General features: G+C 64.0%; 60 protein-coding genes (2 of these 60 only partly in view). 31 read left to right on the forward strand and 29 right to left on the reverse strand.

Annotated elements, in window-relative coordinates; all coding sequences use genetic code 11:
* Together ACEWPL_RS05805 and phbB are read left to right on the forward strand one after the other, a co-directional pair.
* Window positions 1-626 carry the 3' portion of an acetyl-CoA C-acetyltransferase gene (locus ACEWPL_RS05805; RefSeq protein ID WP_393934052.1) on the forward strand. It extends 550 nt beyond the left edge of the window, so the window shows 626 of its 1176 coding nt (coding positions 551-1176); the start codon falls outside the window, past its left edge; it ends in the stop codon at window positions 624-626.
* A 217-nt stretch (window positions 627-843) separates the two neighbouring features.
* Entirely contained in the window at window positions 844-1566 is a 723-nt protein-coding gene (gene phbB, locus ACEWPL_RS05810; protein ID WP_393934054.1) for an acetoacetyl-CoA reductase, read from the forward strand.
* An 88-nt stretch (window positions 1567-1654) separates the two neighbouring features.
* Here the strand turns inward: phbB and ACEWPL_RS05815 are convergent, their stop codons facing one another.
* Both ACEWPL_RS05815 and ACEWPL_RS05820 read right to left on the reverse strand, forming a co-directional pair.
* Window positions 1655-1822, reverse strand: a complete 168-nt coding sequence (locus ACEWPL_RS05815) for a YdcH family protein (protein ID WP_393934056.1) — start codon at window positions 1820-1822, stop codon at window positions 1655-1657.
* A gap of 149 nt (window positions 1823-1971) precedes the next feature.
* Window positions 1972-2193 carry a putative signal transducing protein gene (locus tag ACEWPL_RS05820; protein ID WP_393934058.1) on the reverse strand — a complete coding sequence of 74 codons (222 nt, stop codon included), beginning with the start codon at window positions 2191-2193 and terminating at the stop codon, window positions 1972-1974.
* A gap of 42 nt (window positions 2194-2235) precedes the next feature.
* Between ACEWPL_RS05820 and ACEWPL_RS05825 the strand changes: the two genes are divergently transcribed.
* Complete coding sequence (locus ACEWPL_RS05825; protein ID WP_393934060.1) at window positions 2236-3249, forward strand: polyprenyl synthetase family protein; 1014 nt, start codon at window positions 2236-2238, stop codon at window positions 3247-3249.
* 27 nt (window positions 3250-3276) lie between these two features.
* Here the strand turns inward: ACEWPL_RS05825 and ACEWPL_RS05830 are convergent, their stop codons facing one another.
* The 3 genes from ACEWPL_RS05830 to ACEWPL_RS05840 all read right to left on the reverse strand — a co-directional run bounded on the left by ACEWPL_RS05830 (window position 3277) and on the right by ACEWPL_RS05840 (window position 7644).
* Window positions 3277-4146, reverse strand: coding sequence for a 4-(cytidine 5'-diphospho)-2-C-methyl-D-erythritol kinase (locus ACEWPL_RS05830; protein WP_393934062.1), 870 nt, complete (start codon window positions 4144-4146; stop codon window positions 3277-3279).
* Window positions 4136-5857 (reverse strand): tetratricopeptide repeat protein, encoded by a 1722-nt coding sequence (locus tag ACEWPL_RS05835; protein ID WP_393934064.1) that lies wholly within the window; start codon window positions 5855-5857, stop codon window positions 4136-4138. Before ACEWPL_RS05835 ends, ACEWPL_RS05830 begins: the two co-directional genes overlap by 11 nt.
* Window positions 5858-5994: 137 nt before the next feature.
* The gene (locus ACEWPL_RS05840) at window positions 5995-7644 is read right to left on the reverse strand and encodes an electron transfer flavoprotein-ubiquinone oxidoreductase (protein WP_393934066.1); all 1650 of its coding nucleotides are present in this window, start codon (window positions 7642-7644) and stop codon (window positions 5995-5997) included.
* Between the two features lie 256 nt (window positions 7645-7900).
* Between ACEWPL_RS05840 and greA the strand changes: the two genes are divergently transcribed.
* Both greA and ACEWPL_RS05850 read left to right on the forward strand, forming a co-directional pair.
* Window positions 7901-8371, forward strand: coding sequence for a transcription elongation factor GreA (greA, locus tag ACEWPL_RS05845; protein WP_393934068.1), 471 nt, complete (start codon window positions 7901-7903; stop codon window positions 8369-8371).
* Window positions 8372-8384: 13 nt separating this feature from the next.
* Window positions 8385-9404: a hypothetical protein gene (locus ACEWPL_RS05850; RefSeq protein ID WP_393934070.1), complete on the forward strand. Its 1020-nt coding sequence runs from the start codon at window positions 8385-8387 to the stop codon at window positions 9402-9404.
* Window positions 9405-9457: 53 nt separating this feature from the next.
* Here ACEWPL_RS05850 and ACEWPL_RS05855 read toward each other — a convergent pair whose 3' ends face one another.
* The 9 genes from ACEWPL_RS05855 to ACEWPL_RS05895 form a co-directional block, all read right to left on the reverse strand.
* Window positions 9458-10303: a metal ABC transporter permease gene (locus tag ACEWPL_RS05855; RefSeq protein WP_393934072.1), complete on the reverse strand. Its 846-nt coding sequence runs from the start codon at window positions 10301-10303 to the stop codon at window positions 9458-9460.
* Window positions 10300-11178 carry a metal ABC transporter permease gene (locus ACEWPL_RS05860; RefSeq protein ID WP_393934074.1) on the reverse strand — a complete coding sequence of 293 codons (879 nt, stop codon included), beginning with the start codon at window positions 11176-11178 and terminating at the stop codon, window positions 10300-10302. Before ACEWPL_RS05860 ends, ACEWPL_RS05855 begins: the two co-directional genes overlap by 4 nt.
* Window positions 11175-12092 carry a manganese/iron ABC transporter ATP-binding protein gene (locus ACEWPL_RS05865; protein ID WP_393934076.1) on the reverse strand — a complete coding sequence of 306 codons (918 nt, stop codon included), beginning with the start codon at window positions 12090-12092 and terminating at the stop codon, window positions 11175-11177. Before ACEWPL_RS05865 ends, ACEWPL_RS05860 begins: the two co-directional genes overlap by 4 nt.
* Window positions 12093-12141: 49 nt before the next feature.
* On the reverse strand, window positions 12142-13044 hold the full coding sequence (locus ACEWPL_RS05870; RefSeq protein ID WP_393934078.1) for a metal ABC transporter substrate-binding protein: 903 nt from the start codon (window positions 13042-13044) through the stop codon (window positions 12142-12144).
* Window positions 13045-13143: 99 nt separating this feature from the next.
* A complete protein-coding gene (locus ACEWPL_RS05875; RefSeq protein WP_393934080.1) occupies window positions 13144-13968 on the reverse strand; it encodes an HTD2 family dehydratase in 825 nt (274 codons plus the stop codon).
* Window positions 13965-15254 (reverse strand): MmgE/PrpD family protein, encoded by a 1290-nt coding sequence (locus ACEWPL_RS05880; RefSeq protein ID WP_393934082.1) that lies wholly within the window; start codon window positions 15252-15254, stop codon window positions 13965-13967. Before ACEWPL_RS05880 ends, ACEWPL_RS05875 begins: the two co-directional genes overlap by 4 nt.
* Complete coding sequence (locus ACEWPL_RS05885) at window positions 15251-16423, reverse strand: acyl-CoA dehydrogenase family protein (RefSeq protein ID WP_393934084.1); 1173 nt, start codon at window positions 16421-16423, stop codon at window positions 15251-15253. Before ACEWPL_RS05885 ends, ACEWPL_RS05880 begins: the two co-directional genes overlap by 4 nt.
* Window positions 16424-16513: 90 nt before the next feature.
* Window positions 16514-17449: a LysR family transcriptional regulator gene (locus tag ACEWPL_RS05890; protein ID WP_393934086.1), complete on the reverse strand. Its 936-nt coding sequence runs from the start codon at window positions 17447-17449 to the stop codon at window positions 16514-16516.
* 66 nt (window positions 17450-17515) lie between these two features.
* Window positions 17516-18640, reverse strand: a complete 1125-nt coding sequence (locus tag ACEWPL_RS05895) for a zinc-dependent alcohol dehydrogenase family protein (protein ID WP_393934088.1) — start codon at window positions 18638-18640, stop codon at window positions 17516-17518.
* 201 nt (window positions 18641-18841) lie between these two features.
* Here ACEWPL_RS05895 and ACEWPL_RS05900 point away from each other — a divergent pair, with 201 nt between their 5' ends.
* The 8 genes from ACEWPL_RS05900 to ACEWPL_RS05935 all read left to right on the forward strand — a co-directional run bounded on the left by ACEWPL_RS05900 (window position 18842) and on the right by ACEWPL_RS05935 (window position 26805).
* Window positions 18842-19807, forward strand: coding sequence for a cyclase family protein (locus ACEWPL_RS05900; protein WP_393934090.1), 966 nt, complete (start codon window positions 18842-18844; stop codon window positions 19805-19807).
* A gap of 66 nt (window positions 19808-19873) precedes the next feature.
* Window positions 19874-21160: an ABC transporter substrate-binding protein gene (locus tag ACEWPL_RS05905; RefSeq protein ID WP_393934092.1), complete on the forward strand. Its 1287-nt coding sequence runs from the start codon at window positions 19874-19876 to the stop codon at window positions 21158-21160.
* A gap of 135 nt (window positions 21161-21295) precedes the next feature.
* The gene (locus ACEWPL_RS05910; protein ID WP_393934094.1) at window positions 21296-22201 is read left to right on the forward strand and encodes a branched-chain amino acid ABC transporter permease; all 906 of its coding nucleotides are present in this window, start codon (window positions 21296-21298) and stop codon (window positions 22199-22201) included.
* A 13-nt stretch (window positions 22202-22214) separates the two neighbouring features.
* Window positions 22215-23171 (forward strand): branched-chain amino acid ABC transporter permease, encoded by a 957-nt coding sequence (locus ACEWPL_RS05915; protein WP_393934096.1) that lies wholly within the window; start codon window positions 22215-22217, stop codon window positions 23169-23171.
* Entirely contained in the window at window positions 23168-23914 is a 747-nt protein-coding gene (locus ACEWPL_RS05920; protein WP_393934098.1) for an ABC transporter ATP-binding protein, read from the forward strand. Before ACEWPL_RS05915 ends, ACEWPL_RS05920 begins: the two co-directional genes overlap by 4 nt.
* Window positions 23914-24594: an ABC transporter ATP-binding protein gene (locus ACEWPL_RS05925; RefSeq protein WP_393934100.1), complete on the forward strand. Its 681-nt coding sequence runs from the start codon at window positions 23914-23916 to the stop codon at window positions 24592-24594. The genes ACEWPL_RS05920 and ACEWPL_RS05925 overlap by 1 nt, the downstream gene beginning before the upstream one ends.
* Complete coding sequence (locus ACEWPL_RS05930) at window positions 24594-26045, forward strand: aldehyde dehydrogenase family protein (RefSeq protein ID WP_393934102.1); 1452 nt, start codon at window positions 24594-24596, stop codon at window positions 26043-26045. The genes ACEWPL_RS05925 and ACEWPL_RS05930 overlap by 1 nt, the downstream gene beginning before the upstream one ends.
* A 10-nt stretch (window positions 26046-26055) precedes the next feature.
* Window positions 26056-26805 (forward strand): SDR family oxidoreductase, encoded by a 750-nt coding sequence (locus ACEWPL_RS05935; RefSeq protein WP_393934104.1) that lies wholly within the window; start codon window positions 26056-26058, stop codon window positions 26803-26805.
* A gap of 21 nt (window positions 26806-26826) precedes the next feature.
* Here the strand turns inward: ACEWPL_RS05935 and ACEWPL_RS05940 are convergent, their stop codons facing one another.
* Window positions 26827-28317, reverse strand: a complete 1491-nt coding sequence (locus ACEWPL_RS05940) for a fumarate hydratase (protein ID WP_393934106.1) — start codon at window positions 28315-28317, stop codon at window positions 26827-26829.
* On the reverse strand, window positions 28314-29117 hold the full coding sequence (locus ACEWPL_RS05945) for an HpcH/HpaI aldolase/citrate lyase family protein (RefSeq protein WP_393934108.1): 804 nt from the start codon (window positions 29115-29117) through the stop codon (window positions 28314-28316). The genes ACEWPL_RS05940 and ACEWPL_RS05945 overlap by 4 nt, the downstream gene beginning before the upstream one ends.
* 175 nt (window positions 29118-29292) lie before the next feature.
* On the opposite strand from ACEWPL_RS05945, the gene ACEWPL_RS05950 reads away from it, so the two are divergent.
* From ACEWPL_RS05950 to ACEWPL_RS05960, 3 genes are read left to right on the forward strand one after another with little or no spacing between them, the layout of a single operon-like run.
* Window positions 29293-30417: a CaiB/BaiF CoA transferase family protein gene (locus tag ACEWPL_RS05950; RefSeq protein ID WP_393934110.1), complete on the forward strand. Its 1125-nt coding sequence runs from the start codon at window positions 29293-29295 to the stop codon at window positions 30415-30417.
* 18 nt (window positions 30418-30435) lie between these two features.
* Window positions 30436-31020, forward strand: a complete 585-nt coding sequence (locus tag ACEWPL_RS05955; RefSeq protein ID WP_393934112.1) for a cysteine dioxygenase family protein — start codon at window positions 30436-30438, stop codon at window positions 31018-31020.
* A complete protein-coding gene (locus ACEWPL_RS05960) occupies window positions 31017-32552 on the forward strand; it encodes a rhodanese-like domain-containing protein (RefSeq protein ID WP_393934114.1) in 1536 nt (511 codons plus the stop codon). The genes ACEWPL_RS05955 and ACEWPL_RS05960 overlap by 4 nt, the downstream gene beginning before the upstream one ends.
* On the opposite strand, the gene ACEWPL_RS05965 is transcribed toward ACEWPL_RS05960, so the two are convergent.
* The 4 genes from ACEWPL_RS05965 to ACEWPL_RS05980 are packed head-to-tail and all read right to left on the reverse strand — an operon-like array spanning window position 32549 to window position 35715.
* A complete protein-coding gene (locus ACEWPL_RS05965; protein WP_393934116.1) occupies window positions 32549-33328 on the reverse strand; it encodes an ABC transporter permease in 780 nt (259 codons plus the stop codon). The genes ACEWPL_RS05960 and ACEWPL_RS05965 overlap by 4 nt on opposite strands.
* Window positions 33329-33333: 5 nt before the next feature.
* Window positions 33334-34050, reverse strand: a complete 717-nt coding sequence (locus ACEWPL_RS05970; RefSeq protein WP_393934118.1) for an ABC transporter permease — start codon at window positions 34048-34050, stop codon at window positions 33334-33336.
* A gap of 9 nt (window positions 34051-34059) precedes the next feature.
* Complete coding sequence (locus tag ACEWPL_RS05975) at window positions 34060-34839, reverse strand: transporter substrate-binding domain-containing protein (protein ID WP_393934120.1); 780 nt, start codon at window positions 34837-34839, stop codon at window positions 34060-34062.
* 51 nt (window positions 34840-34890) lie between these two features.
* Window positions 34891-35715 carry an ABC transporter ATP-binding protein gene (locus ACEWPL_RS05980; protein WP_393934122.1) on the reverse strand — a complete coding sequence of 275 codons (825 nt, stop codon included), beginning with the start codon at window positions 35713-35715 and terminating at the stop codon, window positions 34891-34893.
* 103 nt (window positions 35716-35818) lie between these two features.
* Between ACEWPL_RS05980 and ACEWPL_RS05985 the strand changes: the two genes are divergently transcribed.
* From ACEWPL_RS05985 to ACEWPL_RS05995, 3 genes are read left to right on the forward strand one after another with little or no spacing between them, the layout of a single operon-like run.
* Window positions 35819-36481 carry a TetR family transcriptional regulator C-terminal domain-containing protein gene (locus ACEWPL_RS05985; RefSeq protein WP_393934124.1) on the forward strand — a complete coding sequence of 221 codons (663 nt, stop codon included), beginning with the start codon at window positions 35819-35821 and terminating at the stop codon, window positions 36479-36481.
* Complete coding sequence (locus ACEWPL_RS05990; protein WP_393934126.1) at window positions 36478-37665, forward strand: pyridoxal phosphate-dependent aminotransferase; 1188 nt, start codon at window positions 36478-36480, stop codon at window positions 37663-37665. Before ACEWPL_RS05985 ends, ACEWPL_RS05990 begins: the two co-directional genes overlap by 4 nt.
* A 19-nt stretch (window positions 37666-37684) precedes the next feature.
* Entirely contained in the window at window positions 37685-38479 is a 795-nt protein-coding gene (locus tag ACEWPL_RS05995) for an arginine deiminase family protein (protein WP_393934128.1), read from the forward strand.
* Window positions 38480-38482: 3 nt separating this feature from the next.
* Here ACEWPL_RS05995 and ACEWPL_RS06000 read toward each other — a convergent pair whose 3' ends face one another.
* Window positions 38483-38767, reverse strand: coding sequence for a cupin domain-containing protein (locus tag ACEWPL_RS06000; RefSeq protein WP_393934130.1), 285 nt, complete (start codon window positions 38765-38767; stop codon window positions 38483-38485).
* A 737-nt stretch (window positions 38768-39504) separates the two neighbouring features.
* Between ACEWPL_RS06000 and ACEWPL_RS06005 the strand changes: the two genes are divergently transcribed.
* The 6 genes from ACEWPL_RS06005 (at window position 39505) to ACEWPL_RS06030 (ending at window position 44432) form a co-directional block, all read left to right on the forward strand.
* A complete protein-coding gene (locus tag ACEWPL_RS06005; protein ID WP_393934132.1) occupies window positions 39505-40692 on the forward strand; it encodes a porin in 1188 nt (395 codons plus the stop codon).
* Between the two features lie 97 nt (window positions 40693-40789).
* Window positions 40790-41698: a sulfotransferase domain-containing protein gene (locus ACEWPL_RS06010; RefSeq protein WP_393934134.1), complete on the forward strand. Its 909-nt coding sequence runs from the start codon at window positions 40790-40792 to the stop codon at window positions 41696-41698.
* Window position 41699: 1 nt separating this feature from the next.
* Entirely contained in the window at window positions 41700-42569 is an 870-nt protein-coding gene (locus ACEWPL_RS06015; protein WP_393934136.1) for a sulfotransferase domain-containing protein, read from the forward strand.
* Window positions 42570-42605: 36 nt separating this feature from the next.
* The gene (locus ACEWPL_RS06020) at window positions 42606-43190 is read left to right on the forward strand and encodes a hypothetical protein (RefSeq protein ID WP_393934138.1); all 585 of its coding nucleotides are present in this window, start codon (window positions 42606-42608) and stop codon (window positions 43188-43190) included.
* Window positions 43191-43287: 97 nt separating this feature from the next.
* Window positions 43288-43479: a PLD nuclease N-terminal domain-containing protein gene (locus tag ACEWPL_RS06025; protein WP_393934190.1), complete on the forward strand. Its 192-nt coding sequence runs from the start codon at window positions 43288-43290 to the stop codon at window positions 43477-43479.
* The gene (locus tag ACEWPL_RS06030; RefSeq protein ID WP_393934139.1) at window positions 43476-44432 is read left to right on the forward strand and encodes a YihY/virulence factor BrkB family protein; all 957 of its coding nucleotides are present in this window, start codon (window positions 43476-43478) and stop codon (window positions 44430-44432) included. Before ACEWPL_RS06025 ends, ACEWPL_RS06030 begins: the two co-directional genes overlap by 4 nt.
* On the opposite strand, the gene ACEWPL_RS06035 is transcribed toward ACEWPL_RS06030, so the two are convergent.
* Both ACEWPL_RS06035 and ACEWPL_RS06040 read right to left on the reverse strand, forming a co-directional pair.
* Window positions 44429-44791 (reverse strand): hypothetical protein, encoded by a 363-nt coding sequence (locus ACEWPL_RS06035; RefSeq protein WP_393934141.1) that lies wholly within the window; start codon window positions 44789-44791, stop codon window positions 44429-44431. The genes ACEWPL_RS06030 and ACEWPL_RS06035 overlap by 4 nt on opposite strands.
* A gap of 5 nt (window positions 44792-44796) precedes the next feature.
* Entirely contained in the window at window positions 44797-45111 is a 315-nt protein-coding gene (locus ACEWPL_RS06040; protein ID WP_393934142.1) for an ElaB/YgaM/YqjD family protein, read from the reverse strand.
* A gap of 165 nt (window positions 45112-45276) precedes the next feature.
* Here ACEWPL_RS06040 and ACEWPL_RS06045 point away from each other — a divergent pair, with 165 nt between their 5' ends.
* A complete protein-coding gene (locus ACEWPL_RS06045) occupies window positions 45277-45438 on the forward strand; it encodes a DUF1328 domain-containing protein (RefSeq protein ID WP_393934143.1) in 162 nt (53 codons plus the stop codon).
* An 83-nt stretch (window positions 45439-45521) separates the two neighbouring features.
* On the opposite strand, the gene ACEWPL_RS06050 is transcribed toward ACEWPL_RS06045, so the two are convergent.
* Entirely contained in the window at window positions 45522-46352 is an 831-nt protein-coding gene (locus ACEWPL_RS06050) for a response regulator (RefSeq protein WP_393934144.1), read from the reverse strand.
* Between the two features lie 172 nt (window positions 46353-46524).
* Here ACEWPL_RS06050 and ACEWPL_RS06055 point away from each other — a divergent pair, with 172 nt between their 5' ends.
* The 5 genes from ACEWPL_RS06055 to ACEWPL_RS06075 all read left to right on the forward strand — a co-directional run bounded on the left by ACEWPL_RS06055 (window position 46525) and on the right by ACEWPL_RS06075 (window position 49383).
* A complete protein-coding gene (locus tag ACEWPL_RS06055) occupies window positions 46525-46656 on the forward strand; it encodes a NepR family anti-sigma factor (protein ID WP_393934145.1) in 132 nt (43 codons plus the stop codon).
* On the forward strand, window positions 46653-47231 hold the full coding sequence (locus tag ACEWPL_RS06060; RefSeq protein ID WP_393934146.1) for an RNA polymerase sigma factor: 579 nt from the start codon (window positions 46653-46655) through the stop codon (window positions 47229-47231). The genes ACEWPL_RS06055 and ACEWPL_RS06060 overlap by 4 nt, the downstream gene beginning before the upstream one ends.
* Before the next feature lie 98 nt (window positions 47232-47329).
* Entirely contained in the window at window positions 47330-49012 is a 1683-nt protein-coding gene (locus ACEWPL_RS06065; RefSeq protein ID WP_393934147.1) for a sensor histidine kinase, read from the forward strand.
* Window positions 49013-49063: 51 nt separating this feature from the next.
* Window positions 49064-49228 (forward strand): hypothetical protein, encoded by a 165-nt coding sequence (locus ACEWPL_RS06070; RefSeq protein WP_393934148.1) that lies wholly within the window; start codon window positions 49064-49066, stop codon window positions 49226-49228.
* The gene (locus ACEWPL_RS06075; protein WP_420744331.1) at window positions 49228-49383 is read left to right on the forward strand and encodes a hypothetical protein; all 156 of its coding nucleotides are present in this window, start codon (window positions 49228-49230) and stop codon (window positions 49381-49383) included. Before ACEWPL_RS06070 ends, ACEWPL_RS06075 begins: the two co-directional genes overlap by 1 nt.
* An 86-nt stretch (window positions 49384-49469) precedes the next feature.
* On the opposite strand, the gene dps is transcribed toward ACEWPL_RS06075, so the two are convergent.
* From dps to ACEWPL_RS06100, 5 genes are all read right to left on the reverse strand, one after another.
* A complete protein-coding gene (gene dps / locus ACEWPL_RS06080; RefSeq protein ID WP_393934149.1) occupies window positions 49470-49958 on the reverse strand; it encodes a DNA starvation/stationary phase protection protein Dps in 489 nt (162 codons plus the stop codon).
* Window positions 49959-50077: 119 nt separating this feature from the next.
* Window positions 50078-51091, reverse strand: coding sequence for an ABC transporter permease (locus ACEWPL_RS06085; RefSeq protein WP_393934150.1), 1014 nt, complete (start codon window positions 51089-51091; stop codon window positions 50078-50080).
* The gene (locus tag ACEWPL_RS06090) at window positions 51088-52587 is read right to left on the reverse strand and encodes a sugar ABC transporter ATP-binding protein (RefSeq protein WP_393934151.1); all 1500 of its coding nucleotides are present in this window, start codon (window positions 52585-52587) and stop codon (window positions 51088-51090) included. The genes ACEWPL_RS06085 and ACEWPL_RS06090 overlap by 4 nt, the downstream gene beginning before the upstream one ends.
* Before the next feature lie 60 nt (window positions 52588-52647).
* Window positions 52648-53724: a TMAO reductase system periplasmic protein TorT gene (gene torT / locus ACEWPL_RS06095; protein ID WP_393934152.1), complete on the reverse strand. Its 1077-nt coding sequence runs from the start codon at window positions 53722-53724 to the stop codon at window positions 52648-52650.
* Between the two features lie 71 nt (window positions 53725-53795).
* Window positions 53796-54526, reverse strand: partial view of a 5-oxoprolinase subunit C family protein gene (locus ACEWPL_RS06100; RefSeq protein ID WP_393934153.1) — the 3' portion only. Its footprint extends 241 nt past the window's final position; the window shows 731 of its 972 coding nt (coding positions 242-972); its start codon lies beyond the right edge, outside the window; it ends in the stop codon at window positions 53796-53798.

Below are 54526 nucleotides of genomic sequence, written 5' to 3' on the forward strand. Positions count from 1 at the left end.
AGGCCGAGGCGGCGCAGACCAGCGGTAAGTTCGACGACGAGATCGTCCCCTTCACCGTCAAGTCGCGCAAGGGCGAGACGATCGTCGACAAGGACGAATATATCCGCCACGGCGCTGTCATCGAAGCGATGCAAAAGATGCGCCCCGCCTTCACCAAGGACGGTACCGTCACTGCGGCCAATGCTTCGGGCATCAATGACGGCGCGGCGGCAACCCTGCTGATGAGCGCCGAGAATGCCGAAAAGCGCGGCATCGAGCCTCTGGCGCGCATCGCCAGCTATGCAACGGCAGGTCTGGACCCGTCGATCATGGGTGTCGGCCCGATCCATGCCAGCCGCAAGGCGCTGGAAAAGGCGGGCTGGAGCGTTGATGACCTGGACCTCGTCGAGGCGAACGAGGCGTTCGCAGCGCAGGCCTGCGCGGTCAACAAGGAGATGGGCTGGGATCCGGCCATCGTAAACGTCAATGGCGGCGCCATCGCCATCGGCCACCCCATCGGCGCGTCGGGCTGCCGCGTTCTGAACACGCTCCTCTTCGAAATGAAGCGTCGCGGCGCAAAAAAAGGTCTCGCAACCCTTTGCATTGGCGGCGGCATGGGCGTTGCCTTGTGCGTTGAGCGGGATTGATCCACGGCCAAACGCGGCGCTGACGAAACGGAGAAGGGCACCCCATCGGGTGCCCTTTTTTACGCCCGGCGCTTGCGTAACCGCGGCGAGTGTCTAAGCTGGTCAAAAGACACGGAAAACGTGTTGGAAACTATGTTGCGCGTAAAATTAAATTTGAGTAACAAAGTTTCGAATTGAAATGCGGCGGCGCTGCCCGCGAAAAAGGAGGATCAAACAGATGGCACGAACAGCACTGGTGACGGGGGGCACGCGCGGGATTGGTGCGGCCATCTCCAAGCAACTCAAGGCGGATGGCTGCAACGTTGCGGCGACCTATGCGGGCAATGACGAGGCGGCCAAGGCCTTTACCGATGAAACCGGCATCGCGACCTACAAGTGGAACGTGGCCGATTACGAGGAAAGCGCCGCGGGCATCGCCAAGGTCGAGGCCGACTTGGGCCCCATCGACATCGTGGTCGCCAATGCCGGCATCACCAAGGATGCGCCGTTTCACAAAATGACGCCCGACCAGTGGAAACAGGTGATCGACACCAACCTGACCGGGGTCTTCAACACGGTCCATCCCGTCTGGCCCGGCATGCGCGAGCGCAAGTTTGGCCGCGTCATCGTCATCAGCTCGATCAACGGGCAGAAGGGGCAATTCGCGCAGGTCAATTACGCGGCGACCAAGGCCGGCGATTTGGGGATCATCAAGAGCCTCGCCCAAGAGGGCGCGCGCGCGGGCATCACGGCCAACGCAGTCTGCCCCGGCTACATCGCGACCGAGATGGTTATGGCCGTTCCCGAAAAGGTGCGCGAGTCGATCATCGCACAGATCCCCGCAGGCCGCTTGGGCGAGCCTGAGGAAATCGCGCGCTGCGTGTCGTTTCTGGCGGCTGACGGTTCGGGCTTCATCAATGGCTCGACCATTTCTGCCAATGGTGGTCAGTTTTTCGTCTGACCCAAGGCATGATGCCTGCAAAAAGGGCCGGTGCAACCTGCACCGGCCCTTCGCATATCGGGTGGCCCCTGAGGGCAATATCGCGGGGCTAGACGCCCGTGAGGCGCGCGATCTCTTCCTTGAGACGCAGCTTTTGCTTTTTCATTTCAGACACATCCAGATTACTGACACCCGGCGCGCGTTGCGCCTGATCTACCTTGGTCGAGAGGTCCTGATGTTTCTTCTTCAGTTCTTCGATATGCGAACCCAGACTCATGAAAGCGCTCCTCTGTGATTGTGTACGTAATGTAACATGAGGATTGCAGCACATATTTTAAAGTCTGTCACGCCGCAGGCGCAGCATTCTGGCAAATTTTCGCGGATAATTTGCGTTAAATGTCGCAAGCGCCTGATACGCGGGCGATCTCAGGCGCCGTCCTGCACCTCGAGGCCGTTATCACGCAGGGCGCGGGCGGCGTCGTCCCAGTCGTCGGGATGAACCATCAGGCGACGCGGAAAAATGCCGATGCCCCCCTCGAGAACGCTCATATTTACGTCCATTTCAAAGCAGTCTATACCCTCGCCCTGTAGCAGGGCCTGGGCAAAGGCGATGGTGGACATATCGGTTGTGCGCATCAATTGCTTCATGGGGCTGATCTAGGCACGTGGGCCGCCTTTGTCGAGAGATGTATGATAAGTGGAGCAGGTTTGGACCAGATAGCGAGCAAACCGCATGATCGGCTGGCAGCCCGGTTCGAAGCCAAGCTGGACGCCGTCGGTGCACTGATCCGTGCGCGCATGGCCTCGCGCCACGCACCCCGCATCCCCGAGGTGACGGCCCATCTGGTCGGCGCCGGGGGAAAACGCCTGCGTCCGATGCTGACGCTGGCGGCTGCCGATATCTGCGGCTATCGCGGCACCGATGACGAGAAGCTGGCCGCGACGGTGGAATTCATCCACACCGCCACGTTGCTGCATGACGATGTCGTCGATGAAAGCAGTCAACGCCGGGGTAGGGCGACGGCCAATCTGCTATGGGACAATAAATCCAGCATCCTCGTGGGCGATTACCTGTTCTCGCGGTCCTTCCAGTTGATGGTCGAGACAGGCAGCCTGCGCGTGCTGGACATTCTGGCCAATGCCTCGGCCACAATCGCCGAAGGCGAAGTGCTGCAACTGACCGCCGCGCGGGACCTGGCCACCACCGAGGAGATTTACGTGCAGGTCGTGCGCGGCAAGACGGCGGCGCTGTTTTCGGCGGCAACTGAGGTGGGCGGCGTCATCGCAGGAGCGCCGGATGATCATACGCAGGCACTTTTTGATTATGGTGACGCGCTGGGCATCGCCTTTCAGATCGCCGACGATCTTTTGGATTTTCAAGGGGATGTGGCGGCCACAGGCAAGAATGTCGGGGATGATTTCCGCGAGCGTAAGCTGACCCTGCCGATCATCAAGGCCGTCGCCAAGGCCGATGAAACCGAGCGCGCTTTCTGGCGGCGCACGATCGAAAAGGGCGATCAGCAGGAGGGCGATCTGGAGCATGCAATTGCGCTGATGGGGGCGCATGGCGCGCTGGACGCGGCGCGCGCCGATGCGTTGTCATGGGGACGCAGGGCCACGGACGCACTGACCGTTCTGCCGGATCATCCGGTGCGCGACATGCTGTCGGATCTCGCCGATTACGTCGTCTCGCGCATCAACTGAAATCGCGACGCGCTGAAACGCAGCCGGCTATTGCCCCGCGTTGAGCCGCGTGGCAGCCACCCACCAGGCACTATGGGTTTCCTGCAGGCGACCTGCGGCTGAGGCGGCGGTTTCCGCATCGGCATAGAGGCCAAAACAGGTCGCACCCGAGCCGGTCATCCGTGTCAGCAGACATCCAGGCGTGACTTCCAGCGCGCGAAAGATCTGTTCGATCACGGGCTCGGCGGCGATGGCGGCATCCTGCAGGTCATTGCGCTGCTCGGAGAGCCAAGTGATGAGGTCGGCGGCGTCGCAGCCGCGCGGCAGATCCTCGGGCATCGGGGGATTGTCCCGCTTGCCGAGATGACGAAACACATCTGCGGTCACAACGGGCACGTTGGGATTGACCAGCACCGCATGCAGTTCCGGCAGATCCGGGGCCGCCTCGACGCGGTCGCCGATTCCGCGCATCCGAGCAGCGCCGTTCAGGGCGGCGCAGCAGACCAGCGCATCGGCCCCAAGGCCCTGAACATCCTTTGGAATATCCTTTCCCGCCATCTGTGACAGCGCGCGCAGTGTTGCCGCGGCATCGGTCGAGCCGCCGCCGATGCCGGCGGCAATAGGCAGGTGCTTGTCCAGATTGATTTCGGCGGTGACGTCCATCAGTCTGGCCGCGCGGATCACGAGGTTATCTTCGCCCACGGGTGTGCGATCCGCCATCGGCCCAGTCAGGGTCAGACTGGTTTGCGCAGCGGGGCGCACGGTGATGCGGTCGCCGACATCGGCAAACATGACCAGCGAATCCAACAGGTGATAACCATCGGCGCGCTGCCCGGTGACATGCAGCGTCAGGTTGACCTTGGCAGGGGCAAAGACTTCGGTGGTGTCACCGGTCGATTGGGTCTGCTCATCCTTCATTATCACTCACTTTCAGGGGCTTTGCGCCTTCTTCTTCTAACACGGCATCCAGACCGACTTCCAGCTTGCGGCGGATACGGTCTGGGTCGACGTCGGGCGACGGCTGTTCGGGATCAATCAGCGACAGGGCGCGCCGCCATTGGAAACGGGCCTCGGTCGTGCGACCAACGGCCCACATTGCATCGCCAAGGTGATCGTTGACTACGGGGTCGACGGCATAAAGCTCGGCCGCGCGCTCCAGCGTGACGACCGCTTCCTGATAGCGCCCAAGGCGGAACTGGGCCCAGCCAAGGCTGTCGACAATGGCGCCACTGTTTGGCTCGGCCTCGACGGCGCGCTCGATCATCGCCAGCGCCTCGTCCAGTTTCTGGCGCTGTTCCACCAGCGAATAACCAAGGTAATTCAACACCATGGGCTCGTCCGGGCTTAGTTCCAGCGCGCGGCGGAAATCGGCCTCGGCCTCGGGCCAGATCCCTTGCCGTTCGTAGCTTATCGCACGCGAATAATAGACGAACCATGGCACATCGCCCTCGCGCGCCTCGTAAAGATCGAGCGCGGCGTCGTAGGCGGTGACGGCCTTGGCGAAATCTTCATTCTGGCGGTAGAGATCCCCGGCCGAGGCGTGCACCAGCCCGACATCGGGATGCGTTTGGCGCAGCTGGGCCACAACCTCGATCGCGGCGTCCAGATCGCCCGCGCTGCGCAGCGCCTCGGCGCGTCCCAGTTCGGCGGTATAGAAGGCCGGCGCTTCCTTTGGCACGCGCGCATAGGCTTCGGTCGCCAGCTCGTAGCGGCCCAGTTGTTCCAGCAGCTCGCCGGTCATAATCTGCGCATCGACATCTGTCTCGTCGAGATATTCGGCCATGCGGCTGTAGAGCAGGACGTAATCCGCGCTGGTATCCTGCAAAAGGGCCATGCCCAGCGACAGGAACACCTCGCCGATGCCCTGCACGGGCGTTTCGATACGGCCCAGGTCCAGAGGTTCGCCCGCCTCAAGCCGGGCGCGCAGATCGACGATCTGCGGATCGGGGTTCGTGCCGAACGTGTCGTCCAGAACCTTGATCGCGTCCTCATAGCGCTCAAGCTGGCTGAGCACTTCGGCCCAAGCGATCACGCTGCGGCGCGTCGTTTGCATGGGGCCATCGGTTTCGCCGGCATAGATCTGGTCGGCGCTCTCGAAATCGCCGACCGAGGCCAGCGCCAGCGCCTTGTGATAGATGGCAAGGCCGCGCAGGCCTGGCTCGGCGGCGATGGTGTCGAATTTTCCCAGCGCGGCGCTCATATCGCCTTGGCCCAGCGTGGCCCATGCGCCGATCAGGCCATCGGCCAGCGGGCCAACGCCCTCTTCCGCCTCGATGCGCGCAAGGACGGCGTCGTAATCGCCGCGCATCACCTCATCGCCCAAAAGGACCATCTGCGCCACTTGGCTGCGGATATCCGCCTCTTCCATGCGCTGGGAAATGGGTAGGGCGCGCGCCACGTCGCCGGTGGCAAGAAGGGCACCGACGGCACTTTCCATCAACAGGGGGTTGTCGGCGTCCGTCCTCAGCGCCTCAAGCGCGTATTTCGCCGCCGCGGCATAGTCGCTGTCATAGCGCGCCTGGCGGGTGGCAAGGTAGGGCCCTGCCGCCTCCTGCGCCAGCACCGGGGCAGGTGCGGCAAGGTAGGTGGGGGCCGCGAGGGCCAGAATGGTCAGGAATCGGAATGTCACGCGCGCTGGCCCCTGGTTGGAATTCTTGAATCTCATGGGCCGCAACGTAATGCGGTGCCGGCCCAAGGGCAATGCGGGCCGGCGCTATCCGCGCCCGCCCGCCTATGACTTTCCCGTGTGCGCCAGGGCGCGCGCCCTTACATGTTGGGGTAATTCGGCCCGTCGCCCCCTTGCGGCGTGGTCCAATTGATATTCTGCGCGGGGTCCTTGATGTCGCAGGTCTTGCAATGCACGCAATTCTGGAAGTTGATCTGGAAGCGCGGCGGCTTGCCATCCTCCTCAACGAATTCATAGACGCCCGCCGGGCAATAGCGGGCCGAGGGGCCGGCATATTTCGGAAGGTTCACGTCCACCGGGATGCTGGGATCCTTCAGCTTCAGATGGGCCGGCTGGTTTTCCTCGTGATTGGTCATTGAAAAGCTGACATTGGTCAGCCGGTCAAAGCTGAGCTTGCCATCGGGCTTGGGGTAGTCCAGCTTCTTGTGCTTTTCGGCAGGCTCGGTCGCCTCGGCGTCAGTCTTGCCGTGTTTCAGCGTGCCCAATAGCGAGAAGCCGAAGCTGTTGGTCCACATGTCCATGCCGCCCAGCATCAGCGAGGTCGTGAGGCCGTATTTGGACCAGAGCGGCTTGACGTTGCGCACTTTTTTCAGGTCGGCGCCGATGTCGCCGCCGCGCACTTCGGCCTCGTAATCGGGCAGCTCGTCACCGCTACGGCCCGCCTTGATCGCGGCATGGGCCGCCTCGGCGGCGGCCATGCCCGACAGCATCGCGTTATGGTTGCCCTTGATGCGCGGCACGTTGACCATCCCGACCGAACAGCCCAGCATCGCCACACCCGGCGCGACCATCTTGGGCATCGACTGATACCCGCCCTCGCTGATGGCGCGGGCGCCATAGGCGACGCGCTTGCCGCCTTTCAAAAGCTCGGCCACCATCGGGTGATGCTTGAACTGCTGGAACTCCATATAGGGGTAGAGATAGGGGTTCTTGTAATTCAGGTGGACGACAAAGCCGACATAAACCTGATTGTTCTCAAGGTGATAGATGAAGGAGCCGCCGCCCGCTTTCTTGCCCAGCGGCCAGCCCATCGTATGCGTGACGCTGCCCTCACGGTGCTTATCGGGGTCGATCTCCCAGATTTCCTTCATGCCAAGGCCGTATTTCTGCGGCTCGTGGCCCGCGGCCAGATCGAACTTGGCGATCAGCTGTTTCGACAGCGATCCGCGCACGCCCTCGCCGAGGAAGACGTATTTGCCGTGCAGCTCCATCCCCGGCTCGTAATTGGGGCCTTCGGTGCCATCGGGATTGCGCCCGAATTCGCCCGCGACCACGCCCTTGACGCTGCCATCGGTCCCATAGACCAATTCCGAGCAGGCCATGCCGGGGAAAATCTCGACGCCCAGCGCCTCCGCCTGTTCGGCCATCCAGCGGCAGACATTGCCCATCGAGACGATGTAATTGCCGTGATTGTTCATCAGCCCCGGCATGGGGAAGTTGGGAATGCGCACCTGTCCACCTTCGCCCAGCAGGTAGAAATTGTCATCCTTGACCGGCACGTTCAGCGGCGCGCCCTTTTCCTTCCAATCGGGGATCAGGCGGTTCAGGCCAATCGGGTCCAGCACGGCACCCGACAGGATATGCGCGCCCACTTCGCTGCCTTTTTCCAGCACGACGACCTCGAGGTCCGCATCGAGCTGTTTGAGCCGGATCGCAGCACTCAGGCCTGCGGGGCCGGCACCGACGATCACGACATCGTATTCCATTGTCTCGCGTGCCTGATCGGCCATCCGAATATCCTCATCTGGGCGCCCCGCGGGGCAATTCATGTGCGCACTTGCCTAGCGCGCGCCGAAGGTCCACGTCAATTCAAACACGACGGTTCAGGGGGTGCAAAACGGCATTTCGCCGCTGGTGCGGCGCGATTGCGCGCGCGGGGCGGATGGCCTATTGCAAAGCCGCACGCGCTTGGGTCATCCTTGCGTGATGATGAAGGCAAGGAGCGGCAGAGGCGGCAGGGGCCGCGATGCCGATTGGGGGACGACAATGGAAAAACTACCGATGACACGCGGCGGCTATGACGCGCTGAGCACCGAGCTGAAGCAGCTGAAATCGGTGGAGCGTCCGGCGATCATTCGTGCCATCGCCGAGGCGCGCGAGCATGGCGACCTGTCGGAGAATGCCGAATATCATTCCGCGCGCGAAAAGCAGAGCTTTATCGAGGGCCGCATCAAGGAGCTGGAGGGCGCGCTGGGCCTTTCGGAGGTCATCGATCCCAAGAAACTGTCGGGCGCCATCAAGTTCGGCGCGACCGTCACGCTGGTTGACGAGGATACCGACGAGGAAAAGACCTGGCAGATCGTGGGCGAGCATGAGGCCAATATCGAAAAGGGCCTTCTGAACATCAAATCACCCATCGCCCGTGCCCTGATCGGCAAGGAAGAGGGCGACAGCGTGGAGGTGCGCACCCCCGGCGGCGAGCGTGCCTACGAAGTGCTGAAGATCCAGTATATCTGAAAAGGCGCAGGTGATGCCCTCCTCACAATCAGACAAACGCAAGGCGGCGGCCCCGGCGTCCGAGACGCCGAACTTGTCGGGCCCTGAAAAGGCGGCATTGGTGCTGTCGGTCCTGTGGCTCCTGCTGTCGGTTGTCGTCTTTGCGGTGTTCGGGCTGGGCGGCACGGATGGCGCTCTTGGCTTTCTGGTGATCGCATTGGTCATCTTTTTGCCCGTCGCGATGATCTGGGTGGCGGCGACCGCCGCGCGCACGGCCCGCATCATGCGCGAAGAGAGTGCGCGGCTCCATGCCGCGATCGATGCCATCCGCCAGGCCTATATCAGCCAGAGCAAGGCCCTGTCCGAGCCTGCGGGCAACACCACCACCGTTGCGCGCAAGCTGGACGAGATTGCGGCGGCGCAGCGCAAGACCGAGACGGCGCTGGCCACGTTTTCCTCCATCCGCCCGCTGCCTTCCGTGCATCCCACGCGGCGCCCGGCCCCGGCCCCCGCCGCGCCCCCGCCCGCCGATGATGCGCAGGTCTCCTTGCCGCTGGGGACGCTGGCCGAGGACATGCGCCCGCCACTGGAGCGCAGTGATTTCATCCGGGCGCTGAATTTTCCCGAGACGGCGGAGGACAAGGAAGGCTTTGCCGCCTTGCGCCGCGCGCTGAAGGACCGGCCCACTGCGCAGCTGATCCAGGCGGCGCAGGATATCCTGACTCTGCTGAGCGAGGACGGGATCTACATGGACGATTTGCGCCCGGATATGGCCCGCCCCGAGACATGGCGCAATTTTGCAGGCGGCACGCGAGGGCGTGCGATTGCCGCACTGGGCGGGATTCGCGACCGGTCATCCTTGGCGCTTGCGGCGGCGCGGATGAAGAACGATCCAATCTTTCGCGACGCCGCCCATCATTTTTTGCGCCGGTTCGACCAGATGTTCAGCAGCTTTGCAGATGATGCCAGCGACAGCGACATCTCGGACCTGTCCGATACGCGCACGGCGCGGGCTTTCATGCTGCTGGGGCGGGTTGCGGGCACCTTCGACTGAAGGGACCGCGCGCCCAGTGCCGGACCTGAGTATTTCTGGAACAGTGAAAGGGCCTAGGCGTCCTGTGCCGCCATGCGCGAGGTGCGGCGGGTGATCGCGATGCGGCGCAGGAAGGCGGCGACAAAGACCGCCGAGAGGATCAGCACGATGGTTGCCGCCGGTGAGGAGTCAAGGAAGAAGCTGGCATATGTGCCACCGATCATCGACGCGGTGCAGACCAGCACCGAAGTCCAGAGCATCGCGCCAAAGCTGCGCACCAACAGGAAGGCGATCGCGCCGGGCGTCACCAACAGCGCCACGGCAAGGATCAGCCCGACCGAGCTGAGCGTGGCCACGATGCAGAGCGATAGTGCCGTCAGCAGTCCATAATGCAAGAGCCCGGTGTGCAACCCCGAGGCCTGTGCCTGCGCCGGATCGAACGCATGCAGCAGAAGGTCGCGCCATTTCAGGGCTAGAAGGCCCGTGATGGCCAGCGCGATCAGACCCGAGGTCCAAAGGTCCTTCGGCCCGACGCCCAGCATGTTGCCGAAAAGGATATGATCGAGGTGCTCGTTCGTGGTGATCGACGTGTACATCACGATCCCCAGGCCGAACATGCCGCTGAAGACCACGCCCATCACCGTGTCTTCCTTGACCCGACTGTTATGCGACAGATACCCGGTGGTCAGCGCGCAGACCATTCCGGCGGCAAAGGCCCCCGCGATCAGCGGCAGGCCCAGCGTCCAGGCCAGCACGATCCCCGGCAGGGTCGCGTGGCTGACCGCGTCGCCCATCAGCGCCCAGCCCTTGAGCACCAGAAAGCAGGACAGCATCGCCGTCGGCGGCGCGACCAGCAGCGCGATCCAGAAGGCGTTCTGCATGAAAGGGAACTGGAAGGGCAGCAGGATTGTGTCGATCATGGCTGCGTGCCCTCGGCGGCGGGCGTGTCCAACGCGCTGGCCGCCTTGCGCCGCGCCGCCAGCATCCCGTGCTTGGGCGCGAAATAGAAGGCGATCAGGAAGATCACAGTTTGCAGCACCACGATGATGCCGCCCGTCGCGCCGTCCAGGAAATAGCTGGCATAGGCCCCGACAAAACTGGTGAGCGTGCCGATCAACACCGAGACGACGATCAGGCGCGGAAAGCGGTCGCAGAGCAGATAGGCCGTCGCGCCCGGCGTCACGACCAGCGCGATCACCAGAAACGCGCCCACCGTGATCATCGCCGCGACGACGGCGGCCGACAGAAGGACAAAGAACATCGCCTTCAGCAGATCGGGCCTGAGCCCGATGGTGCGCGCGTGGTTCTCATCGAAAAAGACGACCATGAGGTCTTTCCACTTGGCCAGGAGGACGGCGAGCGCGACAAAGCCGATGATAGCCAGTTGCAGCGTATCCTCGGGGGTGATGGCCAGGATATTGCCCATGATGATGGTCTGGATGCTGACCGACATGGGCGAGAGCGACACCATGAAGAGGCCGATTCCGAAGAACGAGGTAAAGATGATGCCGATGATCACGTCGATCTTGAGGCCCGAGCGCCCCGAGAGAAAGAGCATTGAGCCTGCCGCCAATCCGCCCGCGATAAAGGCCCCCAGAGCGAAGGGCAGGCCCAGCATATAGGCGCCGGCGACGCCCGGAACGACCGAATGGCTGAGCGCGTCGCCGATGAGGGACCAGCCCTTGAGCATGAGGTAGCACGACAGGAACGCGCAGACGCCGCCCGTCAGCGCCGAGACCCACATCGCATTGAACATGTAGCTATACGTGAAGGGGGCGAGCAGGGTTTCGATCATTCGCCGCGATCCGCCTTCGGAGTCTTGGCCTTTTTGCGGCGCTCGCCGTAATGCACGAAGGGGCGTTCGTCATCGGTGATGATGCGCAGTTCGCGCGGGTCATCATCGTCGTGCAATTCATCCCCGCCGAGGGTGAAGTGGCGCAGCGCGCCGCCGAACGCATCCTCGAGGTTGTCGCGGGTGAATACCTCGTCGGTCGGTCCAAAGGCCAGAACAGTGCCCTTGACCAGCACGGTCCTGTCGCAGAATTCCGGCACCGAGCCGAGATTGTGGGTGGAGACCAGCATCACCCGGCCCTCATCGCGCAGCTCGCGCAGGAGGGCGATGATCTGCTCCTCCGTCTTGACGTCGACGCCGGTGAATGGCTCGTCCAGCAGGATGACCTGACCGTCCTGCGCAAGGCTGCGCGCAAGAAATACACGCTTGCGCTGGCCGCCCGAAAGCTCGCCGATCTGGCGGTGGCGAAAGTCGCTCATCCCGACGCGGGCAAGAGCTTGATCGACGGCGGCGCGGTCGGCGGCGCGGGGGCGGCGCAGAAACCCCATATGCCCATAGCGGCCCATCATCACCACGTCCTCGACGAGGACCGGAAAGGCCCAGTCGACCTCTTCGGATTGCGGCACATAGGCCACCAGATTGGCGGCCAGCGCCTCTTTCACCGATTGACCCAGCAGGCGGATCTGACCGCTCGCGGCGGGCACGAAGCCCATGATTGCCTTGAACAGCGTGGATTTGCCCGCGCCGTTGACGCCAACGAGCGCCGTGATGGTCCCGCGCGGGATCTGGAACGTGGCGCCGCGCAGGGCGGTATGGCCATTGCGATAGGTCACGGTCACGTTTTCAGCCGTGATGCCGTCCATCAGCTGATCCGCCTTTGGGTCGGAGGGGGTGGGCTGTAACTCTTCCGGCGTCATGACTATGCTGGCCTTACATGTTTCGGGCGCGTGGTGTTGAACCTAAGGATCATTCGCCCTGCGGCGAGAGGGCCGTGGCAATGGTTTCGGCATCGACGCGCAGGAGGTCCAGATAGCTGGGCACGGGGCCGTTTGGCCCGCTGAGACTGTCGACATAGAGCACGCCGCCGAAGGCCGCGCCGGTTTCGCGGGCGATCTGGCGGGCGGGGTCGGTATTGACCGTGCTTTCGCAGAAGACGGCGGGGATATCATTTTCGCGCACGCCGTCGATGACGCGGCGCACCTGTTGCGGTGTGCCCACCTGATCGGCGTTCATCGGCCAGAGGTAAAGCTCCTTCATCCCGAAATCGCGCGCGAGATAGCTGAACGCCCCCTCGCAACTGACCAGCCAGCGGTCCTCTTCGGAGATCTGCGCGATACGCTCGCGCAGGGGCGCGACGGCCTCCGTGATCTGCTGTTTATAGGCTTCGGCATTGGCGGCATAGATGTCACCGTTATCCGGATCATGTTGGGTAAATGCGGCGGCGATATTGTCGATATAGACCATCGCGTTATCCAGCCCCATCCAGGCATGCGGGTTCGACTTGCCCTCATACGCGCCGGAGGAAATCGGGATCGCATCGATCCCGTCGGTCAGCGTGGCCGAGGGGATGTCACCCAGATTGGCGAGGAACTGCTCGAACCAAAGCTCGAGGTTGAGGCCGTTATAGAGGATCAGATCGGCGTCCGAAGCGCGCACGATATCCTGCGGGGTGGGCTGATAGCCGTGGATTTCGGCGCCGGGCTTGGTGATTGAGACGACTTCGGCCGCATCCCCGGCGACGTTTTGGGCGATGTCCTGCAGGATGGTGAAGGTGGTGACGACCTTCATGGGACCCTCCGCGGCGGCCGGCAGTCCGGGCGCGGCCAACGCTGTGGCAAGGGTCAGGGCGGTAGCGGTGCGGCGGATCATTCGGGCCTCAATCTGGTTAAGCTTGAGGCAATGTAAATGCGAAGCACTCGCAAGATGCAAGTAAAATGATAATGGCTCGCAAAAAGGTGCTTTGAGACTCTAGCTTTGGACGGTGCCTTGCATCGTGATCGCATTGTCCGAAAGGCGGCGCACGCGTAGGGAGAGGGTTGCGCCCTCCTTCGTTGCCTCGACGCGCAGGGGCTGGCCGCAGATCAGCGGTGCGGTTCCGCGATAGTCGAAGCGTGTGGCAGCGTGGCCCATCAGGTTGGCGGCAAGGTTCTGCATCCAGATTGCTTGAAGCGGTCCATGCACGACAAGGCCGTTATAGCCCTCGACATCGCGCGCGTAGGGCGCGTCATAATGGATGCGATGGCCGTTGAAGGTGAGGGCCGAATAGCGAAAGAGCAGCGTCGGGGTGGTGATAGCGTCCCAGCCCTCTGCATCCGGCCATGGCTCGGCCTGCGGCAGGTCGGGCGCGGGGGCGCCGGGGCCGGGGTCTTCGCGGTAGACGATATCCTGCCGCTCGTCGATGCAGGTCTCGCCCTCGACCTGGTAGAGATGGCGCACGGTGACGAAGCCCAGCTGACCGCTGCGCCCGGTCTTGAAGGTCACGTCCTCGATGGTCGAGATGCGCGTGACCTCATCGCCCTCGTTGAGCGGCGCGTGGCGCGTGATCTGCCCGCCCGCCCACATGCGGCGGGGCAGGGGCAGATCGGGCAGGAATATCCCGGTGCGCGGATGTCCGTCGCGGCCCAGCAGGTCCGGCGCACAGATATCTGGCGCGAGGCAGAACTCAAGCCCCGGCGGCACGTCCAGCGGGGCCAGCGTGCCATCCAGCGTCGCGCGAAACTCGGCCATGAGACGGGGCGCCACGGGGTCCGTGCGTGTGATGCTGCGCCCGATCCACTCCGAGAAATCGCTCATGCCTCGGCCTCCATGAGATCACCCAGAGCATGGGCATCCATATCGCCAAGCGAGGTCAGCGCATCGCAGAGCGCGCCGCCGGGCGCGCCCAGCAGCGCGGTCGCCTTGTCCCGCAGGCTGCGCGACAGGGTCTCCAGCGGGATCGGCGCGGCAAGGTCATGGGCAAAGCTCTGCGTGCTGCCATTGGCCAGCGTCATCTCGCCCGCGGCCTGCATATCGGTGAGTGCGCTGTCGCTGGTCACCGTCACGGCCTTGGCAAACTCGGCCAGCGCGGGATCGGCGGCCAGCGCGTCGGTATAGGCCCGGTCGCTGCCCGTCGCGTCGCCGCGCAGGACCATGCCGGCCAGCCAGGCATAGCTGAACTTCACCTCAAGGCCGGTGCGCGGCACCTTGATGTCGCAGACACTCAGCCAGCGGGGGTTGGTGCGCAGAGTGATGGCGCGGACATCCTCTAGCCTCCGGCCCTTCAGCGCCTCGATCATCGCATGGGTACCATGGCAGCAGGCGTGCAGCTTGTATTTCATGTCATCCAGCAGCCATGCGCCGGTTGGTGCGCTGATCTCGCCGGGTGCATCGCTATGGGTGGCCAAGTAGCCGTTTGGCCCGAACAGCCCGTCATCGGTCGCGGTCATGCCAGCCTTGGCCAACTGCGCGCATTCCACCCCCGCGGAGGCTGCAACGCCCGCATTATAGGGCTTGCCCATGGTGCCGAACTGGCAGCGCAGGCCGGTCGCGCGCGTGGCGCACAGCCCTATGGCGGCGCGCATCTGGGCGCGGCTGAGGCCCAGAAGGCGCCCGGCGGCGATGGTCGCGCCAAAGGCGCCCGCTGTCGCCGTCTGGTGGAATCCACGCTCGTAATGCGCGCGGCCAAGCGCGAGGCCGACGCGGATCGCCGCCTCGCCGCCCACGGCAAAGGCGGTGCAGATCGCCTCGGCGTGCGCGTTCGTCATCTCGCCGACGGCAACGGCGGCGGGGTAGATACCGACCGACAGGTGCCCGACATGGGCGAAATGCGTGTCGTCATAATCGAGCGCGTGGGAAGTGGTGCCATTGACCAGCGCCGCCATGCGCGCAGGCGCACGGCCCCCACCGAAAAGTGCCGCCTGAGGCGCGCCGCCCTCGCCCTCGGCCAGCTCGCGCAGGATGCCGGCCACCGGCTCGGGCACACCCGCGCGGCCGCACATCATCCAGTCCATCAGCGACAGGCGCGCGATGCCCATGCTTGCCGCGGGGATGTCCCCCTCCGGCAAAGCGGCCAGATCGAGAAGGGGGTCCAGCCCGCTCATGCGCCGTAGGATTTCGGCAGGCCCAGCACACGCTCGGCGATGAAGCAGAGGATGAGATTGGTCGAGATGGGCGCCACCTGATAGAGGCGCGCCTCGCGGAACTTGCGCTCGACATCGTATTCCTCGGCAAAGCCGAAGCCGCCATGGGTCTGCAGGCACGCCTCGGCGGCCTCCCAACTGGCATCGGCGGCCAGCATCTTGGCGGTGTTCGCCTCGACGCCGGGGTTCTCACCCGCGTCATACATCGCGGCGGCGCGGTAGACGATGGCCTCCGCGGCGATCATATGCGCATGGGCGCGGGCCAGCGGGAATTGCACCCCCTGATTGGCGCCGATTGGCTTGCCGAAAACGACCCGCTCGCGCGCATAGTCCGAGCCCGTTTTGAGGAACCACTTGGCATCCCCGATGCATTCGGCGGCAATCAGGATGCGCTCGGAATTCATGCCCGAGAGGATATAGCGAAAGCCCTTGCCCTCTTCGCCGACCAAGGACGAGGCGGGAATGCGCGCATTCTCGAAAAAGATCTCGGTCGTTGCGTGATTGATCATTGTGCGGATGGGCCGGATCTCGATGCCGTTGCCGCGCAGCTCGCGCAGGTCGATTAGAAAGACGGACAGGCCGTCGGTCTTGTTCTCGACCTCGTCGCGCGGGGTGGTGCGGGCCAAGAGGACCATCAGGTCGGAATGCTCGGCGCGCGAGATCCAGATCTTCTGTCCGTTGACGATATAGTCGTCGCCATCCCGCTTGGCGGTGGTTTTAAGGCCTAGCGTGTCGGTGCCGCTGGTCGGCTCGGTCACGCCGAAGGCTTGCAGCCGGATCGAGCCATCGGCAATACCGGGTAGATACATCTGTTTCTGGGCATCGCTGCCATGGCGCAGGACGGTGCCCATCGTATACATCTGCGCGTGGCAGGCCGCCGCATTTCCGCCGCTGCGGTGGATTTCCTCCAAAATCACCGCGCCCGCCGTCAGGCTGAGGCCGAGGCCGCCATATTCCTCGGGGATCATCGCGCCCAGATACCCCTCGCGCATGAGGGCCTGCACGAAATCCTTCGGGTAGGCGCGGCGCGTATCCAGGTCGCGCCAATAGCTGCCGGGATATTGCGCGCAGACCGATGCCACGCCTTCGCGGATGTCCTGATACTCCGCCGTCGGATGAAAGGATGTCATGGGCTACCTCGCAAAATGCCTTGGCCCATATGTGCAGCAATGCGCCGGAAACGGCCAATAGGGCGAAGGTCTGGGGGCTATTGGGGCGCCCTATGCCTCCAGCTCGCCCTCCCAGATGCCGCGCTGCACAAGGTCGCGCGCGACGTCCAGCGTGACCTGCGCGATGGCATGGCAGGCGCGACTGCTTTTGCGGGCGGGGTTGGTGGCAAGGTAGACGGGGCGCACCATGTCGGGCTCGCAGATCGGGGCCTTGACCAGATCGCCGCGCGCGACGAAATCATGCGCGGCGGCGGGGGCAAAGATTGCGTAGCCCGATCCGCGCGCCACCAGCTCCTTGATCTGGGTCATCGCGTCCATCTCGATCGTGACGTTCAGCTGCACACCGCGCGGCTGGGCGTACCCCTCGATCGTGCGGCGCAGGCCGTGGGACGGGCTGGGCAGGATCAGTTCCAGCTTTTGCAGATCGCGCAGGCGCACGGGGGTGCCGGGGGGCGTGTCGAGCGGCCAGGCATCGGGCGCAGAGAAGAAGAAGAGCCGCTCGTTCAGGACATGGATGGTGCGGAAATGATCGGCCTTGGCGAGGTCGTAGATGAATCCGATATCGACCGTGCCATCGTCGATCCATGTCTTGATATAGCCGCTCATCGCCTCGATGGCCTGCAGGCGCAGATCGGGGAATTCGACGCGCACCGTTTCGGCCAGCGGGACCGCCATAACCATCGAAACCGAAGGCGGCATGCCAAAACCCACCTTGCCGCGCAGCGCGCCGCCCGCCTCGCGCATTTCATCTAGGCAATCCTCGAACGCGGCGCAGACATTGCGCGCGTGTTTCAGGAAAAGCGTGCCGTCATCGGTCAGCACCGTGCCGCGCGGGCTACGTTCGACCAGGCGCACGCCCAACTCTTCCTCCATGCGAACCACGTTCTGCGACAGCGACGGCTGCGCCACGCCCAGCGTGCTGGCCGCGACGGACAGCGAGGGGGACTCGGCGATGGCGATGAAATAGCGAAGCTGGCGGATATCCATAGGCAGGCCCTTTTAGCGCGGAGGTTAAGCTAAAGGGGCCGCCTATGGGATTGTCAAGATTGCCGCCTAGTCGAAATCGACGATCTGGCGGATGGCGCTGCCATCGTTCAGCCGGTCCATCGCCAGGTTGATCTCGTCGAGGCGGACCCGGTGGCTCAACATCTTTTCCACCGGCAGCTTGCCCTGCTCGTAGAGCGAGAACATGCGCGGCAGATCGCGCTGCGGCACGCAGGAGCCGATATAGCTGCCCTTGAGGGTCCGCTCCTCGGCCACCAGTTTCAGCGCGGGCAGGGCCATGCGCTGATCGGGGTGGGGTAGGCCCGCCGTCACGGTCAGGCCGCCGCGGCGGGTGATTTCATAGGCCGTCTCCAGCGCCTTGACTGATCCGGCGAGTTCAATGGCGCAGTCGACGCCGCCACCCGTGAGGTCGCGCACCGCCTGAATGGTGTCGCCATCTGCCTTGATGCAGTCGGTCGCGCCCATGCCGCGCGCCGCCTCCATCTTGGACTCGAACGGGTCGATGGCGATGACGCGCCCCGCGCCCGCCGCCGCCGCGCCGAGAACCGCTGAAAGGCCGACACCGCCAAGGCCGATCACCGCCACCGTCTGGCCCGGAAGGATGCGCGCCGTGTTGAACACGGCCCCCGCCCCGGTCAGCATCGCGCAGGAAAACAAGGCGGATATGTGCGCGGGCAGCTCATGCTCGACCTTGACGAGCGAGCGGCGGTCCATCACCGCATGGGTGGCAAAGGCCGAGACGCCCACATGGTGATTGATCGGCTGGCCATCCATCGTGAGGCGCCGCGCGCCGGTCATCAGCTCGCCCACGCCGTGATGCTTGGCCGCCCGCTCGCAAAGGGCCGGGCGCCCTTCGGCGCAGGGGGTGCATTGACGGCAGCCGGGGGCAAAGATGCAGACCACATGATCGCCCGGCTTCAGGTCATCGACGCCCTCGCCGACCTCCTCGACATAGCCCGACGCCTCGTGCCCCAGCGCCATCGGCAGGGGGCGGGGCCGTGTGCCGTTGATCACCGACAGGTCCGAGTGGCAGACGCCCGCTGCGCCCATGCGGATCAGCACCTCGCCCCGGCCCGGCGGCGCCAGATCGACCTCGCGCACCTCCAGCGGCGCTTCCTTGGCGAAATTCTCGGTGATTCCGTCGCGCATCAGCACGGCTGCGGTGATTTTCATGGTGACCTCTCCCATTTTCGTGGCCTGCGGCGTGGCGGCTACGGCCCAGACTACTCATGCCCTTTGCCAGAGTAATGCAAAAGGCCCGCAAGCTCCAAAAGGCATAGGTTCACGCTATGGCTGGGGAAGGCACAAACTATTAGTGCCGCTGGGAGGATCACGCGTATGCTGATTGCCATCGCACCTTTGGGAGGAGGATTGATGATGTTTACCGCACGCAATGCTGCCATTGCGGCTTTTGCCGCCTTCATCGGCACCGGCGCAGTCGCGCAGGACGCGGCGAAGCCCGACTGGACCAAATCGCCCTGGGGCGCCGAGGATGAGATCGGCGCCGCCAACACGATGACGCCCGAGCGGGTCAAATCCGCGGCGGGCCTCGTGACCGAGGGGAAGGTCTACAGCCTTGGCATGATCGTGGGCAGCGACACGCCCGCCTTTCCGCCGCGCAGCCTGTCGGTGACGGTCCTTCAGCCCAACCAAGTCTCGACCAGCGGCCTGGGCGACAATGCGTTTACCTATAATGACGACATCTTCATGGGCTGGCTGGGCATCGGCCCGCAGATCGACGGCCTTGGCCATGCCGGGGTCGATCACATGTATTACAACGGCCATACCGACGATGAATTCGCCGGGGCCGCGGGCCTCAGCAAGCTGGGCCTCGAAAAGCTGCCGGGCCTTGTGGGCCGCGGTGTGATGCTGGACATGGCCAAGCATTTCGGCGTCGATATGGTCGAAGAGGGCACGCCCTATACCGAAGAAGACATCAAGGCCGCCGCCGAGGCGCAGGGCGTCACCATCGGCGAGGGTGATGTCGTGCTCTTCAACTCCAACTGGATGAACCTGCTGGACGGCGAGGCGCCCGATCCCGAGCGCTTTGGCGCGAAAGAGCCGGGGGTTGGCGTCAGCGGGGGCGAATATCTGGCATCGCTGGGCGTGATGGCCGTGGGGGCGGATACCTGGGGCATGGAGGTTGTGCCCGCCGAGGAGGAGGGGCAGGCGTTCCGCGTGCACCAGATCCTGCAGCCCGAGCATGGCATCTACATTCTGGAAAACATGGATACGCGCGAGCTGGCAGCCGACGGTGTGCATGAATTCCTGTTCGTTCTGGGGCAGGCGCGCATCAAGGGCGCTGTTCAGATGATCATCAATCCGATCGCGATCCGCTGATCAACCGTTCGGGTCGCCGCCACCCGTGCGGCGCCCGAAATTCATAAAAAAGGGGAGAGAAAACCAATGAAGAAACTGCTTATGGCCACTGCGGCCTGCGCCTTGATGCCGCTGGCGGCGCTTGCGCAGGACAAGCCCGAGAAGCTGCAAGTCGGCGTCACAACTTTTCTGACCGGCCCCGCGTCGGTCTTTGGCGTGCCTGCCCGCGACGCGGCCGAGATCATGGCCGAGGATATCAACGCCAATGGCGGCATACAGGGCGTTCCGCTGGAGCTGACCTTCGTCGACGAGGGCGCGGGCACCGAGACGCTGACCACCGAGTATCGCCGCCTTGTCGAAAATGGCGCCGATGCGATGCTGTCAGCAATCTCTTCCGGCAACTGCAAGACGATTGCGCCACTGGCCGAGGACCTCAAGGTCATCAACATCATGTGGGATTGCGGCACCCAGAAGATTTTCGAGGAAGCCGATTACAACTACGTCTTCCGCAGCCAGGCCCATGCCGGCACAGAAATGCTGGCGACAGTTGCGTATCTGCTGAAAACCAATCCCGATTTCGAAACCATCGCCGTGGTCAATCAGGACTATGCCTGGGGCCGGGACAGCTGGGACATCTTCAGCGCCGCGCTCACGGCGCTTAAGCCCGGTGTCGAAGTGGTGGGCGAGTTCTTCCCCAAGTTCGGCTCGCCCGACTTCTCGACCGAGATTTCGCGCCTGCAAGCCCTGCAGCCTGACGTGATCCTCAGCACCTCCTGGGGCGGCGATCTGGACACCTTCGTTCAGCAGGCGTCGCAGCGCGGCCTGACCAACACTTCGATGTTCGTTCTGCCGCTGGCCGAAAGCTCGCTCGAGCGTCTGGGCTCGGCCTTGCCTGCGGGCCATATCGTGGGCGCCCGTGGCGATCACTACTGGAACCACCCCGAGCGGCGCGATGACGAGGACTTCAAATCGTTCATGGCGAAGTTCGAGGAAAAGACCGGCGCCAAGGCGATCTACCCTGTCTTCCACATGAGCCAGGGCCTTGCCGCGCTTGAGGCGGCCTATGACAAGGCGGCCGAGGCCAATGGCGGCAACTGGCCCAGCGAAGATCAGGTGATCGAGGCGATGGCCGGGCTGGAATTCCAGGGTCTGGGCCGTCCCGTCACACTGCGTGAGGATCATCAGGGTATCGAGGCACAGCTCCTGGGCATGTCTGTTCAGGGCGGCGAGCTTCCCTTCGCCACGCTGGAGAACATCATGATCTTCGACGGCTCCGAACTGACGACGCCCGTGGGCGAGGAATCGGTTTCCTGGGTCGGCACGCTGGATCAGGCGTGGCTGGATGGTTTGACCGTAGACTCCTACGAGAACTGATAGCGCGACATCAAAAGCCGGGGCCTTCGCCAGTCGGAGGCCCCGTTCGCACCCCCGCCGCCCGGACTCCGCGCCCGGATGATGCGGCGCCACACCGCCGCCCTCCTTCGCCGCCAGATTACACAGTGGACCCTCATGAACCTGACCCTGTTCCTGCTCGCCTTGTTCGACGGTATCGCCTATGCGGCGCTCGTCTTTATCGTCGCCGTCGGCCTGACGCTGATCTTCGGGGTGATGCGCATCCTCAATGTCGCGCATGGCTCGCTTTATGCGATGGGCGCCTACCTCACGGCGTCGCTGACGACATTCGTCCTTTCAGCCGGTTTGCCGCCGATCTTCGCCTTTCCATGCATGCTGGTCTCGGCCATCCTGATCGGCGTGGTCCTTGGCGGCCCGCTGGAATGGCTGCTCTTGCGGCGCATCTATCACAAGCCCGAGGTGCTTCAGCTGCTGGTCACCTTCGCGATCTTCATGATCCTCGAGGACGTGCAGCGCCTGATCTGGGGCACCCAACCTATCTTTCAGTCCTCGGCGCTTCAGCTCTTGGGGAACGTGCGCGCCTTCTCGGTCAATTACACCGTCTATCAGCTGATCCTGCTGCCGATGGTGGCGATCGGCCTCTTGTTCGGGCTGCGGTTTTTCCTGCGGCACACCATCGCGGGCAAGTTGATCCTGGCCACGACCGAGGACCGCGAGGCCGCGCAGGCCATCGGCATCGACGCCGACAAGGTGTTTCTTCTGACCTTCATCGTGGGTGCGGGCCTTGCGGGCCTTGGCGGCGCGCTGGCCTCGCCCACCACGTCGATCCTGCCGGGCATCGGGGCCGACATGATCGTGCTCAGCTTTGCCGTTGTCGCCACCGCTGGCCTTGGCCAGATCGAGGGCGCCGCGCTGACCGCGCTGCTCATCGGCCTCGGGCGGTCCTTCGCCGTCTATGTCTGGCCCGAAACGCAGGTTCTGGTTCCCTATCTCATCATGGTCGCCGTGCTGCTGGTCCGCCCCGAAGGGCTCTTTGGCAGCCCGTCGGCGCGCAAGATCTGAGAGGGGCGAGGCCATGTCGATCCGTTTCATCATCCCCGCTATTCTGCTGATCCTGCTGGCTTCGGTGCCTTTCGCCGCGCCCACGCTGCAGGTGCTGCTGACGCTGGCATTGGCCAAGGGGATCGCCGTCATGGGCATCACCGTCCTTTTGCGCAGCGGTCAGGTGTCCTTCGGTCACGCGCTCTACTTCGCCATCGCGGCCTATGGCGGCGCGTTCGCGCTGATGCTGATGCCGGGCGCCGATCTGGTGGTCGTGCTGGTGCTGGGGATGCTTGCCGCGGTCCTGTCGGGCCTTATTGTCGGCCTCTTCGTCGCGCGCTACCGGTTCATCTTCTTCGCGATGTTGAACCTCGCCTTTTCGATGATCTTCTGGTCGATCCTTGAAAAGTTCTACCACTATACCGGCGGCGCCGACGGGATGCGCCTGCCGCGCCCCACCGTCCTCTGGATGGATCTCGAACGCGGCAATTACGAACTGGTCATGTTCTATCTGGCGCTGGCGATGGCGTTGGGCCTTGGCTGGTTCGCGATGCGCTGGCTCGACTCGCCGCTGGGACAGCTGTTCCGGACGATCAAGACGAACGAGACGCGCCTGCAGTACCTGGGCATGTCGCCGCAGCGCGTGATGCTGAACGGCTATGTGCTGTCGGCCCTGCTCTGCGGCACCGGGGGCATCCTCATGGGTCTGGTGCAGGGGGTTGTGACGCCGGAATACGCCTACTGGATCCGCTCGGGTGAGATGGTGTTCATCGCGGTCCTTGGCGGCGCCGGCTCGGTGCCTGGCGCGCTTGTGGGCGCGGCGATCTACGAGATCGTGCGCACCTACGCCTCGGCCTTTGCGGGCGATGTGTGGCAGATGGTGCTGGGCACTTTCCTACTGATTATCATCCTTTTCGCGCCGGGTGGCATTGCCGGGATCTATAACAGCCTGATGGACCGCATCGCCGGCAAGAAGGAGGAGGGCGAATGAGTCATCTGCTGGAAACCAAGGGGCTCGAAATCCGCTTTGGCGGCGTTGTGGCCGCCGATGATATCTCGATCCAGATCGACGCGGGCAAGAACCTTGCCATCATCGGCCCCAATGGGGCGGGCAAGACGACCTTCCTCAACATCTGCACCGGCTGGCTTAAACCGGCCAAGGGCAAGGTCTATTTCGAGGGCCGCGACGTCACCCCGCTCAGCCCGCGCGAGATTACGCGGCGCGGCGTCGCCCGCGCCTTTCAGATCCCGCAGCTTTTCACCGAGCATACCGCGCTGGAAAACCTGCTGATTGCCGCTGGCGCGCGGGACCGGCTGATCAATCCGATCCGCGCGCTGAAGGACCGACGGCAACGGTCCGAGATGATGCACCTGCTGGACATGATCAACTGCACCGATGTCGCCCATCGGCAGGTGGACGAGCTGTCCGAAGGCCAGCGCAAGCTGATCGACATTGCCGTCGCGCTGGCGCTGAAGCCCAAGTTGCTGCTCATGGACGAGCCGACATCGGGCGTTGCCAGCTCGGAGAAATTCGGCGTGATGGAAATTCTGGTCAAGGCACTGGCCGAGGCCGAGGTCACCGCCGTCTTCGTCGAGCATGACATGGGCATCGTCGAGAAATACGCCGACGAGGTGGCCGTCTGGAACATGGGCAAGATCGAAATGCGCGGCACGCCCGAAGAGGTGCTGGCGCATCCCGACGTGATCCGTGACGTGATCGGGGAGATCGCCTGATGCTGAGCTTTCACAATGCCAACGCCTCGATCGGAAATATCCCCATTCTGCGCGGTCTGGAATTCACTATTCCAGCATCTGGCACTGTCGCGCTGATCGGGCGCAACGGTGCGGGCAAGACGACGCTCCTGCGCTCGGTCATGGGCTTTACCAATGTCACCGGCGAGATCCGTTTTGATGGTCAGGATATCTCCGAGATGACTCCGGCCAAACGCCCCGCCCTCGGGATTGGCTACGCGCCCGAGGATCGGCGCCTCTTTTCCGCCTTCACGGTCGAGGAGAACATCCTGCTGCCCGCGCAGGTCGCCAAGCTGGACGCCGAGACCACGCAAAAACGATTGGACCGCGTTTACCACATCCTGCCCGAGCTGCGCGAGATGGCGGGCCGTCCTGCCGGGAACGTGTCGGGCGGGCAGGGCAAGATGGTGGCGCTGGGCCGCGCGCTGATGCTGGGCACCAAGCTGATCATGCTGGACGAGCCATTTCAGGGCCTCGCCCCCGCGCTGGCCAAACGCTATGCCGACGCGCTGCGCGATCTGCGTGATAGCGACAGGAACGTGACGCTGATCATCACTGAATCGAACCCCTCGCTTTTGCGCGGCTTCGCCAGCCAGACCTTCGTGATCGAGCGCGGCGCCGTCGCCGAAGGCTCATTGGACGACAAGAAGGAAGAGGCCTGATGCCCAAAGATACAATCCTGCCAAAACCGCTGAACCTCATCGGTGGCAAATGGATGCCCGCCGCGTCGGGTGATGAAATGGACGTGCGCTCGCCGCTGGACGGCGAGGTGTTCACCACCATCGCCGCGTCCCAGCCCGAGGATGTGGACGCCGCCGTGCGCGCCGCCCGCGCCGCATTCGACACCGGCGCATGGGGCCAACTGACCGCTGCCGAGCGCGGACGCCTGATGCAGAAGATGAGCCTTGCCATTCTGGACGAGGCCGAAGAGCTGGCCCAGCTGGAGAGCCGCGACAATGGCAAGCCGCTAAAACAGGCCCGCGCCGACATGGCCGCCTGCGCGCGATATTTCGAGTTCTACGGCGGCGCCGCCGACAAGGTCCACGGCGAGGTCATACCCTTCATGGCGGGTTATAACGTGCAGGTCGTGCGCGAGCCCTACGGCGTCATCGCCTGCATCATCCCGTGGAATTACCCGTCGCAAATGTTCGGCCGGTCGCTGGCGCCCGCGCTGGCGATGGGCAACGCAACGGTGCTGAAGCCCGCCGAGGATGCCTGCCTGACCTGCCTGCGCCTTGCCGAGATCGCGGGCGAGGTCGGCTTTCCGGACGGGGCGATCAACGTGGTGACTGGCCGCGGTGATGTCGCGGGAAAGGCGCTGAGCGAGCATCCCGGCGTCGATTTCATCGCCTTCACCGGATCGCCCGAGGTGGGCCAGATGATCCAGATCGCGGCGGCGAAGAACTACATTGCCTGCACGTTGGAACTGGGCGGAAAATCTCCGCAGATCGTGTTCGAGGACGCCGATATCGAGGCGGCGCTGCCCTTCTTGGTGGGTGGGATCATCGCCAATGCGGGGCAGACCTGCTCGGCCGGGTCGCGCATCCTCATTCAGGAAAGCGTCTACGACAAGGTCGTCGCGGGGCTGAAAGAGCGGTTCGAGGGCATTGAGGCATCGGACCTTGCCGAGGAGGCCGTCCTTGGCCCGGTTATTTCCGCGCGCCAGAAAAAGCGGGTGGAGGCCTATATTGACGGCGCAGATGCGCCGCTGATCGCACGCGGCACGGTGCGCAAAGGTGCCCCCGAGGGCGGCTATTTCGTGGCGCCTGCGCTTTTCGGGCCAGTCGATCCGCAGTCGAAGATTGGACAGGAAGAGGTCTTTGGCCCCGTCCTGTGCGTCATGACCTTCAAGGACGAGGCGGACGCGATCCGCATCGCCAATGATACTGAATACGGCCTCATGGCCTCGATCTGGACCCGCGATGGCGGGCGCCAGCAGCGCGTGGCGAAAAAGCTGCGCGGGGGGCAGGTTTATATCAACGGCTTCGGCGCGGGGGGCGGGATCGAGCTGCCTTTCGGCGGGGTGCGCAAGTCCGGCCATGGCCGCGAGAAGGGTTTTGCCGCGCTTCTGGAGTTTTCCCACATCAAGACGATCATCAACAAGCACGATTGAGGATAATGCCATGAGACTAAGAGGAAAAACGGCACTGGTCACAGGTGCGGCATCGGGCTTCGGCAAGGGGATCGCCGAACTTTTCGTGGCAGAAGGCGCCAAGGTCGCCATTGTCGATCTGAACAAAGAGGGCGCCGAAGACGTGGCGGCAAGCCTCGGCGATGCCGCCATCGCCATCGGCTGTGACGTGGCGGACGGCGCGCAAGTCGCGGATGCGGTGAAGCAGACCGCCGACGTATTCGGCGGCCTCGATATTGTCGTCAACAACGCGGGCTGGACCAACAAGAACAGCCCCCTGATGGAGACGGACGAGGCGACATTCCGCAAGATCTACGACGTCAACGTGCTGTCGATCTTTCACATGACCAAGGCCTGTGTGCCGATGTGGCGCGAGCAGGGTGGCGGCGTGATGATCAATATCGGCTCGGTCGCGGGTATCCGGCCGCGCCCCGGTCTGACCTGGTACAACTCGTCCAAGGGCGCGGTGAACCTGATGACGAAATCACTGGCAGTCGAGCTGGCGCCGGACAAGATCCGTGTCAACTGCGTGGCCCCCGTTATGGGCGCGACCGGCCTTCTGGAGCAGTTCATGGGCATGCCCGACACGCCCGAAAACCGCAAGAAGTTCATCGCGACCGTGCCGATGGGGCGCCTGTCAGAGGCGCGCGACATCGCCAATGCGACGCTTTATCTGGCGTCGGGCGATGCCGATTTCATTACGGGTGTCGTGCTGGAGGTCGATGGCGGGCGGACCATCTAGATCATTGCCAAAGTGTTGAAGTCAGGCCCGTGCCCATTGGCGCGGGCCTGTTTCGTGGATGGAGTTCCCGCGCGTATCCACCGCGACGGTCACCGGCATGTCCTCGACTGTGAATTCGCGGATCGCCTCCATGCCCAGATCATCATAGGCCACCACGCGCGCCGCCTTGATCGCTTGGCTCACAAGATAGGCCGCGCCGCCGACGGCGATCATGTAGACCGCGCCATGGCGGCGGATCGCCTCGATCGCTTCCGCGCCGCGCTCGGCCTTGCCGATCATCACCTTGAGGCCGGTCGCGGCCAGCACTTCCTCGGTGAACTTGTCCATCCGGGTTGACGTCGTCGGGCCGGCAGGGCCGATGATTTCGCCCGGCACCGCATCGACGGGGCCCACGTAATATAGCGCGCGGCCTTTCAGGTCGACGGGCAGGGTGCCGCCAACCCGCAGCGTTTCGACCATGCGCTTGTGCGCCGCATCGCGGCCCGTGTAGAGCGTGCCGGACAAAAGCAGCGTCTCGCCCGGTTTCAGCGCCGCAAGCACCTCGTCCGACAGATCATCGAGCGACAGGCGCCGCCCGATTGGCCCTTGCCCTTCGATCTCGGGCCAGAGCGAGAGGTCGGGCGGCGTGAATTCCGCCGGGCCATTGCCGGTCAGTGTGAATTCCACATGCCGCGTTGCCGCGCAATTGGGGATCAGCGCGACCGGCATCGAGGCGGCATGGGTGGGGAAGGTGGCGATCTTGACATCGAGCGCGGTGGTGATCCCACCCAACCCCTGCGCCCCGATCCCGAGGGCATTGACCCGCTCGAGGATCTCCAGCCGCATCTCCTCGACCTTGCTTTGCGGCCCTCGCTCGCGCAGATCGGTGATGTCGGTCGGCTCGTTCAGTACGGCCTTGGCCATCGCCATCGCCTTGTCCACGCTGCCGCCGACGCCGATGCCCAGCATGCCGGGCGGGCACCAGCCGGCGCCCATCTGCGCCACACGCTCGACCACCCAATCGGCGATGCTGGCCGAAGGGTTCAGCACCGCGAATTGCGTCTTGTTCTCCGACCCGCCGCCTTTGGCCGAGACGGTGACATGCACCGCATCCCCTGCAACCATCTGGGTCTGGATCATCGCGGGCGTGTTGTCGCCGCTGTTCTTGCGGCTATCCAGAGGATCGACCACGACCGAGGCGCGCAGCGGGTTCGTGTCCAGCTGCCAGGCCTGCCGCACCGCATCGTCCACCATATCCTGCAGGGGTAGTGTCCAGTCGGTCTGCGCCTCGACGCCGATATCGACGAAGACATTCACGGTGCCGGTATCCTGGCAAATGGGGCGCCGCCCGATGGCGCACATGCGCGAATTGATCAGGATCTGCGCGATGGCGGCCTTGGCCGAGGGGCTTTGCTCGCGACGATAGGCATCGGCCATCGCTGCGATGAAATCCGACGGATGGTAGTAGGATATGTATTGCAGCGCATCCGCGATGCTTGCGATCAGGTCAGCCTCGAGGATGCGCGCGCTCATGCTGCACCTGCGCGGGCAATGATCTGGCGGGCGCGGGCGATCACTGGCGCGTCGATCATCGCGCCGTCCATCTGCACCGCAGCGCCGCCTGTTGCGGCCTCCAGCACACGGCCTGCCCATGTCACCTCATCCTCTGACGGCGCAAAGCCGCGGCGCGCCGCCGTGATTTGCGCCGGGTGGATGATCAGCTTGCCGCCCATGCCCATCTCGGCGGCGTGGCGGCAATCCTCCTCGATCAGCGCCTCATCCCGGGTGGCGGTCGTGACCCCGTCAAGCGGGGCAGGCTGCTCCGCCAGCCGCGCGGCCAGAACCAGCGCCGCGCGGGCGCTGAGCAGGGATTGCCGCGTGTGACCCATCCCCAGATCCGCCGCATAGTCGATCGAGCCGAAGGCCATCCGCGCAGTCGCCTCCGCGATCTCGCCGAGGTTCGCGATGCCGCGCGCCGTCTCGACCAGCGCGATCACGGGCAAGCCCGTGGCGCGCCCGACATGGGCGCAGCTCTCGCCCGTCTCGGCCTTGGCCAGCATCACGGCGCTGAGCGGAAGGGCCGCCGCCGCGGCCAGATCGTCCTTGTGCCAAGGCGTTCCTGCCGCGTTGATCCGCAGGATCAGCGGTGCCTCCACGCCTTTCAGCGCCTCGGCCAGACCGGCGCGGGCCGCCTCGCGCGCCTCCGCCGCCACCGCGTCCTCCAGATCGACGATCACTGCGTCGGCGCCTGCGCCTGCGGCCTTGGCAATCCGCTCGGGACGGTCGGCAGGCACGAAAAGGGTCAGGGTCATCTGGTCGGTCGGGCTGGGCATCGCGGCACTCCGGCAGGCAGGCTGGCCATTATGCTAGCCTGCCCGCCCGAGAGCGGCCAGCCACCATCCCCGCCGGGCATAGCCCGCGCCTATGCCCCCCCGACGGATGCGACTATTTCCAGCCACTGCCTGGATCGGGCATCATCGCAGGAACGAATGAAGGACAGACGAATTTATGGCGGGCGATCTTGCAGGGTTGGTGGTGGTTTCGGTCGAGCAGGCTGTGGCCGCGCCCTATGTGTCTGGCCGTCTGGCCGAGGCGGGCGCACGCGTGATCAAGGTCGAGCGCCCCGAGGGGGATTTCGCCCGCGGCTATGACCACCTTGTCCATGGTGAGAGCGCGTATTTCGTCTGGCTGAACCGGGGCAAGGAATCGGTCTGCCTCGATTTGCGCGAGGAAGGCGACAAGGCGCTGTTGCACCGCATGCTGGCCAAGGCGGATGTGTTTATCCAGAACCTTGCGCCGGGGGCGATCTCGCGTCTGGGCTTTGATCAGGCCGAGCTGCGCGAGGCATATCCGCGCCTCATCACCGTCGCCATCTCCGGCTATGGCGAGGACGGGCCGCTGAAGGATCTCAAGGCCTATGACCTCTTGGTGCAGGCCGAAAGCGGGCTGTCGCAGATCACCGGCACCGGGGATGCGCAGGCCCGCGTGGGTGTGTCGGTTTGCGATATCGCGGCGGGCATGACGGCGTTTCAGGCGGTGCTTCAGGCGCTGATCGGGCGCGGCATCACGGGGAAGGGGCGGCACCTGTCGATCTCGCTTTTCCATGCGCTGACCGACTGGATGAACGTGCCCTATCTCCAATATGTCTATGGCGGCAAGGTGCCGGTGCGCAGCGGGCTGAACCATCCCACGATTGCGCCCTATGGCGCCTATACCTGCGCGGATGGAAAGGATGTGCTTTTTTCCATCCAGAATGAGCGGGAATGGCGAGTCTTCTGCGTGGATATCCTGGGTCTGCCTGACCTGCCGCAGGATCCGCGTTTCGACAGCAACTCGCACCGGGTCGAGCATCGCGGCGCGCTGGACGAGATCATCAAACCCATCTTTGCCAAGACGCCCCGCGACGAGATGGCCGAACGGCTGGAGGCGGCGCGCATCGCCTATGGCCGCGTCAGCACGATGGACGATCTGGCGCAGCACCCGCAGAACCGCTTTGTCGAGGTGGGCAGCCCCACAGGGCCGGTCCGGATGCTGGCGCCCGGTGCGCTGGCGGATGGCGAAGTTGTACGCCCCGGCGACGTGCCCGCGCTAGGCGAGCATACCGAGGCCGTCCGCGCCGAATTCGCCGACTAAGGGAGGAAGGATTGACCCATGTCCAATGCCGCTGAACGCACCGAATTGATAAACGCCTTTATCGCCGATGCGCGCGCCATCGCCGCCGAGGGCCAGATGAACCGGCCCCGCCTGGACCGGATCAAGCATGGCCTGATGGATATCGCTGCAAGAACGGAACTTTGGGGCGAGGACGATTTCCCGGCGCCCAGCCCCGACGACAAGCAGAACCGCTACTTCATCGCGGATGATCCCAGCGGCCTGACGCTCTATCTGAACGTGATGCAGCCCGGCAAGGTGATCCCGCCGCATAACCACACCGTCTTTGCCTGCATCGCCGCTGTCGAGGGGGCTGAGCAGAACAAGGTTTATGAGCGGGTCGATGACGGGTCTGTTCCCGGCAAGGCCGAGCTGAAACTGCGCGAGGAGGTGGATCTGCGCCCCGGCAATGCGCTGGCGATGATGCCTGACGATATCCATTCTGTGGTCATCGACGGGACCGAGGTGATCCGGCATCTGCATTTCTACGGCCAGCCGCTGGAATCGCTGGACCGGCGGATCAGCTACGACCTTGAGGCCGGGACGTGCAAGGTCATGGATATCGGCGCCAAGACCAAGAAATGAGCACCGCACGCATCAGCGTGGCCGCCGTGCGCGAGGCGCTGCGGGACGGCGCAGAGATTGCGTTCATCGACCTGCGCGAGTTCGGGCAATACGGCGAAGGGCATCCGTTCTTTGCCGTCAATATTCCCTTCAGCCGGCTGGAATGGGACGCCCCGCGCCTGGTGCCGCGTCGCTCGGTCCGCTGTATCCTTTTCGATGACGGGGACGGCATCGCGGAGCGCGGTGCCGATGTGCTGGGCGCGCTGGGCTATGGTGATCTGCACATTATGGAGGGCGGTGCGCCGGGTTGGGCGGCGGCCGGGCACACGCTTTTCAAGGGGGTGAACCTGCCGTCCAAGACCTTCGGTGAGCTGGTCGACCATCAGCTGGGCACGCCCTCGGTTTCGGCCGACGAGTTGCACGCGATGCAGGCCGAGGGGCGCGCCATGCTTATCCTCGACGGGCGCCGCGCGGGGGAGTTTACCAAGATGTCGATCCCCGGCGCGCGCTCCTGCCCCAATGCCGAGCTGGGCTATAGGGCGGGCCAGATGGTCGCTCCCGGCACGCCTATCGTGGTCAATTGCGCCGGGCGCACACGGTCCATCATCGGGGCCGAGACGCTGCGGCTGGCGGGTTGGGCTGGCCCGGTGCATGCACTGCGCAACGGCACGCAAGGCTGGCGGCTGGCGGGCTATGATCTGGAGCATGGGCAGGAGGCGGGCACGCTGCCGCCCGTTCCGCCTGACGGCCTCGCCGCGGCGCGCAACCGGGCGGCGGCGCTGATCGCCGACTATGGCCTGCCGGTGGTCGATCTGGCCGAGATGGATGGATGGGACGCCGCCGCGCATACGATATACCGCTTCGATGTACGGACCGAGGCCGAGTACCGCGCAGGCCATGCACCCAGCTTTGTCTCCGCGCCCGGCGGGCAACTGGTGCAGGCCACCGACGAGAAACTGGCCGTGCGCGGCGCGCGTATCGTGCTGAGCTGCGACACGGGGCTGCGCGCTGCAACCACGGCGATCTGGCTGCGCGGGATGGGTCATGATGCCTATATCCTGCAGGGCGCGCCTCTGACCGAAGTCGCAGCCGGGAGCGCGCAAACTCCCCCCGATCTGGCCGAACTGCGGCCCGGCACATGGCTCGATGCCTCGCGCGGGATGGACTTCCGCGCCGCGCATATAGAAGGCGTGCAGTGGGTCAACCGCGCGCATCTGTGGCGGCAGCGCCCCGATCTTGGTGGCCCGATCACCGTGGTCGGGCGCGATCCGGCGCTGGTGGAAGGGATGCGTGCCGAACTGGCACATCAGGGATATCTTGAGGTGCAGGCCATCCGCAGCGGGCCCGAGGACTGGCGCGCGGCGGGGCTTTGCGTGACATCGTCTCCCGAGAGCCCGACGGATGCGGAGTGCATCGATCATCTTTTCTTCGTGCATGACCGTCATGACGGCAATCTGGATGCCGCGCGCCAGTATCTGGAATGGGAGACGGGCCTTCTGGCGCAGCTGGACGCGGATGAGCGCGCGGCGCTGGCGCCGCTGAGACCGCGCTAACGGCTCATCCTGGGGCCGCGCCCCTCGATCCAGCGGAAGGCGAGGGTGATGGCACCGGCGATGACGAGATATCCGGCGGCCAGCAGCAAGAGCGGCTCGTAGACGATGAACGTGTCCTGCCGCACGCGGGCCGCCACGGCATAAAGTTCGACAATGGTGATGGTGGCGACCAGCGGCGTTGCCTTCAGCTGCAGGATCGTCTCGCCCCCAAGCGTGGGCAGGGCGCTGCGGAACGCCTGCGGCAGCCAGATGCGAAAGAAGATCTTGTAGCGCGGCATGCCGAAGGCGCGCGCCGCCTCGATCTGGCCCTTCTGGACCGAGGCAAAGGCACCGCGCATGACTTCGCCCTCGTAGCCCGCATAGGACAGGGTCAGCGACAGGACCGCATAGGGCCAGGCCTGTCGCAGATACGGCCAGAGGTCGGAATTGCGGATCCACGGGAATTGCGGGAAAAGCGAGCCCAGCCCGTAATAGAGCAGCCAGATCTGCAGCAGCAGCGGCGTGCCCCGGATCACCGTGCAGAACGCCCGCGCGGGTGCGGCCAGATACCAGGGGCCGATGGCCTGCGCGAGGCCCAGCGGGACGGCCAGCATGAAGCCAAGGACCACCGTCACGACTAGAAGCCAGATGGTCAGCCACAGCCCCTCAAGCGCAAGGGGCGCGTAACGGGGCAGCCAGCTCCAGTCCATCGAGACGGCGCACCAGATCACGAAGGCGATGAAGAGGCCCAGCATGATGATGCGGCGGGGAATGAGCATGGCGTGGATCATCTGCATGGCGCCTATCCTCGATGCGACGGCTGACCGCGCCGCGCCCATTTTTCGATCCGGCCAAAGATCACGCCGGAGAAGAGCGTGACCATCAGGTAGAGAAACCCGGCGGCGAGGAAGAAGGTGAAATAGGCCCGCGTCGATTGGGCAGCCTGCCGTGTTTCCAGCGTGAGCTCGCTAAAGCCGACGACGGCCAGCAGGGCGGTATCCTTGGTGGCGATCAGCCACAGGTTGGCAAGGCCCGGAATGGCAAAGGCGGTCATCGCGGGAATGGTCACGCGCCGGGCCATCAGGGCGCGCGGCATGCCATAGGCACGCGCCGCCTCGATCTGACCGGGCGGGATGGCGGTGATCGCGCCGCGCAGAATTTCCGTAGAATAGGCGCCCTGCACGATGCCCAGCACCCAGATGCCGGCGGCGACGCCGCTGATCTCAACCGGGCCGCGGCCCAATGCGCCCGCCGCCTGATTGATGAGGTCGGTTCCCACGTAGTAGAGGATCAGGATCAGGACCAGTTCGGGCACGGCGCGCACCACGGTGGTATAGACCTCCAAAAGGTCGCGCACCCACGGGCTGCCATAGAGTTTGCCCATCGCGCCGAAGAACCCGATGATCAGACCAAAGCCGAAGGCCCCGAGCGCGATCTGGATCGAATTGACCAGACCGCGCAAGAGGTTCGCCCCCCAGCCGGGGGGCGATAGCGAGAGCAGTTCGAGGGTTTGCTCCAAGACGCGAGCTTACTTGCTGTAGATCGGAGCCGAGAAATACTTGGCCGTGATCTCCTCATGGGTGCCGTCCTCAAGCACCTTGGCGATGCCCATGTTCAGCTTTTCGCGCAGCTCGTCATCGCCTTTGCGTACGCCGGCGCCCACGCCCTGACCCAGGATGGCGACGTCATCCTCAACCGCGCCAACGATCTCGCAGCAGGAACTGCCGGTCTCGCTCTCGACGAAGTCGGCCATTGCGATGCTGTCGGCCTGGATCGCGTCGATGCGGCCCGAGTAGAGGTCCTGATTGGCCTCATCCTGTGTCTGGTAGACGCGGATCTCGGCCGCGGCATCCTCGAAATGCTTTTGCGCATAGGCCTGGTGCGTGGTCGAGGCCTGAACGCCCAGGATCTTGCCCGAAAGGCCCTCGGCGGTGGGCGCGATGTCCGAGCCTTTTGACGCAACGATGACGGCGGGTGTCTTGTAGTAGTGATCCGAGAAGTCGATCTGCTTGGCGCGGTCCTCGGTGATCGACATCGAGGCCATGATGACGTCGATCTGCTCGCCCATCAGCGAGGGAATGATGCCATCCCAAGCAGTGGGCGTGATCTCGCATTCAAGCTCGGCGGCGTTGCAGATGGCGCCGATCATCTCGACTTCCCAGCCGGTCCAGTTGCCGGCGCTGTCCGGCGCAGCGAAGGGCGGGTAGGGCTCGGCGGCGATGCCGACCTTGACCGTCTCGGCCAGCGCGGCGCCCGTCATGAGGGCAAGGGCTGCGGCGCCCGCTGTCAGCGTTGTCTTGAGTTTCATGGTGTATCTCCCTGTTCTGGTTTTGTGATTTGTGAACTTCAAAGGTCCGTCCTAGCCGACAGTCCTGAGAAACTGTTGCAGCCGCTCGGATTTCGGATTGCCGAACACCTCTTCCGGCGGCCCCTCTTCCTCGATCCGGCCTTCGGATAGGTAGATGACGTGGCTCGCCACCTCGCGCGCGAATTTCATCTCATGCGTGACGAGGATCATGGTGCGCCCTTCGGCGGCCAGATCGCGGATCACGGTCAGCACCTCGCCCACCAGCTCGGGGTCGAGCGCGCTTGTCGGCTCGTCAAACAGCATCACCGACGGCTCGACCGCCAGTGCGCGGGCAATGGCCGCGCGCTGCTGCTGCCCGCCGGAGAGGAAGGCGGGATAGCTCTCGGCCTTCTCGGCCAGCCCGACACGGTCCAGCAGGGTCATGGCCGAGGCGATGGCCTCTTTCTTGGGAACTTTTAGCACATGGACCGGCACTTCGATCACGTTTTCCAGAAGTGTCCGGTGGGTCCAGAGGTTGAAAGATTGGAAAACCATGGCCAGCCGGGTGCGAATGCGCTCAATCTGGCGCGGCTTGGCGGGGGAGCCATCGCGCTTCATCGCCACTTCCTCGCCCGCGACGATGATGCGGCCGCTGCTGGGCGTCTCCAGAAAGTTGATGCAGCGCAGCATGGTCGACTTGCCCGAGCCCGAGCCGCCGATGATGGCCACCACATCGCCGCGCGCCGCGGTCAGCGACACGCCCTTAAGCACCTCGAGGTTGCCGAAGGACTTGTGCAGATCCTCGACACGAATCGCCTCGGCGGGGGGTTCAGCCCGGTCTGCGGCGGTATTTGCGGCGTTCGCCTCCGCTTTTGGCGCGGATTGTGCGGAACTCATGCAGTTGTCTCCCTTGTCGCTTGCAGTAATTCCGATTCTGGCTAATTGTGCAACTGTATAATTACGCACCTGCCCGTCACCCCCAGCCCGAAGGCCCCCGCCCATGTCGCCCGAGCGCAAGTCTTTCCGCCGTATCGGACCCGATCAGCGCCGCGAGGCGATGATCGACGCGATGCTGGCGATCATCGCCGAGGATGGCATCGCCGCCGCGACGACGCGCGCGGTGGCGGCGCGGGCAGGTGTGACGCCGGGGCTGATCCGGCACTATTTCGAAAGCAAGGATGCCCTGCTGAGCGCCGCCTATGAGCGCCACATGGATGATCTGACCCGCGCCACCTGTGATGCCGGGCAGGGGGGGAGCGCCGCCGCGCGGCTGGCGGCCTTTATCGAGGCAGGCCTTTGCGCCCCGGTGGTCAGCGCCGAGGCCGTGTCGCTCTGGGCCGGGTTCCTCACGCATGTGCAGCGCAGCGCGGAAATGCACGGCGTTCACGCCCGCACCTATGCCGCGTTTCGCGATCACTTGCAGGGGCTGGTGGCCGAGGCATTGGCCGAGGCGGGGCGCCCGGCGCCGGCGCCCGTGCTGCGCCGCCACGCGATCGCCTGCAACGCGGTGATCGACGGGCTGTGGCTGGAGGGCGGGATGCTGCCGGGCGCGTTCGCGTCGAATGAATTGGCGTCAATCGGGCTGGAGACGATCGCCGCGATGCTGGATTTGCCGCTGAAAGAGGCGGCGCAGACCATAATGACCGAAGAGGTGACTTCATGAAGTTCGCAGATATTACAGACCGGCTGACCGGTCTTGGCGGCGCAAAGTGGAAGGTCCACATCCGCGCCCGTGCGCTGGCCCGCGAGGGCCGCGACATTGTCGAGCTGACCATCGGCGAGCCGGACGTGCCCCCTGTGGATGCGCTGATGGAGGATGCGGCGACGGCGATGCGCGGCGGGCGCATGGGCTATTCCGACGGCATGGGCGAGCCCGGCCTGCGCGCCGCCCTCGCGCGGCGCTATACGGAATCGACGGGCCGCGACATTCACCCCGATCAGGTCATGTGCCTGCCAGGCACGCAGACTTCCCTCTTCACCACGCTGATGGGACTGGTGCAGGCGGGCGACGAAGTTCTGGTGGGCGATCCGATGTATGCCACCTACGAGGGCTGCATCCGCGCGACGGGCGCGGCCATGGTACCAGTGCCGCTCGCCCCCGAGAACGGATTTCGCATGAAAGCCGCCGATATCGAGGCGCGCATTACGCCCCGCAGTCGCGCGATCCTGCTCAACACGCCGCACAACCCCACGGGCGCGGTGCTGACGCGGCAAGACATCCGCGAGATCGGCGCCGTTGCGCAAAAGCATGACCTCTGGATCATCTCGGACGAGGTTTACGAAGAGCTGATCTTTGACGGCGTAGATTTTGCCTCGCCGCTGGCCGAGGCTGATCTGGCCGAGCGGGTGGTGATCGTGTCGTCCATCTCGAAAAGCCACGCCGCGCCCGGGTTTCGTAGCGGCTGGGCGATCGGCAGCACGGAATTCACCTCGCACCTGCTGTCGCTGTCCGAGACCATGCTCTTCGGCAGCCAGCCATTCCTCGCCGATGCGACCGCCGCCGCGGTCTCGGCGCCCTCGACCGTCGCGCCCGGCATGCGCCAGCGGTTCGCGGCGCGCGCGGGTTACCTTGCCACGCGGCTGGAAAATGAAAGCGCGCTGACCGTCAGCCGCCCGCAGGCAGGCATGTTCGCGTTGATCGACATCTCGTCTACCGGGATGGACGCCGAAACCTATGCGGTCGACCTGCTGGAAGATGCAGGCGTCGCGGTGATGCCAGGCACATCCTTCGGCACCACCCTGAACACATGGGTGCGCGTGGCGCTGACCGCCTCTGATGCGGCGATCGAGGCGGCCTGCGACCGGATCATCGCCCATGCCGCCGCCCGCGTCCCCGCCGCCGTTTGACCCCTTGGGAGCCCACACCATGACCAGCCCTGCCACCCATTTCACCCATGCCATCGCACGCCGGCCCGGCCAGTCCGTCACCGCCGGCCTGCGCGCCGAGGATCGCGGCGCGCCCGACCGCACCCGCATGCTGGCCGCCCATGACGCCTATATCGCCACGCTGCGCGCCACCGGCGCCGTGGTGACGGTTCTGGATCCGCTGGAGGACTATCCTGACGCGCTTTTTGTCGAGGATACGGCGCTGTGTCTGCCAGAGGGCGCCATAATGATGCGCCCCGGCGCGCCCAGCCGCATGGGCGAGGTGGCGCAGATGCGTCCGGTGCTGGACGGCCTCTTTGCCGATCTGCGCGATATCACCGGGCCGGGCCATATCGAGGGCGGCGATATCCTTTATACGTGTCGCGAGGTTCTGGTGGGCAAATCGGCTCGCACGGATGCGGACGGCGTGGCTGCGCTGCGTGCCATTCTGGATGAATGGGGCCATTCCTTGCGCGAGTTGCACACGCCTGAGGGCGTGCTGCATTTCAAGACCGACTGCTCACTCTTGGACCCCGAGACGATCCTGTCGACCAAGTTGCTCGATTCGGAAGGCTGCTTTGACGGCTACCGCGTCCTGCACCTGCCCGAGGGCGAGGAGGCGGCGGCCAATGCCATCCGCTTCAACGATGTTGTGCTGCTGCCGGACAGCTACCCCAAGACGGCCGAGATGCTGACGCGCGAGGGTTATGACATCCGGCCCATCGACAACACCGACTGCGCGCTGCTGGATGGTGGCATGTCCTGCCTGTCGCTGCGGTTGAACCCGACGAAGTAGGGGCTACTTCAGCTCGACCTCGACGAAGGACATGGGCGCGTCGCCCCCGTTGATGACGTTGTGCTCGATGCCTTCGGTGCGGCGATAGACTGTCCCGGCGCTCACAACGTTCTCGGCGGTCTCGCCGCCGGGAAGCTCGAGCCGCATATGGCAATCGGTCAGCGCGGTGATCACGTAATCCATCCCATGCGTATGCCAGCCCGTCTGCTGCCCCGGCTCGAAGTCGAAGCGGGTGACGCGGACGCGCGCGTCGTCGATCAATTGGGTTGCGGTGCAGGTCATGGCCATGGTCGGAGCCTCCGGCGGAAGTATTTCGGGAACGGTGAAAGCATATCCCTCCACAATCCCAGAGGCTTGTCCAGAGCGCCCGCGCAGCCCCCGCGCAGCCTTAGTGACGTGGGCGCGGATTTTCCTTGGATCCAAATACCCATTCCGCCGGCTGGACCTGCGATCAGGTGGCGCAGCCTGCTCCCAAAAAGGATCGCCTTGAGTGCGCTCAGATGCTTCTCGGGCTGCCCGGCATAGCCCTCAACTTCGCGTGGGTTTTTTTGGCAGGGGTCGTCCAGTCACGTCCCACGGTGCTTCTGGCCTCGGGGGCGCGGATACCGGCCACGCCGGCGACCTTCAGACTCCTCGTCGGCGGGAGGGCAAATGGGGGTGGAGGAATCGGGTGGCGGGCGTGCAGCCGGGGCCGATCCAGCACGAATCGTGGCTGATCTCTCAGGCACCCACGCCGCCTTTCGGGGGCGCCTGAAAGGCGCGATTAACCTCTATGAGTACCCGGTCAGACGGGTGCGCGATGTGCAGCGCCCCTTGCAAACAAAGGCTTCTGGCGGCGGCGATCAGAGCCGCCGCAACACTGTGTGCCAAAATCATCACAACCCGGGCAACATCCGCGCCACCCCGGCGGGGTTCGTTGACACGAGCGGGTAAAATGCAGCAATTGATCCTCAAGTCGCGTCCATCCTTGGAGGCGGCGGATCATGACACACAATCATTCCTGCTACTCTGAGGAGGGACATACCTTGAAAAAGCATCTGCTTAGCACCAGCGCAATCGCCCTGGGCGTCGCCGCAGCAGCACCTGCCGCGGCCCAAGAATGGGACGTTTCGTTCGGCGGCTTCATGAGCCAGCACGTCGCATACGCCGACCTGAGCGGTTCCGCTCTGAACCCCGGTGGCGACTACGACGGCGTCGACATCCACTCGAACACCGAAATCATCTTCACCCCCTCGATCACGCTGGACAACGGCCTGACCTTCGGTGTGAACGTTCAGCTCGAAGGCGAGCAGAACAACTTCGGTGAGATCGACGAGTCGTACATGACGATCAGCTCGGACACTCTGGGTCAGATCATCATCGGTTCCGAGAACTCGGCCGGTTACAAGTCCATGGTTGGCGCGCCCGGCGTGACTTCGATGTACATCAACTCGCCGTCGATCTCGACTTTCATCCCGTTCTCGCTGGCATATCCGGGCGGCTTCCGTCAGGCAGGCCTGTCGAGCTTCACCGAAGTCGCAGGTAACAACGACGTTCAGCGTCTGACCTACTTCACGCCTTCGTTCAACGGCCTGACCCTTGGCATTTCGTATGCACCCGAAGGTGTTGGCAACGTCGCCAACAGCTACGGCACCGACCGTGACACCGTTCTGTCGGACATCTTCGACATCGGCGTGAACTACAGCCAGACCTTCGGCACGACCAGCGTCACGCTGTCGGCTCGCTATGGCATCGGTTCCGCACCGAGCATCATCCCGGCCGTTGCTGCAAACGCCGGTCCTGACGGTCTGGACAGCACTGCAGACGACGTTGCGGCGACAGCTGCTGCTCTGAACCCGAACAGCGATCCCGAGACCTGGGGCGTTGGCGCACAGATCGGCTTTGCTGACTTTACCTTCGGCGCAAGCTACACCGAGAACGACAACGGTGTTGCAGGCGGCGCAGGCGACAGCCAAGGCTGGAGCCTTGGCATGACCTACGACATCGCTGGTCCGTGGGCCATCGAAGCGCTGACCTATCAGGGTGAAGTCGATACCGGCGCAAGCAATGCTGACTACGAAGCCTACCGCATCGGCGCAAGCCGCGACTTGGGCCCGGGCGTCGACTGGGACATCTATGTTGTGCAGCTGAGCGCCGATAACGGCGGCATCGGCTTGGCCAACCGTGACGTTGATGGCACCATCATCGGCACCGGCATCAACCTGTCCTTCTAAGACCGGTTAATGTGACAAATCAGCGGGAGGGGTGGCAACGCCCCTCCCGTTCGTTTATTCGGGTTCCGGATATGAAACCTGCATGCAGGCGGGACCGATGAGCAAGCGCCCCAAGACACAGACAAAGACCGCAACCAAGCCCGCGCAAAAGGCGAAAGCCCCCGCCGCGGCCAAGCCGAAGGCCAGTATCGTCTGGCTGGCGTCCTACCCGAAATCGGGAAATACGTGGACGCGCATCTTCCTTGCCAATTACCTGATGAATCCCGACAAACCGGTGTCGATCAACGAGGTCCACCGCTTTGGCATGGGCGACTCCATCGCCAAGACCTATAACATGGTCGCCGCGCCTCATACGCCCGATCTGCACGACTACCAGGTCACCCTGCGCCTGCGCGACAAGGTGCTGCGCGGCATCATCGGCAACGGCGCCGACGTCAATCTGGTCAAGACGCATAATATTCGCGGGCAGGCCTATGGCACCACGCTGATCCCGCCTGAATACACGCGCTCGTCGATCTATATCGTGCGCAATCCGATGGATATGGTGCTGTCTTATGCCCGCCATTACGGAATCCCGGTCGCCGATGCGGTCGAGGCGATCGGCCGCAGCGACAATGCGAATGCCACCGACGGCGCGGCGGTCTGGCAATTCCTCGGCTCGTGGAGCGAGCATGTGGAAAGCTGGACAAACAAATCCCCCTATCCGTCGCTGGTGCTGCGCTACGAGGACATGCTGGACAAGCCCGAGCAGGCGTTCGGCGCGCTGGTCCGGCATCTGGGCGTGCCGCTGGAGGAAGAGCGGCTGAAAAAGGCGATCCGCTTTGCTAGCTTCGACGAGGTGTCGAGCCAGGAGAAGGCGACCGGGTTCAAAGAAAACCCCGGTAAAAGCGAGACCTTCTTTACCTCCGGCAAGGCGGGAAAAGGACGCGAGGCGTTGGGTGAGGATCTGATCGAGAAGATCCAGACCGACCACAAGGCCACCATGAAGCGGTTTGGATATCTCTAGGATGGCACCGCTCAACCGTATCATCTGGATCGCGTCCTATCCCAAATCGGGCAATACATGGATGCGCAGCCTTCTGGCGCATTACTTCATGCCCGCGGGGCAGGCGCCCGACATCAACAACCTGCGGAATTTCACCACCGCCGATGTGCGTCAGGATTTCTATGACGCGGCCAATGGCGGCCCGTACAAGGGCGCGGACCTGAACGATTGGATGCGCGTGCGCCCGCAGGCGCTGCGCCTGATCGCGCAATCGCGGCCGAACCATCATTTCGTCAAGACGCATTGCCAGACGATCCGCATCGGCACCCAGGACGTGATTCCGCCCGAGGTGACCGCGGGAGGCATCTATCTGATCCGCAACCCGTTCGACCTGGCCCCCAGTTTCGCGCGGCACCAGTCGGCGGATATCGACACGGCCATCGACCGGATGTGCAACCCCGATACGGTGATGGGCACGCCCAGCGGTATTTTCGACGTGCTGGGCCGTTGGGACGATCACGTGCATTCCTGGACGCATGCGCCCGGCCTAAAACGCCGCGTGATCCGCTATGAGGATCTGCTGACCAAGCCCGCCAAGGAGATGCGCGGACTGCTGGAGGTGTTCCTGGGCCAGAAGGTGGACGCCGCCAAGCTTGCCAAAGCCGTCAAGGCCACCGCCTTTGCCAATATGCAAAAGCAGGAGCGCGAACAGGGCTTTACCGAGAAACCCGCCGGGATGGACAGCTTTTTCGCCAAGGGGCAGTCGGGCGTGTGGAAGACCGATTTGATGCCTGCGCAAGTTGGCCGCATCCGAGAGGCCTTTCTTCCGACGCTCGAGTCGCATTATCCTGAGATGCTGGCCGAGACCGAGGCGTTCGCGCAGGGTGCCTGACCGCCCGGCGGCAGCATGAACATGAGGACCAAAGCTATGACCAAGGCAGCAAAGACACTTCTGGCGACGATCGGCGCAGCGGGCCTTGCCGCCTGCTCGCCCAACATGCCGGCGGGGCAGGCCACGCTGGGCGCGCAGCCGGCGCTGGGGGGTGGCACCTTTACCTCACCCGGCGGGCTGACCGTGGCGGTGGATGCGCGCAATATCGGCGGCCTCACGGGCGTCTGCGGCGTCTGGGCCGAGAGCATCAACCAGTCGGTGATGACACGCAACACCGCACCCAAGATCCTCGATAGCGGCGGCGTCACCCTTGGCGGCGAAGCCGTGGCGCAGGGTCTGGGCTTCCTGCGCGAGGTCGAACCGGCCGAGAGCTATGCCGGCATGGATGCCAATTGCATCACGACCGAGCGGCGCTGGCGGGCAGGCGACGAGTCGCGCCCGCTCAAGGTGCATATCCCGCGCCAGATCGTCTATAATGATCTCGACGGCGGCTTTGGCGAGTCCGGCGGTATCCTGATCTGGTTCCGTCCCGGCGGTCCAGGCGCGCATCCCAGCGATCCCAAGCCGTGGTATCACCTGAAGGGCACGGGTGTTTCGGGCAAGGTTGAGACCAGCGAATAACGCGCCGGCGCCGGTTGTGTCATCGTGGGGAACTGCCGCGACAGGTCTGGCGTTTTCGCTATGACGAATTGCATAGGCGAGGCTGTGAGGCATGAGAATGGTTGAGATCTCGGGACTGGGCGGGCTGATCGTCCTTATTTGTGACGTTTGGGCTATCGTGTCGATCTTCGGGTCGCGCGCCTCGGCCGGCCGCAAGGTACTGTGGATCGTCATCGTTGTCCTATTGCCGATCCTTGGCTTCATCCTGTGGTTGCTCTTTGGCCCGCGCGCCGCGCGGACGGACGCGTGAGCCTGCGCAGCGCCGCTGCGTATGGCCGCACTCATTGGCCCGTTGGGGTCTGGCCCGCGCTGAAAGGGGTCTGGGCGCTGATCGGTGAAAAGAACCTCAACCTGATCGCCTCCGGCATTGGTTTCTATGGAATTCTTGCGACATTTCCCTTTTTCGCTGCTCTGATCGCGCTCTGGGGTTTTGTCGCCGACCCGGCGCTTGTTGCGGCTCAAGTTTCGGAATTCACCTCACTTTTGCCGCCCGAAGTGGCCGAGCTTCTGACCGCCCGCGTGGCCGAGTTGGTGGCGGCAGACAGCACCACGCTGGGCTGGGCGGGCCTCGTGTCAATCGCCATCGCGCTCTGGTCGACGCGGGCAGGGATTGCGGCGATGATCGTCGGCCTCAACGCAGTCTATGGCGAGCGGAACAGGGGCGGCTTTCGGCATCTGATGGTGGCGTTCGGCCTGACCGGATCGCTGATCGTTCTAGCGCTGGCCTGTTTCGCCGCGCTGGTCGTTGTGCCGATTGCCCTGCTTTACCTCCCACTGGGGCCGCTCGGCACCTTTGCGGCCGAGGTCTTGCGCTGGTTCGTGGCGATCTCGACGGTGCTGCTCGCGCTGGGACTGCTCTATCGTTATGCGCCCAATCGGCGCGGGGTGGCGCGCGCGGGATGGATCACGCCGGGCGCGATTACGGCAACCATCCTCTGGGCTCTGGCAACATGGGGCTTCACATTCTACCTTCAGAATTTCGGCAATTACAATAAGGTCTACGGCTCCTTGGGGGCCGTGATCGTGATGCTGCTATGGCTCTATATCAGCTCGTTTGTCTGCCTGCTCGGCGCGGCGCTGAATGCCGAGCTGGAGTTGCAGCAGCGCAAGGATACGACGCGCGGCCCGGCCAAGCCGATGGGGCAGCGCGGCGCGTTCGTGGCCGATAACCTGACACGCGAGGGCCGCAAGTCCGGCGATTAGCGCCGGCCGCGCGCGGCCAAGGCCGCATTCAGGCCGATCAGAAACGCCTCGGCAAGCGGCGACATGGCGCCGGGCACTGGCGGTGTTGCGGGGTCTCGCAGCGGTGCAGCCTCGGGCGCGACCGGATGATATCGGGTGGCCGACGCGACGCCGAGAAAGATCAGGCCCAACCCCAGAAAAATACCCGCCAGGATCAATGCAGCGAAGAGGGCCGAGTAGGTCTGAGCCAGCATGATCCACGCCGCCGAGGTGAGAAACACAGCGCCGATCACCACAAGAATCGACCCGATAGCGGTTAAAAGCGCGCGCCTGAGGGCGCGCGCCGAGCGATACTTGATCGCGGAAACAAGACCGATCACGGGGATCAGCGCCTGCTGGTGGAGAGGATCCCCACGACAAATCCCAAAGCGGCGGCCATGCCGAGGGACAGGGCCGGCTTTTCATGCACGAATTCATGCGCTTGCGCGTTCAGCGCGTTGGCCTGCGCCTGCGCCGAGTTCAGGGCGTCGGCGCCGCGAGCGCGCGCCTCGTCATAGCGCTTGGCGGCGGCTTCGGTCATGCCGTCCTTCTGCGCCTTGGCCATCGCGCCCAGCGTTTCGGTGATGCCGGCCAGATCCTTGCGCAGGGTGGCGATCTGAGCCTGCAGGTCTTCGCTATCGGGGGATTTGGTCTGTGCCATTCTGGGCCTCCTGAAAATTCGTATTAGCACCGCGTGAACGCGCGAATGCGGCATCGGTTCCATATTGTGCCACTTTCGGTTGACGCAAGGAACCCACCCAATGACGCGGCGTTGCCCTTCTGAATGGCGGGGCGCCGTCACACGCATCCTTGAAAGGAGGGTATCATGTTATACTGGGCTGTCGTCTTTTTTATCGTGGCTATCGTTGCCGCCGTGTTCGGGTTCGGGGGGATTGCTTCGGCATCCGCCGGGATCGCACAGATCCTGTTTTTCATCTTCATCGTTCTGTTCGTTATCGCCCTGATCTTGCAGGTCCTGCGCAAATAGAAAACGCGCAAGCACTGACATGACGAAAAACACCGTCCCCGCAAAATGTGGGGACGGTGTTTTCTATTGGGCGCAAGAACCTGTCAGGCCGTTTTGAGCGTCTCGGTAGAGGAGAAGAACATGGCCTGACCCACCGCCGATCGGACCTGGTCCTCAGTATAGGGTTTGGCGATGACGAAGGCCGGTTCTGGCTTGTCACCGGTCAGCAGACGCTCGGGGAAGGCGGTGATGAAGATCACCGGGATCTCGCCAATCTGCTTGAGCAGAGCGTTCACTGCGTCGATGCCGGACGAATTATCGGCGAGCTGGATATCGGCCAGGATGAGGTCGGGCCGCTTCTTCAGACCCAGCTCGATTGCGGCGTCGCGCGTGCGGCCAATACCGGTGACGTTATGGCCGATCGACGTGACGATACTGTGCAGGTCCATCGCGATGATGGCCTCATCCTCGATTACCAGAACGTCGCCCGCCATGCTTTCCTCGATTTCGCGGCGCGCGGCGGCGATCAGGTCCTCAGCGTCGCTGGCGCTGATATCCATGATCTGGCCGATTTCCTCGGGCGTGAACTCCTCGATCGAATTAAGCAGCAGCGCCTGCCGCGTGTCGGGCGTCAACTGGCGCATGTGATCCTGCGCGGCAGTTTCCAGACTGCGCGAGATCGGCTCCGACGCCGGTCCTTCATCCGGGGCGCCCGCGCTTTGCCAGACAAGGCGAAACGCACGAAAAAGGGCTACCCTCGGCGAAGGGTCGCCCGCATATGCATCCCGATCCATCAAGATCGCTTCCAACGTCGCCGTCGCGAATGCGTCCCCGCTTGACTGGCTGCCGGTCAATGCGCGTGCATAGCGTCTAAGGTAAGGAAGGTGGTGTGCGATCTGTTGCGAAAAATCCGCGCTCGCTTCAGAAGTACCCATCGTTGCTCCGTTGAATAGTTGTATATTTTTTGTAACTTCATGGAACGAACACACATGTGCCGAGTTTGGTTCCAACACATGTGTAAAAAATTGAATTGAAGGTTGAAACCATGGATTGGCAAACGTGATTATGGGGAGCAAACAGGATGACGGTGAAAGTGGCAGCAGGCCGATGCCAAAATCACCCAAGCGCAACCAGATCGACGATAATCTGAAGCGTGTCTACAACGAGATGCTCGAAGAAGACGTGCCTGACCGCTTTGAAGAATTGCTGAGGCAGTTGCGCGAGCAGGACAAATCATGACAGCCAAAAAAGTCGAGGACGATGCCGCGCAGATGGATCCGCGCGAGGAAATCGTGCTGCACCTCAAACCGATGCGCGCCTTTGCGCTATCCCTGACGCGGGACGTCGCGCGCGCGGATGATCTGGTGCAGGACACCGTGGTCAAGGCATGGACGAATATCGACAAGTTCACTGCGGGCACGAACATGCGTGCCTGGCTTTTCACCATCCTGCGCAACACGTTCTATTCCGAACGGCGCAAGGCCAAGCGCGAGGTGGCCGATGTTGACGGCGCCATGACCGAGCGGATGTCGGAGAAGCCGGCTCATGATGGCCGGCTGGCCCTTACGGATTTCCGCCGCGCCTTCGACCAGTTGCCGGCCGAGCAGCGCGAGGCGCTGATTCTGGTTGGTGCGCAGGGGTTTGCCTATGAAGAGGCGGCGCGCATGTGCAATTGCGCCGTTGGCACCGTCAAGAGTCGCGCCAATCGCGGGCGCAAACGCCTTGCCGAGATGTTGGACATGCATGAAGATGAAGCGATGGAGTTGACGGACCAAGCCACCGTCGCCGTGATAAGCCGCAACCCGGGAACCTAGCTCGCGTGGATCAGATCAGACCTGAAAGGGCGGTGACGCCGGAAGAGGGCTGGCAGTCCCTTAGGCGTCGCAATGCCTTGCTTCCGCGGATCGCGCTGATGCTGACGCTTGCGCTGTTGCCCCTTGGCATCATCGCCGTGGCGCAGACCCAAGGCGCGATCAGCGCCGCGCGCGAGACGTATCGAGCCAGCCTCAGCGCCCAGACGACACGTCTTGTTGCGGCCGAGCGCGAGACGATTCAGAGCGCGCGCGGCATCACACAAGGTTTGGCCGATGCGCTGGCGGTCATGGGTCCCAGTGACGGCATCTGCACGGAGTTGATGAAATACTCCTCTCAGCGCAACGAAGACGTTGTGTTCCTCGGCTACATCGACACCAACCGCCGGTCCGAGTGCAATAATTTTGGGACCACCTACGATTTCTCGCATATCGATGCACTGAGCCGGGCGATGGAGCAGGGCGATTTGTCGATCAATTTCAACGCGTCAGGTGGAGCCAGCGGTATACCTGTCGTCGTCCTGCAGCAGCCCGTCTACAACGTGCAAGGCGTCTTTCGCGGCTTCGTGACCGTGTCGATGTCAACGCAGGCGATGATCGCCGACAGGGTCGCGGATCCCACGTCCGAGAAGGCTGTAATCGTCACCTTCAACGCGCGCGGCGAGATGCTGACGGCGGATGACGCGCCCGGCGGGTACGAGCAATACCTTCCCGCAGAGACATCCCTCGCGGATCTGGTCGGCCAAGGCAATCAGCTTTTCACCGAGGCCAGCCGTGCTGGCGCGACGCGAGATTTCGCGGTCGTGCCTATCATTGACGGCACTGCCTATGCCTTGGGTAGCTGGGAATCGACCCGGCCCTTGATACGCGAGCGGGCCTTTTCGCTTTTCACGCTGCTCTTTCCCCTGCTGATGTGGCTGATCAGCCTTGTCGTCGCGCTGCTGGCGCTCCGGTTGCAGGTCATCCGGCCCATTCGCATCCTCGGTCGTCAGATGCGCGATTTCGCGGAGGGCCGCCGCGTCTTTCAGAGCGATGCCCTGGATAGTGCCCCCAGCGAGCTGCGCGAGATCGGCGAGACCTTTGCCACGATGGCGCAGAAGGTCATCCGGGACGAGGCCGATCTGGAAAATACCGTTCACGAGCGGGACGTTCTGATCAAGGAAGTGCACCACCGGGTCAAGAACAACCTTCAGCTGATGTCGTCGATCCTCAACATGCAATCGCGCAATGCGCCCAACACGGGCACACGCAGCGCCCTCCGTAAGGTCCAGGATCGTCTGACCAGCCTCGCCGCGGTGCATCGCGGCCTCTACGAGACGCCGCAGGTCAGCCAGGTGCGTGTCGATACGCTGCTGGACGATCTGCTGGGCCAACTGGCCAAGCTGGGCGATGGCGGCTCGGCGCCGCTGGACGTTGATCTGCAGCTTGAGCCGGTCACGCTGGTGCCGGATCAGGCCGGGCCGCTGGCCCTGCTTGCGGCCGAAGGTTTCACTAACGCGCTGAAATACGCCACGGCGGGCGATGACGGGCGCAAGCGTATCCGCGTGCGCCTCTACCCGCATTCGTCGGGGCCGGACATGGTCATGTTCGAGATCGCCAACACGGTACAAGGCGAGATCCGGGCCGAGAGCGAGGAAGGACTGGGCATGAAACTGATTCAAGCCTTCTGTGCGCAGCTTGATTGCCGGATGAAGAGCAGTGATGAAGAGGCCGGATGGTACGCGATGCAGGTCTGCTTCAAGATGCAGGAATTCGAGCCGGAGCAGCATACGCCCCGTGTCTGATCGGCTTCGCACTGCGCGGACCTGCGCCCCCGAAAATCGTAGGAAGGCCGGTTGATCGCGCCGGCGCTGCAGGCGGCGTTCCGGGGCCTGCTGGCCGGAGGCGCGCTGCTCATCGGCGCTGCAGCGGGCTATTCCCTGCGACTCCCATCCAAGGCTTCCTCGTCGATCATGGCTTTCAGGATCGGCGTGCCTGTTTCGGCGCTCGCTGCGATCTGATGGACGAGGCCGTTGCCGTCGCCGACCAGCTCCGCGAGGGATGTCCCTGCTGGACCGGATATCTCCCCGAAGCATTTGAAAAGATCCACGCGCTGTCGGGCCTCATCGCGGCAGTCGGCTTCTTGCTCGCTTTCGCCAGAAGCCACCTGTTCTAGGCTGTCGGACTGACCGGGCAGAAAAACGGGCAGAAAAAAGGCGACCCGATCAGGGGCCGCCCTTGCAACATCGCGATAGGATCGGATTACTTCTTGGCGCTGGTGTGATGCGCGCCGATGAACCAGGCATCCTTGCTGACGCCGCGGCTGACTCCGGTGAAGAGGTCGGCGGTTTCCTCGTCCCCGGACTCGCCCACTTCCTTGAGGCTTTCGTGCACTAGTGTCGTGAACTGCACCATGCGCTTCTTCAGCTCGTCGATATGGACATCCTGATGCACGGCATCGCGCGGATAGGGCTCCAGTTTGCCGTTTTTCTCGACGCCTTCCAGCGTGCCGTCGGCGGTGCCGCCCAAGATGACACAGCGCTCGGCAATCGTGTCAACATGCTCGCCCATGCGGTCATAGACATCATCCAGCAGCTCGTGGATACCGATGAAGCTGGGGCCCTTGATGTTCCAATGCGCCTGCTTGATCGCCAGCTGCAGCTGAATGCCGGTCGCCAGAGCGACATTCAGGTGATTGATCGAGGCTTCGCGGGCGTTGTCGCTGAGATAGTCGGTGAACTTCTCGGTCATGACGTATCCTTTCTTCCAATTCCTTCGCGCGGCGCCGTTTCCGGGGCCGCGCTGGTATGGTGGGTATACGCCCCGGCAACCCATTCGGTTCCCGGAATGTGAGCAAAGATTTGGCCCGCTCAGCGCCCGCTCATGATCATGCGGAAACGCAGCTGGTCAAAGATCACCGCAAGGATCAGAAGCGCGCCCAAAAGCACCATCTGCATGTAGGAGCTGACCTGCGCGAGGTTCATGCCATTCTGCACAAGGATGATGAAGAACCCGCCCAGCACGACGTTCTCGACCCGGCCAAGCCCACCGCGCAGCGACACGCCGGCAATGACGCAGGCGGCGATGGATTCAAGCGCGATGGTCCCGCCCAGATTCGCCTCGCCCGATTCCACGCGCGCGGTCAGCAAGAGGCCCGTCAGTGCCGCGATCAGCGAGCAGAGGATGTAGGCCGTCATCAAGGTCCGCTTGGTGTTGATCGCCGACAGGTGCGCGGCCTTGATGTTGCCACCCACCGCGTAGACCTGCGCGCCGACGCGCGTGCGCGACATGAAGACCCACATGGCCGCGATGCAGATGGCGGCCACGATCACCGGAATGGGCACACCCCAGAGCCTGCCAAAGCCAAACACGTTGCCAAAGGCGAAAGGCAGGCCCGAAACCGGGATGCCGCCCGTCAGGAAGAGGGCAAGGCCCGCCCCGACTGAACTGACGCCCAGCGTCATGATGAAGGGCGATACCTCGAAGACGGCAACGCCGATCCCGTTGATCCCGCCCACGATCAGCGCCGCGCCGAACCCCGCCAGCGCGCCGATGGCGATGGCGAGCCACACGGCCTCGGGAAAGATCGGCGCCATCGCCACCATCGTCATCGCCGAGACAACCGAACTGAGCGCGATCACCGTGCCCACCGATAGATCGAAGCCCCCCGAGATCAGCACCAGCATCTGGCCCAATGAGACGAGGATCAGGTAGACCGATTGGCGCCCCACATTGACGAGGTTCTGAACCGTCAGGAACTTGTCCGACAGAAGCGTGAACACGATCAGCGCGATACCCAGGAAGAACGGCAGCACGCCCACCCGGATAAAGATCCGCTTTAGCAGGTTGTCCTTTTGTGCCTCATCGCTTGTGGCGGTGCTCATGCAGTCTCTCCAGTTTCGTCGAAAAAGTGGCGCAGCACGTTGTCTTCGGTGCGCGCGTCACCGGTCAATTCTGTGGTGATGCGGCCCTCGGCCATGACCAGAACGCGGTGCGCGAGGTTCAGAACTTCGGGCAGGTCGGACGAGATCACGATCACCGCCTTGCCCGACGCGGCGATGTCGCCGATCAGCCGGTAGAGCGCGGCGCGCGTGCCCATGTCGACGCCCACCGTCGGCTCGTCAAAGATGAAAAGGTCGGCGTCATGGCCGAAGCTTTTGGCGAAAAGCACCTTCTGCTGGTTTCCACCCGAGAGCTGCGCGACCGCCTTGGGGCGATAGCTGTCCTTCAGTTCGACCGTCTCGAAAATCTCGGCCGAGGTTTCGCGCAGGGCGCGGGGTCGGATCATTTTGCTGGCCTCGCGGCCCATCATCAGGTCGATCCCGAGGTTCTGCCACGCGCTCTTGGCCAGATCGAGCCCCTCGGCCTTGCGATCGGACGACAGGTAATAGATGCCCGCGCCGATCACGTGGCGCGTTGGCGCGCCGGTGATATCCTCGCCCTTCCAGCGCACGGTGCCGCCGCGAATGGGCTGTATCCCCATCAGTGCGCGGAACAGCCGCGACTTGCCCGAGCCCACAAGGCCCGCCATGCCCAGGACCTCGCCGCGCCGGGCGGTCAGGGATGCGCCGCGCACGCCCCATGCGCGCAGATTTTCGACTTCCAGCAGCAACTCTGCCGGATCATGCGGGATGTCGGGATAGATATCGCGAATGGCGCGGCCCGCCATCATCTCGACCAGCGTCGCCTCGTCCGTGTCGGCCATCTGCGTCGTGCCGATATAGGCCCCGTCGCGCAGCACGGTCACGCGGTCGGCGATGCGCTCGAACTCGTGGATGCGGTGCGAGATGTAGATGACCGCGACGCCCTCTTCGCGCAGCTTGAGGATCGTCTCGAACAGGTGATCGACCTCGCGGTCGGTCAGCGAGGCGGTAGGCTCGTCAAGGATCAGGCATTTGGGCTGGCCATGAAAAGCCTTGGCGATCTCGACCATCTGCTGCTGCGCGCGGCTCAGATGCGCGACCGTCTCGGCCACTGGCACGTCAAAGCCGAGGCGGTCCAGCAGCTCCTGCGCGCCGCGGCGCATCGCGCGGTGGTCGGTAAAGGGGCCGATCCCCGGCTCGCGGCCCAGAAACATGTTCTGCGCGACGGTCATCGTCGGGATCAGCGAGAATTCCTGAAAAACGGTATAGATGCCCGCCGCCTGCGCATCGGCGACCGAGACAAAGCGCACCGCGCGCCCCTCGACCTCGATACTGCCCTCGGACGGTGTATTGGCGCCTGCCAGCAGCGAGATCAGCGTCGATTTGCCCGCGCCATTCTCACCGAAGAGCACATGCACCTCGCCGCGCGTCACGTCGAAATCGACATGATCGAGCGCAATCACGCCTGGGTAGGCGCGCGTCAGGCCGCGTGTCTGAATGAGGGGAGTATTTGTCATGGAAAAATGGGCCCTTCGAAAGGGAGTGCCGGGCGGCGCAAGGCCGCCCGGCAGCAAAGATCACTCGACCGAGAAGACCGGCGAGAAGTCTTCGGGCGGCAGAACGGTGCTGCGGTCCGTATCGGCGATATTGTCTTGGTTGATGACAAAGATCTTCGGGCCGACGTGCTTGATCACATCCTTGCCTTCCAGGATGCGGACGGCCTGATCGACCGCCATGCGCGCCTGGATGACCATCGAGTCGGCAGGCGCCGCGGTGATGAAGCCGCGCTCGATCCCCGTCCAGACGCCGGGCGTCAGGTAGAAGGCCAGAATGCCCGTCTCGCCCATCAAGCCGCGCTCGCGGATGAGACCCTGCGCCGCTTCGGCGGTCACGGCGGTGCCCGCGATGTAGTCAACATCGGGATTGGCCTGCAAAACGTCCTCGACCAGCTTCAGCTGCGCCTCCTTGCCGGTATCGCCGTAGCGCGGCTCGAGCACGGTGACGGCAGAGCCTTCGACCGCCTGCATGAAGCCGGTATTCGCGGCCTCGACCCAGCCTGCGCCTGCGGGGCCGGGGAACCAGCCGACAGTCACTTCGTCGCTACCCGCAGGGTGCTGCTCGGCCAGGTAATTGCCGATTTCGCTGCCCATCGTCTGGAACGACACCAGCGCCTTGCCCGCGATATCGGACGACGAGACGCCGTTGATGACGTCGATCACCGGAATGCCCTGGCCCGCAACCTCGGAGATAACCGAGTTGAGGCCGTCATAGGAAATCGCACCGATAATGACGGCATCCGCACCGCCCGCGACGCAATCCTCGATCTGGCTGATCTGGCCCGCGAGTTCCGTATAGCCGCCCGCCTCGGTCACGTTCAGCTTGACGCCAAGGCGGCGTGCCTCCTCAACCAGGCCATAGTCGACGCCCAGCCAATAGGCGTCTTTCATGTGCGGCAGGGCGGCGCAGATGTTCCACGCCTTCTCGGCCTTATCCAGCGCCTCATAGGTCACGGGCGTGCGCTCGCCATCGGTAGCAAAGGCCGGTTCGGTCTGCTCGGCCTCATAGGGGAACCACGCCTCCTGCGCGACGGCGGCCACCGGCATCAGCGCGGCAAGTGCCGTGCCGAGGGTGAGTTTTGTCAGTGTCTTTGTCATTGATCGTTACTCCCTTGGGTATGTGTGGGCAGGCGTGATGCCCGCCTCGTTGATTATCTTGCCGCGCGCGCCTATTTCAGCGCGCTGCGGATCTTCTCCAGCCGGGCGGTGCGTGCGTGCCGCGCCTCCAGCGCGGTTTCCATGTCGACCTCGACGAACTTGACCGGCGTGTTGGGCTGAAGCTGCCCGATCAGGTCCATATCGGCGGAAATGATCGCGCCGACGGTGAAATAGCCGCCGCCCGACACCGCGTCGCGGTGTAGCACGATGGGCTCCGTCCCGCCGGGGATCTGGATCGAGCCGTAGCTGTAGCAGCCATCGACGATATTCGACGGGTCCGAGCCTGCGCCGAAGGGTTGCTCGCGCGGGGCGAATTCCATCGGCTTGCCGCCGCGAAAGCGGTAGCCCATTCGGTCCGCCTCGGGCGCGACCTTCCATTCATCCGCAAAGAACTGCTTTTGCGAGCTTTCCGTCAGGCGGTGCCAGTAGAGGCCCGGCAGAACGCGCAACTCCACTGGCTTGGGCAATTCGGCCAGCAGGGAATGGTCCAACGTGCGCTCCCTGGCATTCGCGCTGGGCGTGCCCACGGGAACAACATCGCCCGCCGCCAGTGCGCGGCCCTCAAAGCCGCCCAATGCACCGATCGGATAGGTCGAGCGGCTGCCAAGCGCCGGGGGCGTGTCGATGCCGCCTGCGATGGCGATATAGATGCGCGCTCCGGTTTTCAGGAACCCGAATTTCAGCGTCTGCCCGGCCTTGACCGGGAAGGAGGACCAGCATTTGCGCTCTTCGCCATCCACGT

Source organism: Roseovarius roseus (genome assembly GCF_043355935.2).
GTDB lineage: Bacteria > Pseudomonadota > Alphaproteobacteria > Rhodobacterales > Rhodobacteraceae > Roseovarius > Roseovarius roseus.

Coding starts and splice junctions, on each gene's coding strand:
- phbB (WP_393934054.1), top strand. CDS start 844: ATGGCACGAACAGCACTGGTGACGGGGGGCACGCGCGGGATTGGTGCG.
- ACEWPL_RS05815 (WP_393934056.1), bottom strand. CDS start 1,822: ATGAGTCTGGGTTCGCATATCGAAGAACTGAAGAAGAAACATCAGGAC.
- ACEWPL_RS05820 (WP_393934058.1), bottom strand. CDS start 2,193: ATGAAGCAATTGATGCGCACAACCGATATGTCCACCATCGCCTTTGCC.
- ACEWPL_RS05825 (WP_393934060.1), top strand. CDS start 2,236: ATGATAAGTGGAGCAGGTTTGGACCAGATAGCGAGCAAACCGCATGAT.
- ACEWPL_RS05830 (WP_393934062.1), bottom strand. CDS start 4,146: ATGAAGGATGAGCAGACCCAATCGACCGGTGACACCACCGAAGTCTTT.
- ACEWPL_RS05840 (WP_393934066.1), bottom strand. CDS start 7,644: ATGGCCGATCAGGCACGCGAGACAATGGAATACGATGTCGTGATCGTC.
- greA (WP_393934068.1), top strand. CDS start 7,901: ATGGAAAAACTACCGATGACACGCGGCGGCTATGACGCGCTGAGCACC.
- ACEWPL_RS05850 (WP_393934070.1), top strand. CDS start 8,385: ATGCCCTCCTCACAATCAGACAAACGCAAGGCGGCGGCCCCGGCGTCC.
- ACEWPL_RS05855 (WP_393934072.1), bottom strand. CDS start 10,303: ATGATCGACACAATCCTGCTGCCCTTCCAGTTCCCTTTCATGCAGAAC.
- ACEWPL_RS05860 (WP_393934074.1), bottom strand. CDS start 11,178: ATGATCGAAACCCTGCTCGCCCCCTTCACGTATAGCTACATGTTCAAT.
- ACEWPL_RS05865 (WP_393934076.1), bottom strand. CDS start 12,092: ATGACGCCGGAAGAGTTACAGCCCACCCCCTCCGACCCAAAGGCGGAT.
- ACEWPL_RS05870 (WP_393934078.1), bottom strand. CDS start 13,044: ATGATCCGCCGCACCGCTACCGCCCTGACCCTTGCCACAGCGTTGGCC.
- ACEWPL_RS05875 (WP_393934080.1), bottom strand. CDS start 13,968: ATGAGCGATTTCTCGGAGTGGATCGGGCGCAGCATCACACGCACGGAC.
- ACEWPL_RS05880 (WP_393934082.1), bottom strand. CDS start 15,254: ATGAGCGGGCTGGACCCCCTTCTCGATCTGGCCGCTTTGCCGGAGGGG.
- ACEWPL_RS05885 (WP_393934084.1), bottom strand. CDS start 16,423: ATGACATCCTTTCATCCGACGGCGGAGTATCAGGACATCCGCGAAGGC.
- ACEWPL_RS05890 (WP_393934086.1), bottom strand. CDS start 17,449: ATGGATATCCGCCAGCTTCGCTATTTCATCGCCATCGCCGAGTCCCCC.
- ACEWPL_RS05895 (WP_393934088.1), bottom strand. CDS start 18,640: ATGAAAATCACCGCAGCCGTGCTGATGCGCGACGGAATCACCGAGAAT.
- ACEWPL_RS05900 (WP_393934090.1), top strand. CDS start 18,842: ATGATGTTTACCGCACGCAATGCTGCCATTGCGGCTTTTGCCGCCTTC.
- ACEWPL_RS05905 (WP_393934092.1), top strand. CDS start 19,874: ATGAAGAAACTGCTTATGGCCACTGCGGCCTGCGCCTTGATGCCGCTG.
- ACEWPL_RS05910 (WP_393934094.1), top strand. CDS start 21,296: ATGAACCTGACCCTGTTCCTGCTCGCCTTGTTCGACGGTATCGCCTAT.
- ACEWPL_RS05915 (WP_393934096.1), top strand. CDS start 22,215: ATGTCGATCCGTTTCATCATCCCCGCTATTCTGCTGATCCTGCTGGCT.
- ACEWPL_RS05920 (WP_393934098.1), top strand. CDS start 23,168: ATGAGTCATCTGCTGGAAACCAAGGGGCTCGAAATCCGCTTTGGCGGC.
- ACEWPL_RS05925 (WP_393934100.1), top strand. CDS start 23,914: ATGCTGAGCTTTCACAATGCCAACGCCTCGATCGGAAATATCCCCATT.
- ACEWPL_RS05930 (WP_393934102.1), top strand. CDS start 24,594: ATGCCCAAAGATACAATCCTGCCAAAACCGCTGAACCTCATCGGTGGC.
- ACEWPL_RS05935 (WP_393934104.1), top strand. CDS start 26,056: ATGAGACTAAGAGGAAAAACGGCACTGGTCACAGGTGCGGCATCGGGC.
- ACEWPL_RS05940 (WP_393934106.1), bottom strand. CDS start 28,317: ATGAGCGCGCGCATCCTCGAGGCTGACCTGATCGCAAGCATCGCGGAT.
- ACEWPL_RS05945 (WP_393934108.1), bottom strand. CDS start 29,117: ATGCCCAGCCCGACCGACCAGATGACCCTGACCCTTTTCGTGCCTGCC.
- ACEWPL_RS05950 (WP_393934110.1), top strand. CDS start 29,293: ATGGCGGGCGATCTTGCAGGGTTGGTGGTGGTTTCGGTCGAGCAGGCT.
- ACEWPL_RS05955 (WP_393934112.1), top strand. CDS start 30,436: ATGTCCAATGCCGCTGAACGCACCGAATTGATAAACGCCTTTATCGCC.
- ACEWPL_RS05960 (WP_393934114.1), top strand. CDS start 31,017: ATGAGCACCGCACGCATCAGCGTGGCCGCCGTGCGCGAGGCGCTGCGG.
- ACEWPL_RS05965 (WP_393934116.1), bottom strand. CDS start 33,328: ATGCAGATGATCCACGCCATGCTCATTCCCCGCCGCATCATCATGCTG.
- ACEWPL_RS05975 (WP_393934120.1), bottom strand. CDS start 34,839: ATGAAACTCAAGACAACGCTGACAGCGGGCGCCGCAGCCCTTGCCCTC.
- ACEWPL_RS05980 (WP_393934122.1), bottom strand. CDS start 35,715: ATGAGTTCCGCACAATCCGCGCCAAAAGCGGAGGCGAACGCCGCAAAT.
- ACEWPL_RS05985 (WP_393934124.1), top strand. CDS start 35,819: ATGTCGCCCGAGCGCAAGTCTTTCCGCCGTATCGGACCCGATCAGCGC.
- ACEWPL_RS05990 (WP_393934126.1), top strand. CDS start 36,478: ATGAAGTTCGCAGATATTACAGACCGGCTGACCGGTCTTGGCGGCGCA.
- ACEWPL_RS05995 (WP_393934128.1), top strand. CDS start 37,685: ATGACCAGCCCTGCCACCCATTTCACCCATGCCATCGCACGCCGGCCC.
- ACEWPL_RS06000 (WP_393934130.1), bottom strand. CDS start 38,767: ATGGCCATGACCTGCACCGCAACCCAATTGATCGACGACGCGCGCGTC.
- ACEWPL_RS06010 (WP_393934134.1), top strand. CDS start 40,790: ATGAGCAAGCGCCCCAAGACACAGACAAAGACCGCAACCAAGCCCGCG.
- ACEWPL_RS06015 (WP_393934136.1), top strand. CDS start 41,700: ATGGCACCGCTCAACCGTATCATCTGGATCGCGTCCTATCCCAAATCG.
- ACEWPL_RS06020 (WP_393934138.1), top strand. CDS start 42,606: ATGACCAAGGCAGCAAAGACACTTCTGGCGACGATCGGCGCAGCGGGC.
- ACEWPL_RS06025 (WP_393934190.1), top strand. CDS start 43,288: ATGGTTGAGATCTCGGGACTGGGCGGGCTGATCGTCCTTATTTGTGAC.
- ACEWPL_RS06040 (WP_393934142.1), bottom strand. CDS start 45,111: ATGGCACAGACCAAATCCCCCGATAGCGAAGACCTGCAGGCTCAGATC.
- ACEWPL_RS06045 (WP_393934143.1), top strand. CDS start 45,277: ATGTTATACTGGGCTGTCGTCTTTTTTATCGTGGCTATCGTTGCCGCC.
- ACEWPL_RS06050 (WP_393934144.1), bottom strand. CDS start 46,352: ATGGGTACTTCTGAAGCGAGCGCGGATTTTTCGCAACAGATCGCACAC.
- ACEWPL_RS06055 (WP_393934145.1), top strand. CDS start 46,525: ATGCCAAAATCACCCAAGCGCAACCAGATCGACGATAATCTGAAGCGT.
- ACEWPL_RS06060 (WP_393934146.1), top strand. CDS start 46,653: ATGACAGCCAAAAAAGTCGAGGACGATGCCGCGCAGATGGATCCGCGC.
- ACEWPL_RS06065 (WP_393934147.1), top strand. CDS start 47,330: ATGCTGACGCTTGCGCTGTTGCCCCTTGGCATCATCGCCGTGGCGCAG.
- ACEWPL_RS06075 (WP_420744331.1), top strand. CDS start 49,228: ATGGACGAGGCCGTTGCCGTCGCCGACCAGCTCCGCGAGGGATGTCCC.
- dps (WP_393934149.1), bottom strand. CDS start 49,958: ATGACCGAGAAGTTCACCGACTATCTCAGCGACAACGCCCGCGAAGCC.
- ACEWPL_RS06085 (WP_393934150.1), bottom strand. CDS start 51,091: ATGAGCACCGCCACAAGCGATGAGGCACAAAAGGACAACCTGCTAAAG.
- ACEWPL_RS06090 (WP_393934151.1), bottom strand. CDS start 52,587: ATGACAAATACTCCCCTCATTCAGACACGCGGCCTGACGCGCGCCTAC.
- torT (WP_393934152.1), bottom strand. CDS start 53,724: ATGACAAAGACACTGACAAAACTCACCCTCGGCACGGCACTTGCCGCG.